At 69.6% G+C, this 56,875-nt stretch carries 49 protein-coding genes, 1 other RNA gene and 1 pseudogene (1 of these 51 running past the window's edge); 33 read left to right on the plus strand and 18 right to left on the minus strand.

What is annotated here, in order from left to right; all coding sequences use genetic code 11:
• The 3 genes from ACZ48Z_RS07785 to ACZ48Z_RS07795 form a co-directional block, all read left to right on the plus strand.
• Positions 1-305, plus strand: partial view of a class I SAM-dependent DNA methyltransferase gene (locus ACZ48Z_RS07785; protein WP_468734917.1) — the final stretch only. The gene continues 4,945 nt to the left of window position 1, outside the view; only the last 305 of its 5,250 coding nucleotides appear in the window; its start codon lies off the left edge, out of view; the stop codon is at positions 303-305.
• Positions 306-378: 73 nt separating this feature from the next.
• A complete protein-coding gene (locus ACZ48Z_RS07790; protein WP_468734918.1) occupies positions 379-1,617 on the plus strand; it encodes an AAA family ATPase in 1,239 nt (412 codons plus the stop codon).
• Between the two features lie 38 nt (positions 1,618-1,655).
• Entirely contained in the window at positions 1,656-2,291 is a 636-nt protein-coding gene (locus ACZ48Z_RS07795) for a hypothetical protein (RefSeq protein ID WP_468734919.1), read from the plus strand.
• 25 nt (positions 2,292-2,316) lie between these two features.
• On the opposite strand, the gene ACZ48Z_RS07800 is transcribed toward ACZ48Z_RS07795, so the two are convergent.
• The 3 genes from ACZ48Z_RS07800 to ACZ48Z_RS07810 all read right to left on the minus strand — a co-directional run bounded on the left by ACZ48Z_RS07800 (position 2,317) and on the right by ACZ48Z_RS07810 (position 4,519).
• Complete coding sequence (locus ACZ48Z_RS07800) at positions 2,317-2,517, minus strand: DUF397 domain-containing protein (RefSeq protein WP_468734920.1); 201 nt, start codon at positions 2,515-2,517, stop codon at positions 2,317-2,319.
• Complete coding sequence (locus ACZ48Z_RS07805; protein WP_468735225.1) at positions 2,514-3,389, minus strand: helix-turn-helix domain-containing protein; 876 nt, start codon at positions 3,387-3,389, stop codon at positions 2,514-2,516. The genes ACZ48Z_RS07800 and ACZ48Z_RS07805 overlap by 4 nt, the downstream gene beginning before the upstream one ends.
• 125 nt (positions 3,390-3,514) lie before the next feature.
• Positions 3,515-4,519 carry a hypothetical protein gene (locus ACZ48Z_RS07810; protein WP_468734921.1) on the minus strand — a complete coding sequence of 335 codons (1,005 nt, stop codon included), beginning with the start codon at positions 4,517-4,519 and terminating at the stop codon, positions 3,515-3,517.
• A 533-nt stretch (positions 4,520-5,052) separates the two neighbouring features.
• On the opposite strand from ACZ48Z_RS07810, the gene ACZ48Z_RS07815 reads away from it, so the two are divergent.
• The 9 genes from ACZ48Z_RS07815 (at position 5,053) to ACZ48Z_RS07855 (ending at position 16,395) form a co-directional block, all read left to right on the plus strand.
• Positions 5,053-6,756, plus strand: a complete 1,704-nt coding sequence (locus ACZ48Z_RS07815) for a hypothetical protein (protein ID WP_468734922.1) — start codon at positions 5,053-5,055, stop codon at positions 6,754-6,756.
• A gap of 520 nt (positions 6,757-7,276) precedes the next feature.
• A complete protein-coding gene (locus ACZ48Z_RS07820) occupies positions 7,277-8,383 on the plus strand; it encodes a hypothetical protein (RefSeq protein ID WP_468734923.1) in 1,107 nt (368 codons plus the stop codon).
• A 438-nt stretch (positions 8,384-8,821) separates the two neighbouring features.
• Complete coding sequence (locus ACZ48Z_RS07825) at positions 8,822-9,337, plus strand: hypothetical protein (protein ID WP_468734924.1); 516 nt, start codon at positions 8,822-8,824, stop codon at positions 9,335-9,337.
• A gap of 191 nt (positions 9,338-9,528) precedes the next feature.
• Positions 9,529-10,695 carry a DUF262 domain-containing protein gene (locus tag ACZ48Z_RS07830; protein WP_468734925.1) on the plus strand — a complete coding sequence of 389 codons (1,167 nt, stop codon included), beginning with the start codon at positions 9,529-9,531 and terminating at the stop codon, positions 10,693-10,695.
• Complete coding sequence (locus tag ACZ48Z_RS07835) at positions 10,688-11,815, plus strand: AAA family ATPase (RefSeq protein ID WP_468734926.1); 1,128 nt, start codon at positions 10,688-10,690, stop codon at positions 11,813-11,815. The genes ACZ48Z_RS07830 and ACZ48Z_RS07835 overlap by 8 nt, the downstream gene beginning before the upstream one ends.
• 78 nt (positions 11,816-11,893) lie before the next feature.
• The gene (locus tag ACZ48Z_RS07840; RefSeq protein ID WP_468734927.1) at positions 11,894-12,826 is read left to right on the plus strand and encodes a hypothetical protein; all 933 of its coding nucleotides are present in this window, start codon (positions 11,894-11,896) and stop codon (positions 12,824-12,826) included.
• Positions 12,827-12,872: 46 nt separating this feature from the next.
• The gene (locus tag ACZ48Z_RS07845) at positions 12,873-14,285 is read left to right on the plus strand and encodes a restriction system modified-DNA reader domain-containing protein (RefSeq protein ID WP_468735226.1); all 1,413 of its coding nucleotides are present in this window, start codon (positions 12,873-12,875) and stop codon (positions 14,283-14,285) included.
• Positions 14,286-14,403: 118 nt separating this feature from the next.
• Positions 14,404-14,913, plus strand: coding sequence for an ATP-binding protein (locus ACZ48Z_RS07850; RefSeq protein ID WP_468734928.1), 510 nt, complete (start codon positions 14,404-14,406; stop codon positions 14,911-14,913).
• A gap of 21 nt (positions 14,914-14,934) precedes the next feature.
• Positions 14,935-16,395, plus strand: coding sequence for a hypothetical protein (locus ACZ48Z_RS07855; protein WP_468734929.1), 1,461 nt, complete (start codon positions 14,935-14,937; stop codon positions 16,393-16,395).
• A 39-nt stretch (positions 16,396-16,434) separates the two neighbouring features.
• On the opposite strand, the gene ACZ48Z_RS07860 is transcribed toward ACZ48Z_RS07855, so the two are convergent.
• Positions 16,435-17,475, minus strand: coding sequence for a beta family protein (locus ACZ48Z_RS07860; protein ID WP_468734930.1), 1,041 nt, complete (start codon positions 17,473-17,475; stop codon positions 16,435-16,437).
• 295 nt (positions 17,476-17,770) lie between these two features.
• On the opposite strand from ACZ48Z_RS07860, the gene ACZ48Z_RS07865 reads away from it, so the two are divergent.
• Together ACZ48Z_RS07865 and ACZ48Z_RS07870 are read left to right on the plus strand one after the other, a co-directional pair.
• Positions 17,771-24,808 carry a DEAD/DEAH box helicase gene (locus ACZ48Z_RS07865; RefSeq protein WP_468734931.1) on the plus strand — a complete coding sequence of 2,346 codons (7,038 nt, stop codon included), beginning with the start codon at positions 17,771-17,773 and terminating at the stop codon, positions 24,806-24,808.
• The gene (locus ACZ48Z_RS07870) at positions 24,805-27,057 is read left to right on the plus strand and encodes a UvrD-helicase domain-containing protein (protein WP_468734932.1); all 2,253 of its coding nucleotides are present in this window, start codon (positions 24,805-24,807) and stop codon (positions 27,055-27,057) included. Before ACZ48Z_RS07865 ends, ACZ48Z_RS07870 begins: the two co-directional genes overlap by 4 nt.
• A 232-nt stretch (positions 27,058-27,289) precedes the next feature.
• Here ACZ48Z_RS07870 and rnpB read toward each other — a convergent pair.
• From rnpB to ACZ48Z_RS07900, 6 genes and pseudogenes are all read right to left on the minus strand, one after another.
• Positions 27,290-27,697, minus strand: an RNA gene (gene rnpB, locus ACZ48Z_RS07875) — RNase P RNA component class A.
• An 85-nt stretch (positions 27,698-27,782) separates the two neighbouring features.
• A pseudogene (locus ACZ48Z_RS07880) lies at positions 27,783-28,613 on the minus strand (DMT family transporter); the annotation flags it as partial.
• Positions 28,614-28,631: 18 nt separating this feature from the next.
• Positions 28,632-29,465, minus strand: a complete 834-nt coding sequence (locus ACZ48Z_RS07885) for an AraC family transcriptional regulator (RefSeq protein ID WP_468734933.1) — start codon at positions 29,463-29,465, stop codon at positions 28,632-28,634.
• Between the two features lie 19 nt (positions 29,466-29,484).
• Positions 29,485-29,973: a TetR/AcrR family transcriptional regulator gene (locus ACZ48Z_RS07890; RefSeq protein ID WP_468735227.1), complete on the minus strand. Its 489-nt coding sequence runs from the start codon at positions 29,971-29,973 to the stop codon at positions 29,485-29,487.
• Positions 29,974-30,109: 136 nt separating this feature from the next.
• Positions 30,110-30,538, minus strand: a complete 429-nt coding sequence (locus tag ACZ48Z_RS07895) for a DUF4260 family protein (protein ID WP_468734934.1) — start codon at positions 30,536-30,538, stop codon at positions 30,110-30,112.
• 115 nt (positions 30,539-30,653) lie between these two features.
• Positions 30,654-32,087, minus strand: a complete 1,434-nt coding sequence (locus ACZ48Z_RS07900; protein WP_468734935.1) for an RNB domain-containing ribonuclease — start codon at positions 32,085-32,087, stop codon at positions 30,654-30,656.
• Between the two features lie 75 nt (positions 32,088-32,162).
• Here ACZ48Z_RS07900 and yaaA point away from each other — a divergent pair, with 75 nt between their 5' ends.
• Both yaaA and eda read left to right on the plus strand, forming a co-directional pair.
• Positions 32,163-32,945, plus strand: coding sequence for a peroxide stress protein YaaA (gene yaaA, locus ACZ48Z_RS07905; RefSeq protein WP_468734936.1), 783 nt, complete (start codon positions 32,163-32,165; stop codon positions 32,943-32,945).
• A 100-nt stretch (positions 32,946-33,045) separates the two neighbouring features.
• Positions 33,046-33,693 (plus strand): bifunctional 4-hydroxy-2-oxoglutarate aldolase/2-dehydro-3-deoxy-phosphogluconate aldolase, encoded by a 648-nt coding sequence (eda, locus tag ACZ48Z_RS07910; protein ID WP_468734937.1) that lies wholly within the window; start codon positions 33,046-33,048, stop codon positions 33,691-33,693.
• Here eda and ACZ48Z_RS07915 read toward each other — a convergent pair.
• The 3 genes from ACZ48Z_RS07915 to ACZ48Z_RS07925 are packed head-to-tail and all read right to left on the minus strand — an operon-like array spanning position 33,676 to position 36,728.
• Positions 33,676-35,136, minus strand: coding sequence for a bifunctional RNase H/acid phosphatase (locus ACZ48Z_RS07915; protein ID WP_468734938.1), 1,461 nt, complete (start codon positions 35,134-35,136; stop codon positions 33,676-33,678). The genes eda and ACZ48Z_RS07915 overlap by 18 nt on opposite strands.
• 12 nt (positions 35,137-35,148) lie before the next feature.
• Positions 35,149-35,892 (minus strand): zinc ribbon domain-containing protein, encoded by a 744-nt coding sequence (locus ACZ48Z_RS07920; RefSeq protein WP_468735228.1) that lies wholly within the window; start codon positions 35,890-35,892, stop codon positions 35,149-35,151.
• Positions 35,889-36,728 carry a Nif3-like dinuclear metal center hexameric protein gene (locus ACZ48Z_RS07925; RefSeq protein ID WP_468734939.1) on the minus strand — a complete coding sequence of 280 codons (840 nt, stop codon included), beginning with the start codon at positions 36,726-36,728 and terminating at the stop codon, positions 35,889-35,891. The genes ACZ48Z_RS07920 and ACZ48Z_RS07925 overlap by 4 nt, the downstream gene beginning before the upstream one ends.
• A 197-nt stretch (positions 36,729-36,925) precedes the next feature.
• On the opposite strand from ACZ48Z_RS07925, the gene ACZ48Z_RS07930 reads away from it, so the two are divergent.
• Both ACZ48Z_RS07930 and ACZ48Z_RS07935 read left to right on the plus strand, forming a co-directional pair.
• The gene (locus ACZ48Z_RS07930; protein ID WP_468735229.1) at positions 36,926-38,149 is read left to right on the plus strand and encodes a hypothetical protein; all 1,224 of its coding nucleotides are present in this window, start codon (positions 36,926-36,928) and stop codon (positions 38,147-38,149) included.
• Between the two features lie 97 nt (positions 38,150-38,246).
• Entirely contained in the window at positions 38,247-38,399 is a 153-nt protein-coding gene (locus ACZ48Z_RS07935) for a hypothetical protein (RefSeq protein ID WP_468734940.1), read from the plus strand.
• Between the two features lie 75 nt (positions 38,400-38,474).
• On the opposite strand, the gene ACZ48Z_RS07940 is transcribed toward ACZ48Z_RS07935, so the two are convergent.
• From ACZ48Z_RS07940 to ACZ48Z_RS07950, 3 genes are read right to left on the minus strand one after another with little or no spacing between them, the layout of a single operon-like run.
• A complete protein-coding gene (locus tag ACZ48Z_RS07940) occupies positions 38,475-39,413 on the minus strand; it encodes a 3-oxoacyl-ACP reductase (protein WP_468735230.1) in 939 nt (312 codons plus the stop codon).
• Between the two features lie 14 nt (positions 39,414-39,427).
• Positions 39,428-40,504: a Zn-dependent alcohol dehydrogenase gene (locus ACZ48Z_RS07945; protein WP_468734941.1), complete on the minus strand. Its 1,077-nt coding sequence runs from the start codon at positions 40,502-40,504 to the stop codon at positions 39,428-39,430.
• A gap of 30 nt (positions 40,505-40,534) precedes the next feature.
• Positions 40,535-41,392, minus strand: coding sequence for a MaoC/PaaZ C-terminal domain-containing protein (locus ACZ48Z_RS07950; RefSeq protein ID WP_468734942.1), 858 nt, complete (start codon positions 41,390-41,392; stop codon positions 40,535-40,537).
• Positions 41,393-42,396: 1,004 nt separating this feature from the next.
• Here ACZ48Z_RS07950 and ACZ48Z_RS07955 point away from each other — a divergent pair.
• The 4 genes from ACZ48Z_RS07955 (at position 42,397) to ACZ48Z_RS07970 (ending at position 46,610) form a co-directional block, all read left to right on the plus strand.
• Positions 42,397-43,323: an ABC transporter ATP-binding protein gene (locus ACZ48Z_RS07955; RefSeq protein ID WP_468734943.1), complete on the plus strand. Its 927-nt coding sequence runs from the start codon at positions 42,397-42,399 to the stop codon at positions 43,321-43,323.
• Positions 43,323-44,039, plus strand: a complete 717-nt coding sequence (locus ACZ48Z_RS07960) for an ABC transporter permease (protein WP_468734944.1) — start codon at positions 43,323-43,325, stop codon at positions 44,037-44,039. Before ACZ48Z_RS07955 ends, ACZ48Z_RS07960 begins: the two co-directional genes overlap by 1 nt.
• 14 nt (positions 44,040-44,053) lie before the next feature.
• Entirely contained in the window at positions 44,054-45,445 is a 1,392-nt protein-coding gene (locus tag ACZ48Z_RS07965; protein WP_468734945.1) for a sensor histidine kinase, read from the plus strand.
• 532 nt (positions 45,446-45,977) lie between these two features.
• Positions 45,978-46,610 (plus strand): response regulator, encoded by a 633-nt coding sequence (locus ACZ48Z_RS07970; RefSeq protein WP_468735231.1) that lies wholly within the window; start codon positions 45,978-45,980, stop codon positions 46,608-46,610.
• Between the two features lie 4 nt (positions 46,611-46,614).
• On the opposite strand, the gene ACZ48Z_RS07975 is transcribed toward ACZ48Z_RS07970, so the two are convergent.
• The gene (locus ACZ48Z_RS07975; protein ID WP_468734946.1) at positions 46,615-46,818 is read right to left on the minus strand and encodes a hypothetical protein; all 204 of its coding nucleotides are present in this window, start codon (positions 46,816-46,818) and stop codon (positions 46,615-46,617) included.
• Between the two features lie 28 nt (positions 46,819-46,846).
• Between ACZ48Z_RS07975 and ACZ48Z_RS07980 the strand changes: the two genes are divergently transcribed.
• From ACZ48Z_RS07980 to ACZ48Z_RS08010, 7 genes are all read left to right on the plus strand, one after another.
• Positions 46,847-46,993 (plus strand): hypothetical protein, encoded by a 147-nt coding sequence (locus ACZ48Z_RS07980; RefSeq protein ID WP_468734947.1) that lies wholly within the window; start codon positions 46,847-46,849, stop codon positions 46,991-46,993.
• Positions 46,994-47,188: 195 nt separating this feature from the next.
• The gene (locus ACZ48Z_RS07985; RefSeq protein WP_468734948.1) at positions 47,189-48,928 is read left to right on the plus strand and encodes an MFS transporter; all 1,740 of its coding nucleotides are present in this window, start codon (positions 47,189-47,191) and stop codon (positions 48,926-48,928) included.
• Between the two features lie 128 nt (positions 48,929-49,056).
• Positions 49,057-50,046 carry a helix-turn-helix domain-containing protein gene (locus tag ACZ48Z_RS07990; protein ID WP_468734949.1) on the plus strand — a complete coding sequence of 330 codons (990 nt, stop codon included), beginning with the start codon at positions 49,057-49,059 and terminating at the stop codon, positions 50,044-50,046.
• Between the two features lie 175 nt (positions 50,047-50,221).
• Complete coding sequence (locus tag ACZ48Z_RS07995; RefSeq protein WP_468734950.1) at positions 50,222-50,593, plus strand: RICIN domain-containing protein; 372 nt, start codon at positions 50,222-50,224, stop codon at positions 50,591-50,593.
• 89 nt (positions 50,594-50,682) lie between these two features.
• Entirely contained in the window at positions 50,683-51,216 is a 534-nt protein-coding gene (locus ACZ48Z_RS08000; RefSeq protein WP_468734951.1) for an RICIN domain-containing protein, read from the plus strand.
• Entirely contained in the window at positions 51,204-52,397 is a 1,194-nt protein-coding gene (locus tag ACZ48Z_RS08005; protein WP_468734952.1) for a sialidase family protein, read from the plus strand. The genes ACZ48Z_RS08000 and ACZ48Z_RS08005 overlap by 13 nt, the downstream gene beginning before the upstream one ends.
• 98 nt (positions 52,398-52,495) lie before the next feature.
• On the plus strand, positions 52,496-53,146 hold the full coding sequence (locus tag ACZ48Z_RS08010) for a class I SAM-dependent methyltransferase (protein WP_468734953.1): 651 nt from the start codon (positions 52,496-52,498) through the stop codon (positions 53,144-53,146).
• A gap of 13 nt (positions 53,147-53,159) precedes the next feature.
• Here ACZ48Z_RS08010 and ACZ48Z_RS08015 read toward each other — a convergent pair whose 3' ends face one another.
• Entirely contained in the window at positions 53,160-53,375 is a 216-nt protein-coding gene (locus ACZ48Z_RS08015; protein ID WP_468734954.1) for a chaplin family protein, read from the minus strand.
• 119 nt (positions 53,376-53,494) lie between these two features.
• On the opposite strand from ACZ48Z_RS08015, the gene ACZ48Z_RS08020 reads away from it, so the two are divergent.
• The 4 genes from ACZ48Z_RS08020 (at position 53,495) to ACZ48Z_RS08035 (ending at position 56,767) form a co-directional block, all read left to right on the plus strand.
• Positions 53,495-54,424, plus strand: a complete 930-nt coding sequence (locus ACZ48Z_RS08020) for an N-acetylmuramoyl-L-alanine amidase (RefSeq protein ID WP_468734955.1) — start codon at positions 53,495-53,497, stop codon at positions 54,422-54,424.
• 85 nt (positions 54,425-54,509) lie between these two features.
• Positions 54,510-55,319: a DUF5336 domain-containing protein gene (locus tag ACZ48Z_RS08025; protein ID WP_468734956.1), complete on the plus strand. Its 810-nt coding sequence runs from the start codon at positions 54,510-54,512 to the stop codon at positions 55,317-55,319.
• 103 nt (positions 55,320-55,422) lie between these two features.
• Positions 55,423-56,433, plus strand: a complete 1,011-nt coding sequence (locus ACZ48Z_RS08030; RefSeq protein ID WP_468734957.1) for an LLM class F420-dependent oxidoreductase — start codon at positions 55,423-55,425, stop codon at positions 56,431-56,433.
• A 40-nt stretch (positions 56,434-56,473) separates the two neighbouring features.
• Entirely contained in the window at positions 56,474-56,767 is a 294-nt protein-coding gene (locus ACZ48Z_RS08035; protein ID WP_389104749.1) for a hypothetical protein, read from the plus strand.
• Positions 56,768-56,875 lie beyond the last annotated feature (108 nt).

Raw genomic sequence — 56,875 nt, forward strand, 5'->3', positions numbered from 1 at the left:
TGACTCAGCGAGAATCCGAAACGTATTTCGATGCAAACGGCCGGAAGATCGCCGCAAGTCATCACACCTACGGCTTCGGCCAAACAAAGGAAACGTACCCCGCCCTCCTCGCCCACCTCGAATCCCCTAACGCCATCGCCCCCCCGGGGGGATACGAGCCACCGTTCTACAAGGCGGACCGCGAGGCCGAGATGCGAGGCGCCCACGCGCACTTCCAAGCGCGGCTGGACGCCGAGATTGCCGCAGGACGGTGGGCTCCGCCCCAGCTTGCGGACAGTGGGCGTGAGGTGCCGGTGGATGGCTGACCGTCAGCGGCGCGTGCCGACGCCACACCTGCCGTACCTCATGCCGTCCCACGCCTCCAGGTAGGTTCCGTCCATGCCAGGACAGCTGCTAGAACTACACGTGGAGAACTTCCGGAGTCTGCGGGATGTGACCATCCCGTTAGGTCCCCTGACGGTTCTCGTCGGTGCGAACGGTGTCGGCAAATCGAATGTCCTCAAGGTCTTCGACCTGCTCGCCGACATCATCCGCACCGACCTCGAACCCGCCCTCGAAACCCGAGGCGGGTTCGACGAGGTCGCATTCTGGGGCGGGCCCAAGCCGCCGACGACCCTCCGTATTCGGCTCAAGGCAACCTGGACCACCCATTCCAGCCCCAACGCCCCCGACGAGTACGACCTCAAGGTCCGGCGCTACTCGGCCCCCAGCAACAAGGACAACGGCCGTTACCGACTCACCCGCAGCGAGAGCTTCCAGTTCAAGCGGACGCGGGGGCGAGGGCGCCGCATCACCGTGTCGGGCGAACGCGCCACCGTGGTTGACACCCGGCCGACCAGCGGCCTTGAGGACAGCAGCGAGTTCGGCATCCAGCGACTCAGCAGCGGCCTGTCCACCCTTCCCCGCCTGGCCAGCGCGGAAGGCGGCACCGAGGTCGCCCGAGTAGCGCATCAACTCTCCTCGTTCCGAGTATTCGATGTGAACGTGGACGCGGCACGTCGGCCGTCCCGGGTCCACTACGACGACCTGTCGTCCAACGCGGATAACTTGGCCGCTTTCCTCTACGTACTTCGCATGGGGAACCACGTGGGGGACGAAGATCTCTGGGACCGGCTGGTGGACGACGCGCGTTCCGTGCTTCCCCAGTTGCTGGATATCGAGTTCGTCAAGGTTGGAGGCGGGGCCGACCAGATCACGGTCTTCCTTCGCGAACGCGGTCTGCGGCGCCCCACTCCACTTGCCAACGCCAGCTACGGGACCGTCCGCCTCCTCGGCCTCCTGGCTCTGCTCTACGACCCGGCTCCTCCCGCCCTTACGTGCATCGAGGAGATCGACCACGGTCTTCATCCGCAGGCTTTGCGGCTGATCGTGGAACGGCTGCGTGAGGCCAGCACGCGCACCCAGTTCATCGTCGCCACCCACTCCCCCGCTCTCACAGATCGCCTCCGGCCTGAGGAAATCGTGATCTGTGAGCGTGACGACGACGGTGCCTCCCTCATCCCCGCCATCGCCACGGGCGACGTACGCGCAATCGTCGAGGAGAGTGGCGACCTGCCGCTCGGCGAACTCTGGTTCTCCGGCGTCCTCGGGGGCGACCTCACGGGGGACGAGCTGTGACGGCTAGGAGCAGAGGACCGCAGGGGCGCGATGTCATCGTGCTTGCCGGCGAGGACTCCAACGACTGCCGGATCGTCGCCGAGATCATCAAGCAGCACCACCCTGACATCAGCAGCGCCCGGCTCGTCGAGATCAGCGACAAGACCCGGCTCAAGACGGCCACCGGTCCCGAACTCGCCGCCCGCATCCGCACGATCATCGGCAAGGCGAAGGGTCGCGCTCTCCGGGCGAAGGGCCTGCTGGTCGGCCTGGTGATCCACGAGGATCTGGACGGCTACACGGACGCCGAGTACACCCGTATCCGCGCGAACGTCGCCGGAGCCCTCTCCCGTGAGAGCCCCTGCAACTCGGCGCTGGCGCTTGCCGCTTGGGAGTCGGAGGCCTGGCTCTTACTCTTCCCGGACGCCTTCCCGGCCGTCCGACCCAACTGGAAGGTTCCCGCGCAACTCCAAGGCCGCGACACCGGAACCATCAAGAGCCCCAAGGAAGAACTCAAGCGCAAGCTCGGTTCCCCGGCTTTCCGGGAGAGTGACGGGCTCAAGGTCGCCGAGCAGGCCCGGTCGCTAGGCGTACTGGCCTCGGGCCCGACCGGTACGAACCGCTCCTACCAGGACTTCGTCCACGAACTCGGCCAGTGGTCTACAGCCTCCGTCCCGAGTCCGCGCCGTAGATGAGCGGTTCACGGCCTAGTCATGTAGCTCAGCTCGTGTACTCGACGAACATCGCCCAGGCATCCTTGCCAACAGTCAGTCCAGGGCGGGCAGTGTCCTTGGAGTCCCGCACATGGATCGTTTGCGGGGAGGTGGCCACCTCGACGCAATCACCGCCCTCAGCCCCGCTGTAACTGCTCTTGAACCAGGTCAGAGACGAGTCCGCCGTGTTCTTGGTTCGGGGCGTCATGGTTCTCCCAACAACTTCTCGACGTAGGACAACGACTCACGGGGAGCGAGTGCTTGCGCTCGGATAATCCCATAGCGCGCCGACAGCACACGCGCCTCTTCTCGGTCGGTGACCAGTGTGCTTCGTCCCTGGGTCTCCAAATAGCCCACCTGCTCCCCGCCCTTCCGCGTGTAGAGCGTGAAGCCTCCGTCGACGCCTGCATTGTCCTCTCGGTCCAACGGCATTATCTGGACCTCGACGTTGCGCTGCTGACCGATGAGAAGAATCTGCTCCAACTGTCCCCGCCTGACATCCGGACCGCCGAGTCCGCGCAATAGCACGGACTCCTCCATCACGAAGCTGAACAGCGGTCTGTCGACTCTCGCGAAGACCTCTTGTCGTGCCAGCCGAGCGGCCACTCGCTGCTCGATGATCTCTTCAGTCAGGAGCGGCCTCCGCATGCGCAGGAGGGCTCGCGTGTACTCCTCAGTCTGCAAGAGCCCTTTGATGACGTGCGTGTCGTAAGCGTGCAGCTCAACCGCCTCCGCCTCCAACCGAGCCGCATCCCGAAAGAACGCTGGGAACTGCGCCCGCGCGACCTCCCCCTTCATCTCCTGCAAGACCCCGCCCGCGTCCAGCAAATCGTCCGCCACGTCGATGAACCGAGGCGACGGCACCCGCCTCCCCTGCTCAAACGCCGCGATCGTGGATGCCGAGTACCCGGTCCGCGCCCCGAACTCGGCGCGTTCCAGGCCCGCCCGCAGCCGGAACCGTTTCAGCTGCCGTCCGAAGACCCGGAGGATGCCCGAGCCCGGTTCTGGCGACGCCGAAGCCTCCGTCTCGCCGTCCGAGTCCGTGTCCGCAGCCCCGGTTCCGTCCGGCTCCCGTGCCAGTTCACTCACGCGTCCGCTCACCTCCACCGCCCCTACCGACCGACGCCCACGCTAGGAAGCACACGCTCACCACACCGCCGAACCTCGAAAGTTCACCCGCACAAGTGCTCAGCGTCGGTACGGGCTCAGGCGGCCGAGTGGACCGGTTCAGCCTTCTGGCAGCCATGGCGCTCCCTGCACTCCCGGCAGAGGGCGTGCGGATCGTGCGTGCGAATCGCGCGTTCACAGCCGTCGCAGGTGATCAGCGGCACCGGCTGTGGCGGGGGCGTCGCAGTCGTACGAAGAGGCGCTGTTGGCAACGGTGGCGGGAGAAGGGTGGTCAGTCGGTATTCGAGGAGGCTTGCCGGGTTGCGGATGGGGACGGCCTCGGATGGGAGGCTCGCAGTGAGCGTGCGGGTGATCTGGTCCGGCGTCGCGGAACGAGCGAGCCATGCCTCGACAGCGGGCACGAGCCGCTGAACGTCCCGTTCGGAGAGCAACAGCCGGGCGTCGGCGAGACGCAGACGCGCGAGCAGGTCGGCCGCCGGTCCGTCGGGCACCGTAACGGGTTCGGGAACAGCACGCCTCGTACGAACGGAAGCCGGCGGCGAGTCAGGCCGCGAGCCCTCCGCTAGACCCTGAACAGCCACCGGCGCCGGAGCAGGACGAGCCTCGGCCTCATCCCCGGCAGCAGGGGACGGGACAGGGGCGGCGACCGCCTCCGAGCCGCTGCCCCGCACCGCGGCTCGTACGACCACCCCCGGATGATCGAGGAAGAACGTACGCGTGGCGATACGCCCACCCCCGAGCGGCACCCGGCGGCGGACGAGATACCCGGCCGCCTCCAATTCGCGCAGCGCCCTGCCGATCGTCACCTCGCCCTCCGGGAAGCGCAGGGTCAGCGCCTTGATGGTGACCGATGCGCCATCTGGCAGGGACTGGATGTGGACGCCGATACCGATCGCCATGGCGGAGAGGCGGGGGTGCTGGGCGAGGTGGTTGCCGACGACGGTGTAGCGGTCGGTGTGGCGGTGCCGTACGTGGAGAACTCCGGCGCGGGGCGCGTCCGGCGGGAGTTCCGGAGGCGCGGGCGGTGAGTGCTCGGGCGACGGGTACGCGGGCAGGGCCGCGTTAGACTGCGGATCAGCCATCGGGAAGCCATCATCTTCCTGGTTGGTCAGGCCCTCGCCGGGATTGCCGTCCTGCCGGGGGCCGTTCTCTGTTTGCGGTTGTGTGCGGCGACCGTACCCCACCCGCGCGACCCGCTGACGGTCCCATCACCCGAACGAGTGGCGCCCCAACTCGCTGTCCGATAGGGCGGGTTTGGTGGGGTCGGTAGTTTCCCCAAGGGCTTTGAAGAACATCGCGCACCACCGAGTCACGGGATCCCGCGCCCCGGTGACGAGCTGGGAAGACAGCAGGCCACCCGGCTTCCCTCGACGTCCCGTCATCCCTGCGAGGAGGGAATCGCGAGGCATTGGGACGCCGCCCACAGGGAAATTTCCCAGGCGGCTTCGGGCGGCACGGAAGCGGTCCCGCGCGCCGGGCGCGCCCATTCCTGGCACCAGGCAGGACCGGGATCAGCTTGATGGATTCGAGCGGGCCCGCAGCGTATCGAGCCGTAGACTTCGGCAGCGAACGCCGACGATGTCCGGCCGTTGCGCGCTCTTGGGGGAGGAATCGCATGCAGGACCTTTCGGACTCGATGGAGATCGCCGAGCCTGAGGAGAACGGTCGGAGCAATACCGCCGACTCACCTGCTGTGGACGATCCGACACCCGACTCGGACATCAACTCGACGACGGTATCGACGGTCCTGGTGGAGGTGATTCCAGGAGTTGCTGTCGTCTGTGGCGTTGAGGTTCCAGCGGAACTGAAGCCCGATCTCCTCGACTTCGGCATCGTGTCGGCCACCGACCGCAAGCAGATCTCCACCGTGCTCGCCTCGATCGGGAACACGGCGACCGTGGCCGGCAACCTCGGACACGCATTCGCCAGCGTGCAGGGGCTCTACAGGCTCGGCGCCGGGACACAGGCCTGGCTGAATGCCGGCGCAACGCTCACCGTGAAGGACGGTGCGAACCTCGGAGCAGTGTTCGCCAACGGAAAAATCGTCCATCAGGCCCGCCTCCTCCCCGTCGCTACGGTGAGCACGGCACAGACCGCGGCCTCGATCGGACCGGCGCTGGCCATGGTCGGCCTTCAGATGCAGCTGAACGAGGTCACGGGCCTTGTCAAGACCAACATCGCGCTGACACGCCAGGTGCTCGCGGCCATCCGCAACGAGCAGTGGACCGAACTGACGGGGCTCGTCACCACCATCGATCGCGCGGTCGACCAGGCGCGGGAGATCGAATCGGTCCCCACCTCCTTGTGGGACAATGTCGCGGGTAGTGAGGCGTCGCTGCGTAAGCAGCTTGAGCTGTACCGGCTGAACGTCCGTGGTCACGTCGGACAGATCGACGAGACCGACCCGGGTCGCCGCCGGGAGTATCTCCAGTCGAACGCCGAGGCAATCGTCTTCGACGCCAACGCCCTCATGTCCTCCCTCAAGGCATGGACCGGGTATCAGGCGCTCCGCGCCGGGAGGGCGAGAGCAACTGGACGCGAAGACGCTGACGAGGCACGGCTCGTCGACGTCATCGCGCGCGACACCCGTGCGGAGTTCGACTCCGCTCTCGCCGAGACGACGAGCCTCGTCGGCGCGCTGACGCGAGAGCTGCGGATCATCGCCGAGCTCCCAGGACCCGACGCATGGCCGCTGCCCGGGAAGCGGAAGGACGTGAAGGCAGCCCGCGACGTCTCCGCCCGTCTTCTGGAGGCGATCGAGCCTCTTGCCGACGCTCTCCATCCGCCGGCCCCTCCGCTCGAGGCTCCGGACGTCGTCTGCGCACCCACATCGCTGGATTCCAAGCCGTACCTCCGCATCCTGCAATGGTTCCTCGAGGACGGTGAGACCGTACGTGTCCTCGGCTTCCCCGACCAGCTCGATGCCCTCGGTCCGATTTCCGCGATCCTCGGCGGGGCGAAGGAGAAGCTGGCGGCGGCGAGGGACAAGACCGCGGCGAAGACACTGGTCGCCGTCACGGATCGCCGCATCATCACGGCCAGGACGAACACGTTCCTCGAGCAAGGCGAGATCCGTCAGGTCATCCCGATCGACCACGTGCGATACGTCCGAGCGGCGACGACACAGGACAAGAACACGCGCTTGGCCATCGACGTCATCACGCGCGACGAGAACATCCGGTGGCTCTTCCAGGCTGACATCGACAACGCTCAAGTGGACGCGCTCGCCGCCGTGCTCGCCGAGTCGATGACGATCCCTGACGCTGAACGCGATGAACTTAAACGGCGGCGCCACATCCCCATCGAGGCGGCCAAGTAGGGCGAGAATATGGGCCCGAGGTCCACGGACCCGACTGGATCCGAGGCCACGACCGGTGACGCCGAATGGGCGAGCGAGCCAATTGACATGGGCTGTGGTTGCTTGCCGCGAACGTACCCAGCTCGCACCACCGACCGAAGCTCCCATACCTCGAACGAGTGGCGTCGCAACTCGCTGTTGAGTAAGCCCGGTTCGGTGGGTGGGTTGTCTCCCGCAGGGCGTTGAAGAACACCGCATAGGACCAGGGCACGGGACCCCGCACCCCGGTGCCGAGCTGGGCAAATGCGCTGTCCCCGAGCTGGTCGACTTCCGCCTTGCCCCCCTGGATCGCGCGCGGTGGGGCACTTCTCCACCTGCCGTCGGCGGGCAGCCGGGCCCACTACGCAGCCCCTCTCAGCCCTCTCCACGGGCACGGGAAGCGCCCCGCTGCTCACTACGATCCATGGCCCGCAAGCGGTCCCGCCAGTCGTACGGATCACCGCCATACGAACCAACTGCCGCTCTTCGAAAGGGCCCTGCCATGCCTCGCCTCGCACCCGTCCCAGGTTCCCCGGCGGCGCCCACCGATCCGCCTCCCGTACCGCCCACGCCCTGGTGGAGAACCGGATGGGCACGCGGCGGCTTCGTCCTGGCCGTACCTCTGCTCGGGTGGCTCAACACGTTCCTCGGGTTCCTCATGCTGCTGGTTGCGGTCTTCCTTCTGTGGTGGGGCAATGCCTGGCGAAAGCGATGGAAGGCGGCCGCGACTGTCGCGGCCGGGGTCCTGTTCGGGGCTGTCCTGCCGCCGACACCCCAGGACACGGCGTCGGTCACTGTGGCGGGGCCAGACGCGAAAGCGCGAAACGTCGGAGGCTCGGTCAACTCCCCTTCCCCATCCCCGAGCGGCACGACGGAGGACGGGCAGGCAGCAAAGGCGAAGCCCGATCCGGCGGTCCCCGACTACCGAGGCCTGCGGCTGGACAAGGCTCAGGACAGGGCACGGGCCGACGGCTTCACCGTCGGCGACCACAACGCGTCCGACCAGAACAACGCCATCTGGATGCGCTCCAACTGGACCGTCTGCTTTCAGCAGGTCGGCACATCGTCGGGTGGCACGAGCACGATCGACTTCGGAGCAGTGCAGACCGGCGCCCCGTGCCCCGCAAGGGACGGCGGCCCCATCCCTTGGCCGAAGATGCCGGACCTGGTCGGTGCGACCTGGAAGACGGCGCAGAAGAAGCTCGCCACTCTCGACATCCCGTCCGACCGCACTTATGCGAGCACGAGCTACGGCAACGACACTCTTCCCGACGAGGGTCAGTACGACGAGTGGCAGGTGTGCGCACATGATCCGACCCGCGACGAACCGATCACCGACAGCCCGTCAGTGACGCTGTGGCTGTCCGCGCCGGTGAACGACTGTCCCGCGCATGCAGGGGAGGCCAAGGGATCGGCGGAGCTGCCCGACCGCGACCACGACTGGGACCCGGACTACCACGACCCGTTCCCCGGCGACCGGAACCGCAACAGCACCTTCCCGGACGGCCTGACCGGAAGTTCGGGTGGCTCAAGCAGCTCAGGTGGCTCGTCGAACGGCTCGGCCGGCGGGAGTGGCTGGGGCGGCTGCCGCCACTCCCGGTGGTGCTGAGCCGAACACCTGGGCCGCTCGTGCAAAGGCAAGGCCATATGAATGGTCAGACCCCATGGATAGCCTGACAGCGTGTACGACATGACGGACCCAGCCGCCGGTCGTCGGGCAGCGAAGGCCGCTGCATAGGCAGACAGAGACATGGAAACCCCTCCCTGGCGCCAACGTACGCAGTTGTCCTCCAGGGTGGCCGGACAGCGATAGGGGCCACCAGTGGAAAGCGTGAGGTCGTCGGTCGTCACCGTAGTCGCGTTATTGCTCGCCACCGGCTGCTCGGCTCAGCCGAGCACCGGTCAGGCCGAGAGCGGCGCCTGTCCACCCGTCGCCTCCGACATCTCAGCCCACCCCATACGCACATCCGGGCCCTCACGCCAGGTCGAGTTGGGTGGCGTGCGGTGCTCGGACGCGGACTCGGGCATGAGCGCTGTGGACATCACAGTGAAGAACACCGGCACGAGCGAAGCCAACTACTACGTCACCGTCGAGTTCATCGACTCCGAGCAGCACTCGCTCGCCACTGAGTACACCTACTTCGGCCACGTGAGGGCCTCGGCGACCATGTCGAGGACGGCCTACGGGGTACGGCCGACCGACGGCCGCGGGGTGGCTGTCCGCCTCGTCGAGGTGAAGCGTGAGGTCGTTCCGACGAAAGCCCCGGCAAGTGCTCTGGACACGGCGGTAGACCTCTTCGTGGAACACGGCCTCGTACCCGCCGGCACTCCGTACGGGGATTGTCCGGACACCGCACCTCAGGCCTATTGGATCGGTGACCGAGGAAACTGCTGGACCGCCGTCAATACCTTGCCACCGCTACCGGCCACATCAACGCCGCTGGCCACCCTCGCAGTTCCGACGCCCGCGCCTGCCCTTCCCGGAGCCGTGTGCCGCGACGGCTGGGTCTCCGGATCCACCGGCCGCGGAACCTGTTCCCACCATGGCGGTATCGGCCGCTGAGTCCAGCCGGGTGCTGCCTTAACAGCGCGGCTTCTTCCGGGCGGAACGCAGGGCGCTGGCCGTAGTCGATCAGCTACTGTACGGACACGTTCGATTCATGGGCGGTATGTACGTATGCGGAGGGGCACATCTTGGTCGGCAGCGCTCCCGGGCCGGAGCCGGAACAGTCGTCACCGGACCCCGCGTCCACCGTGTCCGCGACACCGCGGAACGACGAACCGCTCGTCGAACTGACCGACACCGGACTCAGCGCCGGCATCGAAGCGGAGGACCTCGGTCCGAGCCACCGGGCGCCGTTCGACCCGGAACTGATTGACGTCTATCCGCGCGCGACGACCATCGACCTGATGCTTCAGCGCCTCAAACGAGGACTCATCGATCTGCAACCCGACTTCCAGCGGCGCTCCGGCATCTGGAACGAGACGGCCCAGAGCAGACTGATCGAGTCGCTTCTCCTGCGCATCGCGCTGCCCACGATCTATGTGGCGGAGGAGGCCGACGACTCCTGGACCGTTGTGGACGGCGTGCAGCGGCTCACCACCATCGTCCGGTTCGTCAAGCCTGAGGCCGCCGGGCTGGAACCCCTGGTGCTGAGAAATCTGGAGTACCTCGACTACAACGACAAGACGTTCGAGGACCTGCCGGGGCGCATGCAGACCCGCATCCTGGAGACCGAGCTGTCCTTGTTGCTCATCCGGAAGGGCACGCCCGAAGAGGCTCGGTTCAACATCTTCACGCGGATCAACACCGGCGGTCTGCCCCTCTCCCAGCAAGAGCTTCGGCACGCGCTCATTCCGGGCGCTGCACGAGATCTGTTGGCCCGGCTCGCCGCGAGCCCCTTCTTCCTCACCGCGACCGCAGGCAGTGTCTCCCCCAGCCGCATGGCGGATCGAGAACTGTGCCTGCGTTTTCTGGCGTTCTGGCTGACTCGGCCCGGGCGATATGTCACCCAGGACTTCGACGGTTTCCTGCGCGCGGCGATGCACCGCATCAACAAGCTCACTCCGGCGGAGTTGGAGAACCTGGAAGCCCGTTTCTGTCTCGCCATGGTCGACAGCGAGCGGGTCTTCGGTGACCAGGCGTTCCGCAAGCGGTTCGGGCCATCGGTACGTCGTTATCCGATCAACAAGGCACTCTTCGAGGTGCAGGCCGTGACCCTGGCTCGGTGTACACCGGAAGAGGCCAAGGCGCTGTCCGAACGCGCGGACACCGTCGCGGTGAAGTTCCAGAGGTTGATGGAGGATCCGGCCTTCTACGACGCCATCTCCTCAGGCACCGGCGATGCCAACAAGGTCAACTACCGCTTCCAGTCAATGACGGACCTGTTCCGCGAGGTGTTGGAGTCCACGGATGCTTGAGTCGCTCACTCTCACCAACTTCAAGGCGTTCGCCCACCAGGAACTCCGTCTGGCCCACTTCACCCTGCTGACGGGACTCAACTCCTCCGGCAAGAGCTCCGTACTCCAGTCCCTGGCGCTGCTACGGCAGTCCTTCGAGTCCGGTGACCTTGCCCCAGTCGGCGGCGGCGAGGCCGGGCTACTGCTCAACGAGGAGCTGGTACAGCTCGGCATCGGGCAGGACGTACGGCACGAGTCGTATGACGAGACCGGTCCGCACATCGCGCTCGCGGTGCGTGGTGACGGCGCTTCCATCCAGTGGAGGGCCGTGTACGAGCGGGAAGCCGACCATCTGAAGCTGCTGCAGGACGAGGACAGGGACAGCCGGAATCCTGCCGGTTTGCTACCGACCCTCTTCGGGCCGGGCTTCCAGTACCTGAAAGCCGACCGTGTCTCACCCCAGGTCAGCTACCCGCGCTCGCACCACGCCGTGTCCACCCGCGGCTTCCTCGGCGCGCATGGTGAGCACACCGTGAACTACCTGCGCGCTCACCAGGACGACACCGTCGAAGCGTCAGCGCTCCTCGTCCCGGACTCCACCTCCGTCACGCTGCTCGGTCAGACAGAAGCCTGGATGCAGAAACTTTGCCCCGGGGTAAGCCTGGAGGCGGCCGGCATCGACGGCACCGACTCTGTCCGGCTGAGCTACCGCTTCGGATCGGGTGTCTCCCAGTCCAACCGGTACCGCCCCACCAACGTCGGGTTCGGGCTCACGTACGTCCTGCCGATCGTCGTGGCCTGTCTGTCGGCCAAGCCGGGGACGCTGATCCTGCTGGAGAATCCGGAGGCGCACCTGCACCCGCAGGGGCAGACCTGGATGGCGTACCTGGCGAGCGCGGCGGCCGCGAGCGGGGCGCAGATCGTGATGGAGACGCACAGCGACCACGTACTCAACGGACTGCGACTCCGCGTCAAGCAAGAGCTGCTGAGCCCCGACGCTACCGCCGTGCACTACTTCCGTCGCAAGGATCAGACCTCGGAGGTCGTCAGCCCAGTCATCGGGGTCGACGGACGGCTCTCCGAGTGGCCGAAGGGTTTCTTCGACGAGTGGGAGAACTCCCTCGACCAACTGCTCGACTGAGTAGGCACACGAAGTCAACGAACGTGCCCCGGGGGGGGGGGTCGGGGCCGTTGGCGCGGAACGAGAATGGGGTGGGGCGTGCCGCTGCATGTGTTTCTAAACGAGCTGTCCTGTGCGTCCGAGTGCCGGGTGGACGACGTCGCGGAGGGAATGCGCGCCTTCGTAGGAGTGCTCAGGCAATTACAGCGCCAGCGCGGCATCAGCCTCGCCACGCGTGAGCCGTTCAGCGAGTCAGAACTCGCGCGAGGCTATTACTACGCGCAGTGGCGCAATGACCCCCGTAACAAGGAAGAAGTTCTCTACTTCGATCGGATGCGCGACCGCTGTGTCACCTTCACAGCCGCCCTTCAGGCAGCGGCAGCGCACGAGCGGGACGACATATGGCACCGCTTCAAGGGAGTCGACGTCCAGGGGCTCCGCGCGGCCTTGATGGCTGACGGGCTCGCCCTCAGCCTGCCGCTGGCGCCAGACTGGGACACCGCCTGGGTGGATCTGGACATCGAAGAGCTGTCGGAGGGGCCTGAGCCCGGAGACATCGTCGCCGACGAGTACACGGACAAGGTCCGGCACACCTCTCAGAAGGCACACCTCGCCGAACACGAGGCGTGGATCCTCCGGGAGGGACTGGACCGCCTCTCAAACGGAGCTGAACTCTGGGCGGGCCGAACTGACTTCTTCCCCAACCTCCAGTTCCTCGACCGAGTGCAGGACGATCTGGAGAACCTGGACCCGAGGTGGTTCAAAGGTGCGCGCCAGTTGTTGCGCCAGCTTCAGGCGAGCGCGGCAGCATGGGACCCGGTCACCTCCCCCACCGGCCCGCACTGGGAAGCCCCGAACATCAGACCGGAGCATGAGAACGCCCGCAGGAACCGTTTCTGGGAGGACCAGGACGGCGAGAGCCGTTGCTTCGAGCTTCATGGGAACCTCAACCGCGGCGCCGGGCGCATCTACTTCCGGCTCGTTCACGACGAGAAAGCCATCCGCATCGCTCACATCGGGCGCCATCTCTGAAACAGACACTCCCGGCTCCCTCTCCACCAGCAAAGGCGCAGGTGACATGACTGATTCCACCCCCGGTCCCGCAGAGACGCAGGCCCGCACCAGCTACCTCCTGGACGGACGCCGGGTGACCCTCTTCGACCTGCTCAGCGCCGGGCTTCTCGTGGCGGGCGAGCATCTGTCGTTCGTTCGGCCCCGGATGGGCGAGAAGCACGAGGCCACAGTCACGTCTCGAGGATGGATCCGGCTGGCGGACGGGGAGGAGTTCCGCTCGCCGTCCAAGGCGGCCATGGTCGCCGTCGGGTATGGGTCGTTCGACGGGTGGGAGGCGTGGCAAGTGGACGACGGCAGATTCCTGACGCAATTGCGCCAAGAGCTGCTGGACCGGGCCGCCGAGGAAGCCGACCCCACGGAACCGGAGGAGGAGCAACAGACGTCGCTTTCTCCCAGGGAGCGCCATGCCCGGCTGAAGAAGGCCCGCGAGTCGGCCGAGGCGGGAAGTCCGTTCACTCTTTCCGTGCAAGAACTACTGGGCTGGTGGGGCGCGACAGGCCGAGGAATTGTTAACGAGCAGATCGAGGCCGAACTCGCCAACCACAGCCTCATCACCTCACCCGAATTCGACAAAATCCCCCTGACCGCCACGGTCCACCTGGTCAAGGCCGCGGAAGAAGACACCAAGGACATTCCTCTCACCGAGTCTCCAGCGACGATCACCGTTTCGGCGAGTGCGGCCGAAGAACAGGAATCGCGTGAGGCCGGGCTGACCGTCGGCACCCTGCCGTCCGCTCTCGGCGGCGTCGTCAGTGTCAAGCCGACGGCTACCTTCGAGGAGATCATCACGCTGATGGTGCTCCACGACTTCTCCCAACTGCCCGTCCTCGCCGGTCCCCACAACCTGCGGGGATCCGTCTCGTGGAAATCGATAGCCCGCGCCCGGCATGCCGATCCCGGCGCCCATCTCTCCCAGGCCATCGTTGACGCACGGGAGGTCCGCTACGACCACGACCTGATCGATGTCCTCCCCACACTGGCCGAGCACGACTTCGTCCTCGTCAGAGACCAGCGAAACGCCATCGCCGGCATCGTCACCGCAGCAGACGTGGCCCGGGCCTACGGCGATCTGGCCGGACATTTCCTCCTGATCGGGGAGATGGACCGCAGGCTGCGGCAGGTCATCGCGGGGGCCTTCACCCTGCCCGAGGTCACAAAACTCTGCGACCCGGATGGCGAACGCGTCACCTCCTTCGGCGACATGACCGTCGGCGACTACCAACGCGTACTGGAGAACCCCGTTCTGTGGGAGCAACTCGGATGGCCGCTCGACCGCAAGGTGTTCATCGCATGGCTTGAGGAGATCCGCAGGATCCGCAACAACGTCATGCACTTCAACAGCAGCGATCCCCTGCCGAAAGGGGACGTGGACAAGATCCGCAACCTCAACAAGCTGCTGAGGGAGTACGGGGAGTAGATCCAGGAACTCACCGCCGCACACCGCCGCGTACACGAAACACACCGTCGCCTACGGCGCGTGGCTGTGTGCGCGTCGGGCCTGGGCACAGCAGGGAGCACCCGGCAGCGTGGGCGTCATGAACAGTGAGCACTCCCCCACCTCCATGGCAGCGACCGCGAAGCGTGGTGCGGCAGAAGTGGGCACCTGGAAGGACGAGTTCACGATGCGCTTCAGCTCGACTCCTCGCGGTGCCCGCCTCGCCCGCCGCCTGGTCGCGGACCGGCTTGACGCGTGGGGGCACCCTCACACGTCCACCGCCAACGACACGCTGACCCTCATCACGGCTGAGCTGACCGCCAACGCCGTGCGCCACGGTCACGTGCCTGGACGGGACTTCGAGGTGCGGCTCATCGCCGGAGAGGAGGCTCTTCGGGTTGAGGTGTCCGACACTCGCGCGGAACGCGTACCGACGCTATCCCCCAACGAACCGCCTGGCGAGGCAGAGTCCGGCCGGGGCCTGATGCTGGTCGCCGCGCTGGCCGACGAGTGGGGGACCGCATCGCGCCACGGCGCTCCCGGTAAGACAGTGTGGGCCGAGGTGCGGTGCCCTCTCACCGGCCATTCACCCACACGCGAGTACCCGTGATGCCTCGCGTACTCTCCGTGCATGGTTTACGTCGTAGCGCTCAGTGAAGACCAACTCAACCGAATAGACATGGAGTTACGGCTGAAGCAGGTCTTCACCAAAACTGTCGCCGCCGCCTCACTACCACGCGATCCTCGACCTCAGATCACTCTGCTGGTCAGACGGCAGTCCGAAGCCGACCAGGCGTCCCCACTGGTCTGGCTGGGAGTTGTACGACAGCCACGCGGAGAGAAGGTGGCGGCAGTCGACTCTCGAGTGACCGTGGACCTATTGCGGGAATGCCCGGTTCCCGTGTCGATGCACTCCGTCGGGCAGCAACTGCCGCTCGGTGTACGGGATGCGCTCTCTGCAGCTTCGAGAAGAGAAGTCACAGTCCTGGAAGACACGATCTCCGAAGCTCTCCTCACGGTTCTCGCCCAGCAACACGAGAAGCTGCGCCTACTGCTCGAATTCCTCGGCGAAGCAGCCACGCCGGAACGCCTCGATCCGCAGGGTCGGCCCGAGGACGCATCATGGCAAGAGCAGCTCGAAGCCGCCCGGCTGGCTCTGGTTACCGGCGGAATTCCGCCAGCGCGGCTCGCCGCCTGGCGACGCCCAGCTGGTCGTCACGAACCAGTCCTGGCCGGTTTGATCGCAGAACCATACGAGCCATCGCTGATCGACTACGACATGCACCACTTCTTCGACGGAGACGATGTCTTCCAGTCCATGGGGTACCCGTACGAGGAGAACTCTCTGGGCTCCTCCTTCCGATGCGGCATCCGCGTCTTCGAGCACCTCGGCCGCCGTATTGAGATCGCGAATGTCAACGCAACCGACGTCGAAACCCGCCTCGGCACCGACATGATCTACTACCACGAGGCCACGCAAAGCTTCGTGCTGGTGCAGTACAAGCGCCTGCCACACGAGGCAAGAGAACGATGGATCCGTGTCGACAAGCGGCTGTTGAGCCAACTGGACCGGCTGGAAAGGGTGGCAGCCCTCAGCCGCCCGGCAGGCATGCCCCACGAGTGGCGCCTGGGTCCCGACCCATGCTTCGTGAAGCTCGCCTACTGGCCGTTGACGGAAACCATCGATCCGGGCCCTGCTCCGGGCATGTACCTGTCCGTGCCCTACGTGCGGCTGCTGTTGAACGATTACGCCACGCTGGGCCCCAACGGTGGACGACGGCTCGGATATCCACAGGTCGACCGCTATTTGACCAACACGGAGTTCACCACACTCATCAAGAACGGATTGGTGGGCACCGTCGGCACGACGATCCAACAACTCGCGGAACTCGGAGCGCAACGGGCCGAGGAAGACAAGATGTCCGTCGTCCTCGCCGTCGAGCGGGCCACCGACCCGTTGCGCAAGACGGTGAAGGAGCGGCACAAGCGCAACCACTCCCAGGGCTATGACAAAACGCTCGCAAACCGCTTGCGCAGGCAGCGCCGGTCCACTCCGCCCATTCCCGGCCAGCAGACGTTTCCCGAGTCCTGATCCCCGTAGTGGTCGGTCATCCGGATCGGCGCAGACCACTCAGCCATCGAGACTCCGGGCCACGAACGTCATGTGCTGAATGTTCCCCATCTTGTTCCAAGTCGTGTGAGCACCCGTGCTTACAGCACCTCGGGACCGGTCCCGCAGCCAGCTCTCCCCCGCACTCGCCTTCGAGCCGCGAAATTCCACGAGACCGGTGAAGCACCTGGCGGCCTCCCGGTTGGCGTCGTCGTACTGCCTGCCGTGCGGCACCTTGGACAAGTGGTAGGAGCGGGCGGTGGTGTAGCGGAGGATGCCCCACGGCGGGCCTCCGCCGCGTGCGGGCGGCGTCTGGGTGACGTACGTGGCGGGATGAATCCCGTAGTCGCCGTAGCGCAGTCGGGGCAGGTACGAGCGTTCGCTGTGCCGGATCTCGTGCCATGTCTCCCAGTCCGTGCGCGGGGCCTCGTACGGAACGCCTTCCCTGAAGTCGTCGGGCGGTTCGGGGAATCCGCCCGCCACGACGGTCATGGTGTGCCAGGCGGTGAGCTGAATCAGGGTGTCCAGGGCGCGCAGGGCTTCCTTGGCGGCGTCGGGGCGGTCGGGCAGGACCGTGGCGAGGTCGAGGAAGAGGTCCGCGGGGCACCCCGTGGGCAGCCGGTCGAGCAGCTCGGCGACGTCCGAGGCCGTGCGGTCGTTCCAGTCGCCGGGGAGCCGTACGCGGATACCGAGTCCGTCCTCGCGGTGTCGGGCCGCGGCGAGGGCGAGTGACTGCTGGGCGTCGGGCCGCCCGGGTCCCGTGACCGGCCGCAGGTTGCGGTGGTCCCACCAGTCGGGGGTAAGGACGTCGGCCAGGACCGCTGCTTCGTCCTCGTCGGCGAAGGGCGCGTCCAGCCAACCGGTGCCGAGGCGCTGTGCGGTGGAGATGGCACCGGCCTCCTTGGCGATGCGTTCGGCCAGTGGTTTCGGCAGCATGCCGGGGCGGGGAGGCAGTGTCCACAGCGGAGCGACCTGACGCTGTACGTCCGGCGCCAGGGTGCGGTAGGCGGCTGCCGCGTGAGGCCGGGTCGGCAGAACGGGGACGTACAGCGGTACGGACATGGCGTTCCCCCCTTGGCGCTGCCCGTGCTCGGTTCTTCCTTCGCTTTCCTGCGTTCTGCGCGCTTCCCTCGTTTTCCTTCAGGGTGAAACCAGCAAGGAAAGCCCGAAAGGGCGCCAATCAGCCACAGTTGGGGCGAAGGACAGGGCTGTCACCGGCTCTTGCGGCGGGAACGGTCCGTTGGTGTACCAGCCCCATCACACACTGTCCGACCTGCCCTATACGGTTGATCCGCACCACACGGGGCGCCCGCTGCCACAAAAGCGCCTTGGGATCCGCAGACGTAAGGGGAGCGTCGTGAAACCCACTCTGGCCGCCGCACAGCTGCGGGGCAGTTTGACGCAGTACCTCACGACGACCTACGCGCTGGCCGACGACGACACCCGGCGAGCGCTGGAGCGGTTCCTGGGGGACCCGGAGTCGGGGATCTTCCGAGGACCGTATCTGCGGATCAGGACGCCGTTCCACAAGGCGGACGACGGGTGGGAGCGGCATCTGGAGTGGCGGCCCGGCTTCACGCCGTGGCGGCACCAGGCCAAGGCGTGGCAGCGGCTCAGCACACTGGGCGGCAGGGAGGCCGAGCCGACACTCGTGACGACCGGCACGGGTTCCGGAAAGACGGAGTCGTTCCTGGTGCCGGTGCTCGACCACTGCCGGCGGCAGAAGGCTCTCGGGCGGCGCGGCGTGAAGGCCGTCCTGCTGTATCCGATGAACGCGCTCGCCACCGATCAGGCGGGCCGCATCAGCGACTACCTGACCGCGCCCGACCTCGCTCAGGTGACCGCGGGGCTGTACATCGGCGACCGGCCGGACACCGACTTCCGGCGGGTCATGACACGGCGCGAGGAGATGCGCGTCTCCCCGCCTGACGTACTGATCACCAACTACAAGATGCTGGACCTGCTCCTGCAGCGCGGTGAGGACCGAGCGTTGTGGGAGGGCGCCGACGTCGCGTACGTGGTGCTGGACGAATTCCACACCTACGACGGCGCACAGGGCACCGACGTGGCCATGCTGCTGCGCCGGCTGGCGACGGCCGTCGGAGCCAGCCGGCCGGACCGGCCGCTCGGGCGGATCTGCCCCGTGGCGACCTCCGCGACGCTCGGGGCGGGGCGGGCGGGCACGTCCGCCGGGGGCATCCTGGACGTGGCGGCGCAGGTGTTCGGCATGCCGTTCACGGCGGACGCGGTCATCGGTGAGGAGCGGATGACCGCCGAGGAGTTCACCGGCGAGGTCGACTACGCGCTTCCCGAGCCGCCCACCCCGCAGGAGGTCATCGCGGCGTCGGGTGGCGTCGGCGTGGAGGCGAAGCCGGACCTGCTGGACCTGGACGGGCTCGCCGCCCGCATGCTGGGGCGGCAGGGCCTCGACGCGTTCCGTATCGGCCGTCTGCTGAAGCGACACGACTTCACACAGGGTGTGCTCGCGCTGCTCGACGGCGAGCCGCTGGACGAGTGGGGCCTACGGGACCGGCTCGCGCGCTTCGGATACGCCTGGGGGCGCACCGCCCGGGAGAACCCGCAGCTGGTGCTGCAAGCCCTGTCCCGTTTCGTGGCCCTGCTATCCGCCGCCCGGGACCCCGACTCCGACGAACGGCGTCCGCGTCCTCTGTTGCACGTGGAGGCCCATCTCTGGGTACGGCCGGTCACGCGCGTGCTGCGCGGGGTCGGCCAGACACCGGAGTTCCGCTGGTACGAAGACGACCGCGCGCAGGCCCGCCGCGCCGCCCTGGCCGCGGCGCCGCCCTCGGACGAGGAGGACGGCACCTCCGCGGGCAACGGGTCCTCGGGTGGAGCGAACCGGCCGCAGCCCCTGGCGGGGACGGACACTGCGGTGCGCCCCGCGCAGGTGCATCTGCCCGCCGTGTACTGCCGCGCGTGTGGGCGTTCCGGCTGGGCCGCGCTGTCACCCGAGACCGATCCGCAGCAGCTCGTCATGGCACAGGACCGGATCTGGCGGGCCGGTGTCGGCCGCGACAAGCGCCGCATCCGCTACTTCATCTCCGCGACCGAGCCTGAGCGGCGACAGGCACTCGACGCGCTTGCCGGGCGACTGCCCGCGGCCAGCGGTGTCGACCCCCTCTCCGTCGTGGTACTCGATGGGGCGCAAGGCACCTACCGGCTGCCGATAGCAGGAGACGACGGAGACCTGGTGGACGCCTGGTTCGCGCTCGCGCTGCTCGACAAGAAGACCGCTGACAAGGCAGCCAAAGACGACCGCTGTCCGGCGTGCAACACCGACAACAGCATCCGGTTCCTCGGTACGGCACAGGCGGCGCTGGCCTCGGCCACGGTCACCCAGCTCTTCACAGGCGGGGACATCGCGCTGGTACCGGAGGAACGCAAGACACTGCTGTTCAACGACTCCACGCAGGACGCCGCGCACCGCGCTGGATACGTCGCCAACGCCTCGTACAAGTTCTCACTCAGGTCGCTGCTCGCGCACAACCTCGACGAATCCGGAGCGGCGACCGCGCTCAACGACCTGATCGGCAACGTACTCGACTCGGTGGACGACCCCGACGCGCTGGCCGCCGTCGTACCCCCGGATCTGCACGACGAGCCGGGTGTCGACCGGGTGTTGTCGGGCCGCGGTACCGGCGACGCCCGCACCTGGCGGCTGATCGGTGAACGGCTGGCGTTCGCCACGATCATGGAGTTCGGGCTGCGGTCACGGCTGGGCCGCACCCTGGAGCTTACGCGGACGGCCGCCGCTGAGGTCGTCGTCGACGAACCGGAGCGGGTCACCGACCTCGCGCGCGATCTGCACCTCGCGCTGCCGGGCCAGATGGTGATGACGGGTGGCCTCCCCACACCCGAGCGGTATCTCGCCTACGTGCGAGGCATCCTGGAGCGGCTGCGGTTGCGCGGCGCGGTCCGGCACCGGTGGCTGGAGCAGTGGATGCGGGAGGCCGGCTCCGACCGGTTCCTGATCAGCGGACGGCGGCCCGACGGCATGCCCGCCTTCCCGGAAGGGGTCGCGCCTCCTCGGTTCCTGCTGGACGGGCAGAAGGACAGGACCGAGTTCGACGTGGTCACCGGCCGACAGGCATGGTTCCAGGACTGGACCCGCCGCTGCCTCGGGCTGGACGCCGTCGGGGCCACCGAATACCTCCGCCGACTCCTGCCCGCCCTCGCCGACGAGCATGTGCTCAGTGTGCGGACGGCGAAGGACCGCACCACGCGCGTCTACGGCCTCCAGCCCGGCCACATCCAGGTACGGCTGCTGGACGACTCGATCGTCAACAAGGCGTTCGTGGCGTGCGAGGACTGCGGCTGGCAGCAGGTCGTGCCGCCGGAGCGGCGTACCCGCTGGTACGGCCATCCGTGCCCGCGCTACCGGTGCAAGGGATACCTGACGCCGCCGCAACCGGGGATGCACCGCTCGGCGGGGTCCGACCCGCACGGCGGCAGCGGGGGCCTCACGGCCGCGGGCGTCGGTGTACTCCAGGAGCGCGACTACACGAACGACTACTACCGGCGGCTGTACCTGACCGGTGGCACCTTCCGCGTCGTGACGGCCGAACACACCGGCATGCTGACCCGCGCGCAGCGAGAGCAGGTCGAACGGACCTTCCGCGCCGGTACGCACTACACCGACCCCAATGTGCTGTCCTGCACTCCCACCCTGGAACTCGGCATCGACATCGGTGACCTGTCGGCCGTGCTGATCGGCTCGCTGCCGAAGGGCCCCGCGAATTATGTGCAACAGGCGGGCCGCGCGGGACGCAAGACGGGTAACGCGCTGGTCGTCGCCTTCGGCGGACGCCGTGCCCGGGACCTGTACTACCTGGACCAGCCGCGAGAGATGATCGCGGGCGACATCGTGCCGCCCGGCTGTTACCTGTCGGCGGTGGAGATCCTGCGCCGCCAGTACACCGCGTGGCTGCTGGACCTGGCTGCTCGCGGCGGCCTCTCGACCTCGGACGACGAGCATCTGCAGCCGGTGCCCCGGCTCGCCTCCGCACTCTTCGGTACGACGGGCTGGTGCCAGGACCTCGCGGACGCCGCTCAGACACACGGGGCGACGCTCGTCGAGCAGTTCCTGGCCCTGTTTCCCGAAAGCGGCGCTCCCGCACCGGCCGCGGACGGCCTCGTCACGCCCGACGGTGACGACACCGGAGTGTCGGCGCATGCGGCCGACGAACTACGAACGTACGCGATCGGCGGCATCGTACGAGCTCTCCAGGAGGCGGAGGAGGACTGGACCGGACGGCGGGAGGAACTGCGGCGCAGGATCGCCGCGATCGACGAGGCCGTCGACTCCCTGGCCCGCACCGACGAGGTCCAGGACCGAGAACGGCGGGAACTGCTTGCCGAGCGCCGCAGCACGGGGGACCTGCTGCGGGAGCTGAGCCGGACCAGCGCGCACGGCACACTCGTCGAACTGGGGCTCCTTCCGAACTACAGCCTGGCCGACACCACGACCCAGCTGGAAGCCACCCTGTACTGGTCCGAGGTCCCCTCGGACAGCGACGACCCGTCCGAGACAGGAGCCCCCAGGGAAGCCAGGCCGCCCACCGGCACGGAGCGCATTTACCGCAGCGAGACCCGCGACTACGAACGCTCCCGCAAAACAGCCCTCACCGAACTGGCCCCCGGCAACAGCTTCTACGTCAACGGCTACAAGCATGTGGTGCGCGCCCTCGACATCGGCAGTCCGGAACGCCGCGCCTGGTCGGTGTGGCGGCTGTGTCCCTCCTGCGGATACGTGCGCACGCAGGACGCGCAGACCGACACCTCGGCCTGCCCGCGCTGCGACGGACGGGAGATCGCCGACGCGGGCTGTATCCAGTACGTGCTCCAGCCGCGCCGGGTCGTCGCCCGCGACAAACGCGACGATGCCCGGGTGCGGGACGACCGCGACGAGCGGGCCCGCCGACAGTACGCGGTGCTCACCACCGTGGACATCGACCCCGACCATCTCGCCATCGACTCCTGGCGGCACGAAACGGCGACCTTCGGCGTGGACTTCTCCCGGAAAGCCGTCATCAGAACGCTGAATCTGGGGCTCGACCGGCAGGACGGCAGCTCCACGGTGCCGCTGGCCGGCGAGGAAGTACGGATCAACCCGTTCTACGTCTGCACCGCCTGCGGTGGGGCGACGGCGGAGGGCAAGCCGGTCGTCGACCAGCCACAGCACGCGCTGACCGAATCGGGGGCCGCCACCACAAAGGGCAGCTTCCACCATCTGCTGTGGTGCCCCCGGCGGCGTACTCACGGATCCGCCGGCGCGCAGGGGCGTGGGGCGGGCCAGGACGTACCGCTGCTGCTGGCCCACGAGCTGACCACGGAAGCCGTACGGATCCTGCTGCCGGCCTCGGTGACACGGGCCCGGGAACGGCTCGCCTCCTTCACCGCGGCGCTGTTCGCCGGCATCGCAGCGCGCTACGGCGGCGACCCCGACCACATCGACATCGCCGCCGCCTCCATGCCGGACAGCCCGGACCAGCTCGGCTCGGACTTCCCGCGGCGCTTCCTCGTCGTCTACGACCGGTTGCCCGGCGGCACCGGCTACCTGCACCGACTGGCGTCCTCGGACGGTTTCCGCGAGGTGCTCCTCAAGGCGCGCGAGGTCATCGACACCTGCCCCTGCCAGCAGAAGGAGCTGGACGGCTGTCACCAGTGCCTGCTGCGCAGGGTGCCCCCGTCGGACTACGACCGCGTCTCCCGCCGGGAGGTGCAGTCCATGTTGGACGAACTCCTCGGCGCCCACGGCGAATGCTGGCAGACTGTCCCAGTCTTGACTACCCGTCAGATCCCACTGGAGCGACAGGCGGAGAGTGACCTCGAGGTCATGTTCGTCGACATGTTGGAGGAGTGGGCCAAGCAGCCCGAGTCCCGGGCGACGGCGGACACGTACACCACGCCGGCGGGCACCCGCGCGCTGGATCTGCGGCTGACCACCGGCGAGGGAACCACCGTGAGCTGGCGAGTTTCGCAACAGCGTGTCCTCGACGGGACTCGGCCCGACGTCCTCTTCGAGCGGCTCGACGCACCGGGCCCGCGGCTCGCCGTCTACCTGGACGGATACCGCTACCACGCGAGCACCGAGTACAACCGTCTCGCGGACGACGCGACGAAACGGGCCCGACTCCGGGCGGACGGGCTGCGAGTGTTCCAACTGACCTACCCCGACATCAAGGAGTGGCGGAACCGGGTCCGCGACACGGGATACGCCGGGGTCGCTCCCGCGGATCCGGTGTGGTTGCCCTACGACCAGGAAGCACAGGGGCGGGCACGCGCCTATTACGAGCGCACGCGCGGCGGCCTGCCCGGCGAACTGTCGGAGACCGTGTGGGTCAACCCGGCCGAACTGCTGCTCGCCTACCTCCGCGCCCCCGACGCCCAGCGGTGGCACCACCGGGCCGAGGCCGCCGTCGCCGGATTCATCGGGACACCGGGCCTTCGGGACACACCGGTGCGAGCGGACATGGTCGGGCGGGCCGTGGAAGGAGCGCTGCGCGGCGAAGTTTCCGACGCTCCGAACGGGCCGCTCCGCGTTTTGACGGCGACGGACCGGTCCGGATGCCGGGTTGTCCTCGTCGCCGACGTGAGGCACCGGCCACCCACCTGGACGGGACTCACGCTCCTGGACGACAGCGCCCACGCCGTCGCGGACGAGAAGACCCACAAGCGGCGTTGGCAGGCCTGGCTGTACTGGAGCAACGTACTGCAGTTCCTGGAGCACGGCGGAGGGGACAGCGCACAGCTCACCACCGCGCTCCTGGACGGCTTCACTGCGGACGTGCTCACCGTGACCGGCGGAGCGGGGTGGCTGTCCTCGACCCGCATCATCCCGACCACCGCCGACGGCTCACAACGGGAACCGGACAGCCTGCCGCCGGTGGCTGTGACCACCGGACTGCCCGCGGTACCGGCGAGAACGACCGAGGAAGCGCCCTTCGAGTCCCGGCCGAAGCGCGACGGTGCCTGGGACGCGGTACTGGAGTACGTGGACCCCGACGAGGCGGGGCTGGCCGAACTGGCCCACGCACTCGCCGAACTGGGCGTTCCCGCACCCGAGGACGGCTTCGAACTCGACGAACACGGCTGGCAGGCCGAACTGGCCTGGCCACCCGCCCGAATCGGTGTGGTTCTGGCGCCACAGGGCACGCCCGAGAACCCCGACATCGAGGCACAGGACCGCGACCGTGCATTCGCCGCCGCCCATTGGGACGTACGGCCGGCGGGCGAGTGGACGGCGGAGGAGATCGCCGCCCGTCTCGGCGTCAGTGCCGAGCGGACACCGAACGGCCCTGCAGATCACGGTGGGCAGGACAACGGCACGGCCGGGCACAACGAGAACAAGAACGAGAACGGGGAGTCGGCATGACGAAGACCGGAGGCGTGACGCTGCGCCTGCTCGACAAGGCGGACAAGGAGATCCTCCGGCTGCCACGCACGGTCAAGGGCGCCCTGTTCGACTTCCAACACAAGTTCAAGGACAACCCGCGCACTCCGGGGCTGAAGCTCAAGCAACTCAAGGGCGACAGCAGGATCTGGTCCGCGCGCATCAACGACGAGTACCGGGCTCTGCTGCTCCGGCTGGCCGAAGATGACTGGCTCATCGTCTCGGTCAAGCACCGCAAGGAGGTCTACGACCGGCTGGCCTACGGGATCAACCACGTCACCGGTGGCATCGAGTACGTCGACCTCCAGGTGGTGGAGGACAGCATCCTGCGGCGCATTCCGCTTCAGGGGCCACCGCCCACCACCCCGGCCGCGCCCGTCGAAGCCCCGCCCCCCTCCCCCCAACCGCTGTTCGCCGCCTGGAGCGACGCGCAGTTGAGCGAACTGGGTGTGGCGGAACCCCTGGTGCCGGTCATCCGGACCCTCGCCACCGAGGAGCAGATTCTTGGGCTGATCGAATACGCGCCGCAGCTCACCGGTGAGGTCCTGCTTGCGCTCTACGACGGAAAGCCGTTCGAAGAGGTGCGGGACGAGGTCACCGCACCCGTAGCCGCTCCGGAACCCGTCGACCCCGAAGACTTCCGGACGGCCGCCGAGCGACCCGCCACGGTCGTCACCACGTCCGACGACGCGCTGCGCGAGGCGCTGGAGGCCGGGGACTTCGGCCGCTGGAAGGTCTTCCTCCACCCTGCGCAGTCCAAGCTGGTCGAACGCCGCTACTCCGGCCCCGCTCGGGTCGGAGGTGGCCCCGGTACCGGAAAGACCATCGTCGCCCTGCACCGCGTCCGCCACCTGGTATCGCAGCTGCCGCCCGGTCACACCAAGCCCGTACTGCTGACCACGTACAACAAGAACCTCGCCGCCGACCTGCGCTCCCGCCTCCTGGAACTGGGCGGCGAGCAACTGCTGTCGCGGGTGGAGGTGAGCCACGTCGACCAGCTCGCGCTACGTGTCGTACGGGAGGCCGAGCCCGGCAGCCGCAAGCAGACCATCGACGACAGCCAGGCCGTACGGGAATGGCGGGCGATGCTCGACGAACTCGGCGAGAGCGGCTGGGACGCGGAGTTCCTCCACGACGAGTGGACGCAGGTCATCCTCGGGCAGGCCGTCGGCACCCGCACCGACTACTTCCGGGCACGCCGCGCCGGGCGGGGCAAGAATGTAGGCCGGTCGGAACGGGCAGCCATCTGGCAGCTCACCGAGCGCTTCACACAGCGCCTGGACCGGCTCGGACGCCAGACGTGGGACCAAGTGGCCGAGCGCGCCGCCCGCCTGGAGATAGGGCGGGAGCAGCGTATCCGCGCCATCGAGCAGCAGCGGGAAGAAGCGGGCGGCCTGGACAACATCCACCTCCAGGACGGCTCCGGCGGCTGGCTACGCTACCGGTACCGGCACATCGTCGTCGACGAGGCACAGGACCTGCGTCCCGCGCACTGGAAAATGCTGCGGGCGATGACGGCCCGCGAGGCGGACGACCTGTTTCTGGTAGGCGACACCCACCAGCGCATCTACAAGAACCAGGTGACGCTCGGCAGCCTCGGCATCAACATCCGCGGACGGTCCGCGAAGCTCAGCCTCAGCTACCGGACGACACGGCAGATCCTGCGTTCCGCGCTGGAGGTGCTGGGCGAGGAGACCTACGACGACCTCGACGGCAGCTCGGAGACCCTGGCCGGGTACCGTTCCGTACTCAGCGGCGGCGCGCCCGGCATGCACCCGTGCCCCGACTGGCAGTCGGAGCGCGAGGCGATCGCCGCACACATCCTGGCCTGGGACGCCCATCCGGACGAGCGGATCGCGCACGAGCGGATCGCCATCTGCGTTCCCACCAACCTGATGGCGAGTGAGGTGGGAAGCACGCTCGCGGAACACGGCATCCGCGCCCTTGAGATCGGCGCCGACGGCGCGCGGGGCGGGTCCGGAGTTCACATCGGGACCATGTTCCGGTTCAAGGGATTGGAATACCAGCGCATGATCATCGCCGGGGTCAGTGACGGTCTGGTCCCCCGCGAGCAAGTCAACCAGCTGCGTCAGGTGGACCCCGCCCGCTACCGGAGGGAACTCCAGCGGGCGCGATCCCTGCTGTTCGTGGCAGCGACCCGGGCACGCGACAGTCTCGACATCTTCTGGCATGGCAAGCCGAGCCCGTTCCTGCATCACACGCCTTCGTGAGCAGCGTGCCTAAGTTGACTCTTGGTAAGCGCGGAGTGATCACGGTCTGACATTCACGTTCACGGGTGTCCGACGGACTGTTACACCCTCTGTGACTTCAGGGACTTTAAGCGCTGCCCGAGGGGACTCCCGAGGGACTTTGCGCCGCCTGACGCGACAAGCTTCCGAAAAGCCGGAAAGGGCCTCCGTCGTAGTTCAGAGGCCCTTTCCTAGGCAAGTCCGTAAGTGGCGACAGACGAGCCGGGCCGTACGCCGGGTTCTGTTTCCGGGAGGACCTCACGATCCCCCCGGCGACGGCCATCCATCTAGGGCCTACGTTGCCGTAGGCCTCGTGCGGTCTACCCGGGGACTCGGGCGGGCAGCCCTCGAACGTCCCCGCAGAGCGCTTTTTAAGGCGCTCCTTTTGACCTTGCTCCGGGTGGGGTTTACCTAGCCGCCTGAGTCGCCTCAGGCGCTGGTGGTCTCTTACACCACCGTTTCACCCTTACCCAGTGCCGAAGCACCGGGCGGTTTGTTTTCTGTGGCACTGTCCCGCGGGTCACCCCGGGTGGCCGTTAGCCATCACCCTGCCCTGTGGAGCCCGGACGTTCCTCGGGGAGTCCTCCCAGGGAGGATTCCACGCGGCCGTCCGCCCGGCTCGTCTGCCGTGGGGACCATGTTACCGGGGACTCGGGGCACGATGGTTCCGCGGTGACCTTGACCGGGCCCGCCGTGGCCAGGACCGAGCCGGTCAGGATGAGGGCGAAGGCGACGCCCACACCGAGAGTCAGCGGCTCGGACAGGAACAGCACTCCCGCCACCACCGCCACTGCCGGGTTGACGTACGTGATCACCGTCGCCCTCGTCGGGCCGACCTCCTTGATCAGTTCCAGGAAGGCGACGAAGGCCACCGCCGTGCAGATCACGCCGAGGCCCGCGAGGGCGGCGAGGACCGAGGCGGAGGGGACTGAGGCAGGCCAGGTCAGGGCCGCTCCCGGGGCGTACACCAGGGCCGCCAAGGCCAGGCATGGTGCCGTGAGCTGGAGAGACGGGACGTCCTTCAGGTGGCGCGCGGCTATCAGGGGCGCCGTCGCGTACCCCACCACCGTCACCAGCACCTCCGCCATCGACTTCGCGTCGCCCCCGGTGAGGTGCGGGACCGTCAGTACCCCTACACCCGCAAGGCCCAGTCCCAGGCCCGTCACCCGCCGTACGCCCAGCCGTTCCGTGTCGCCGAAGAAGCGGGCCAGGACCACGCCGACTATCGGTACGCCCGCGATCAGCAGACCGGCCGTGGAGCTGGAGAGGTGGCGTTCCGCTTCCGTAAGCGTGTACCAGGGGCCCATGATCTCTATGACCGCGAAGGCCAGCATGGGGCGCCAGTGCGACCGTACGGTCGACGTCAGACCTCCCTGCCGGATCGCGAACGGCAGCAGGAGCAGCGCGCCCACAGCGCAGCGTACGAACACCACCATCGCCGCGGACAGCGGGGCGTCCACCGCCACTTTGATCATCAGGTAGGGGATGCCCCAGACCACTCCCATCAGGGAGAACAGGAACCAGCCGCGTGCAGTCATGCGGCCATCCTCAACATCTCAACGACTTACGTCTTGAACGCTGTTGCGGTACGCCGCCGGGGTCACCCCCAGCACCCGGCGGAACCAGCGCGTCAGGTGGGCCTGGTCCGCGAAGCCCACCAGGCCCGCCACCTCGGCCGGGCGCAGACCGGATTCCAGTAGGCCGCGCGCCCTGCCGACCCTGTACTGGGCCAGCCATGCGTACGGCGGCACCCCCATCGTCGTACGGAAGGCCCGAAGGAGTTGGTACCGGGACAGGCCCAGGTCCGCGGCCATGTCGGCGAGGGACGGGGGTGACAGCAACTCGTCGGCCAGGCGGTCGCGTACCGCTCTCGCCACCGCCTCCGCGCCCGGGATCGGGCAGGTCGTCACGCGTGCCGTGGAGTGGCGGCAGGCCAGGGCCGTCAACAGCCAGGGGAGGCGGGACTCCGTCTCCAACGGGTCGGGGCAGGCGCTGAGTTCGGTGTGGGCGGAGAGGAGTGCCGCGGCCAGTTCCGGGTCGTCGAGGAGTGGTTCGCGGAAGTGGGGGAGGCCGATGTCCGCGCTTCCGTCCGTGAGCAGAGCCGGCGCGGCGTACAGGGCCCGGTACGCGTAACCGTCCGTCGTGTTTCCCGGGCCGCCCGTGTGCATCTCGCCCGGGGCCAGGACGACGATCGAGCCGGGGCCCGTGCGGATGTGGCCGCCGCGGTAGTCGATGAGCTCCGCGCCGCCGACGCAGACGCCGATCGTGTACTCGTCGTGGGTGTGGGGGGCGTATACGTGGCGGTCGAAGCGGGCGGTCAGGAGGTCCAGGGGTGGGCCGCAGCGGCCCAGCCGAGCCCTGGTCCACAGAGCCTGTTCCCGTGCGTTCATCGCCTGCCCCCGTCCATCGCTAAGGGTGCAACGACTTCAGGCCCCTCTTCCATGCCGCGTCCAGGTCCGCGTCGTCCGGAAACCTGCCGTGGATCTCCAGGATCACCATGCCGTGGGCGAAGGCCCAGACCGAGCGGGCCAGGTCCAGGTCGCCGCCGCAGGTCCGCAGCAGCGGCATCGCGGCACGGTCCTCCAGGCCCGGGGGGAGCGCGGGGCGTGGGAGGGGGCGTTCGGTGCTGAGGCAGTAGAGGTGGGGGTGGGCCAGGGCATACGCCCGGTAGGCCTCGGCCAGGGCCGGCAGGGAGCCGGGGGTTCGTTGTTCCGCGGTCTCCAACGCCTCCGCGGACTCCTCCAGCATCTGCGCGACCAGTTCGACCTCCACGGCCTGCTTGTCCGGGAAGTGCTTGTAGAGGGAGGGCGCCTTGATGCCCAGTCGGTCGGCAACGGCCCGCAGGGTGAGCGCGGTGGGGCCGGACTCCTCCAGCAGCCCTCGTGCGGCCGTCGCGATCTCCCGGGCGCGGGGGGTGAGACGGTCACCCGGACGGTCACTCTGTCCCTGCCCCTGTCCCTGCCCCTGTCCCTGCCCCTGCCCCTGCCCCTGCGCCACGGCGGCACCTGCCCGCTCCCCCGGTCCACCGTTGGCGTCAGTCACGCTGGAACCCCTCCTTCGTCCGCAGCCCGTACCCGAAGGCGCGATCGAACGAGATGTGGGCGAGCCAGCCGCACAGGGCCGCGAACGCCGGGGGCCAGGCGGTCACGGGGCCGAACGTGTACAGGGCCATCAGCGCCAGGGGGACCGCCGCCCGGTGCATCGCGTTGTAGTACGGCACCGCGCGCGGCGGGAGCTGCCCCTTCTCCATCCCGGGCGCCTCGTCGAGGGCGACCAGGAAGGTCAGGTCCGGGAGGACGAAGAAGGCGAGGGCGAGGGTGCCCGCGAGCCAGCCGTGGTTGACGGCCTCCAGCACCGCGAACGCGGACCAGAACAGTGCGCCCGCGAGCCAGGCCGTGCGGCGGACGATGGTGAGGACTCGGCGGTCACGGACAGGACGACCGGTGGTGGTGACCGTGCTCATGGTTTTCCTCCGGCAGACTCGGCTAACATCGTTAGCCACACCGTATGGCTAACGATGTTAGCCGTCAAGCGAACGGCAAGGCTCAACCGTCAGCTTCGGCGTCGTCGGCGGCGGCTCACGCAGGCGCGAACCGCACCTTCCCGCCACCCGGACCCGCCAGTTCCGCCTCGATGAGCCTGACCCTCAGCCGCTCTCCCAGCCTCTGCCCCAGCCCCTCCCCCTCCACCCGGCCGATCACCGCCGGTGTCTCCAACTGCACCGTTCCGAGCGTCGGTCGGCGTTCGTCCACGTCCACCACGCAGCCGTCGAAGACCTCGCCCACGCGGTCCTTCAGCAGTGCCGCCTCGACGATGTCGACGCACGCCCGCTCGGCCCTGTTCGCCCGTCGCGAGCCCTCGGACATCTCACCCGGCAGGGCGTCCAGCGCGGAACGAACCCAGTCCGGCACCTCCGCCCCTGCCACCGCTGCCAGGCAGATCTCCGACGCATACCGGTCGACCAGACGCCGAAGCGGGGCCGTGCAGTGGGCGTAGGGGGCGGCCACGGCCGCGTGGGTGGTGATGGCCGGGAGGACGCCGTCGCGGAAATCCGTGTAGCCGGCGCCGCGCAACAGCGTCGTGCACTCCAGGAGGAAGGCCGCGTGGTGGGGGATCGCCGGGTCCAGGGACCGCACCAGTGCCGCGTACGACATGTGGTGCGGCCAGTCGATGTGCAGGGCCTGGGCGGTACGGCGGAGGCGGCCGACCGCGCCGTCCGGTGCGGCCGGGAGCGTGCGGAGCACTCCCGTTCCGTGTGTGAGCATCAGGTCGGCCGCGGCCATGCCCGTGAGCAGGGAGATCTGGGCGTTCCAGCCCTCGGCGGGCAGTGGGGCGCGGTAGGTCGGTTCGTATGTGCCGTTCCGCTCGACGATCTCCTGTTCGGGGACCCGCAAGGAGATTCCGCCGCGCTCGACCTCCAGCGCCTCTCGCAGCCGGCCCACCTCCGCCAGCAACACCAGCGGTTCCTCGGCCGTGCCGGAGTCGATCGCCTTCTGTACGCCCTCGTAGGCGAGCTTGGCCCGGCTGCGGACCAGGCAACGGCGGACGTCGGCCGCGGTCGTACGGCCGTCCGCGTCGAGGTCGATCGTCCACAGGGCGGCCGGGCGGACCTGGTCCGGGAGCAGGCTCGCGGCCCCCTCGCTGAGCAGGGGCGGGTGCAGAGGGACCTTCTCGTCCGGGAAGTAGAGGGTGGCGACCCTCCGATGCGTCTCCGCGTCCAGCGCCGATCCGGGGACGACGAAGGCGGCGACGTCGGCGATGGCGTACCGGACGCGGTAGCCGGTGCCCTGCCGGGACAGGTGCATCGCCTGGTCGAGGTCGGTGGACGTGGGCGGGTCGATGGTGAGGAGGGGGAGGTCGGTGGCGTCGTCGTAGGCCTGGAGCGGAGGCGTCCGTTGCGCCTCCGCCGTCACGTCGGGCGGGAAGTCCGACGGCACGCCGAGTTCGGTGCGCAGGGCGTCGAAGGCAGCCCGTAGCGGGACGTCGGTCACGCGTATGCGGCGGCGGGGCATACAGCGAGCGTAGGGCCGGGCGCACCGGCGAGCACGCCGTACGCTGTGGCGGAGTTCAACAGAAGGAGATCTTCCGTGCTGGTCCTGCTGCCTCCCTCCGAAGGCAAGGCGTCCTCCGGTCGTGGCGCCCCGCTGAAGCTGGAGTCGCTCTCGCTGCCGGGGCTCAACGAGAGCCGGGAGGCGGTCCTCGACGCGCTCGTGGAGCTGTGCGCGGGGGACGAGGAGAAGGCGCGCGAGGTGCTGGGGCTGAGCGAGGGGCTGCGGGGCGAGGTCGCGAAGAACGTCGAGCTCAGGACCGCGGGAGCACGGCCCGCCGGGGAGATCTACACGGGTGTGCTCTACGACGCCCTCGACCTGGCTTCCCTCGACACGGCCGCGAAAAGGCGGGCCGGGCGTTCGCTGCTGGTGTTCTCGGGGTTGTGGGGTGCGGTCCGGGTGACCGACCGGATCCCCTCCTACCGCTGCTCGATGGGGGTGCGGCTGCCGGGGATCGGGGCGCTGGGCTCGCACTGGCGTACGCCGATGGCCGGCGTTCTCGCCGAGGCCGCCGGGAACGGGCTCGTGCTCGACCTGCGGTCCTCCGCCTACGCCGCCGCGTGGAAGCCGAAGGGCGAGGTCGCGGGGCGGACGGCGACCGTACGGGTGCTGCACGCGCCGACCGGGAAGGTCGTCAGCCACTTCAACAAGGCGACCAAGGGGCGGATGGTGCGGAGTCTGCTGTCCGCGGGGGTCTCCCCGAAGGGCCCGGCCGAGCTGGTGGAGGCGCTGCGGGAGCTCGGGTACGTGGTGGAGGCGCAGGCGCCCGCGAGGTCCGGGCAGGCGTGGGCCCTGGATGTGCTGGTGGACGAGATCCACTGAGGTCCGCCCGCGGGGACGGAACGAGGACACCACGAGGCCAGCCGTTGCAGACGATGCAACGACCTTTGCGCACCTCGCATCGCTTCGGCAGGATGACGCCATGGCCTCCTCCACGCATGCCTCCCTTCTCGACATCGCGCCCGTCGTCCCCGTCGTGGTCGTGGCGGACGCGTCCGACGCCGTGCCGCTCGCGCGGGCGCTGGTCGCCGGTGGGCTGCCCGCGATCGAGGTGACGCTGCGCACCCCGGCCGCGCTCGACGCGATCCGGGCGATCGCCGACGAGGTGCCGGACGCGGTGGTCGGGGCCGGGACGGTCATCACGCCGGCCCAGGTGGGCGACTGCGTGGCCGCGGGGGCTCGCTTCCTGGTCAGCCCGGGGTGGACGGACGTACTGCTGGCGGCGATGCGGGAGTCGGGGCTGCCGTTCCTGCCCGGGGTGTCGACCACGTCGGAGGTCGTGGCGCTGCTGGAGCGGGGCGTGACGGAGATGAAGTTCTTCCCCGCGGAGGCCGCGGGCGGTACGGCGTATCTGACGTCGCTCGCCGGGCCGTTGCCGCGGGCGCGGTTCTGCCCGACCGGGGGGATCGGGCCCGGCAACGCGCCGGAGTACCTGTCTCTGCCCAACGTCGGCTGTGTGGGCGGGACTTGGATGCTGCCCGCCGATGCCATCGCCTCGCGGGACTGGGGGCGGGTGAAGGCGCTGGCCCGGGAGGCCGCCGGGCTGAGGATGCTACGGGCGCAGGTGTGAGGTGTCGTTGAGGAGTCGCACGCTGGCGTTGCCGTCGGCGTAGTGGGCCACCACGGACAGGGAGGCCGCCGAGAGTTCCATGCGGAACAGGGACTCGGGCGGGGCGCCCAGGGCGAGGCGCACGAACGTCTTGATCGGGGTGACGTGCGTGACGAGCAGGACCGTGCGGCCCGCGTACGCCGCCACGAGCTTGTCCCTGGTCGCCGCGATCCGGGTCGCCGTGGCCGTGAAGCTCTCGCCGCCGCCGGTCGGTTCGGCCTCCGGGTCGGACAGCCAGGTGTTCAGGTCGTCCGGGTAGAGCTCGCGCACCTCGCCGAAGGTCAGGCCCTCCCAGGCGCCGAAGTCGGTCTCGATCAGCCCGTCCTCGACGGTGACGTCCAGGCCGAGCCGGTCGGCCACGGCGGCGGCGGTCTCCCGGGTACGGGTCAGCGGCGAGGCCAGGATGTGCTGGATCGTGCCCCGCCGGGCCATGGCTTCGGCCGCTCGCTGCGCCTGCTCCCTGCCGACGTCGGAGAGGGCCGGATCGGTACCGCCGCTTCCCGAGAACCGCTTCTGTGGGGTCAGCGGGGTCTCACCGTGCCGCAGGAGCACGAACGTGGTGGGCGCGCCCATGTCGGCCGGGGCCCAGCCCGGACTCGCCACGGTACGAGCCGCCCGCACGTCGGCCTCCGCCCTGGCGCCAGCGGCTGCACCGCCGGGGGTCTCCGCCCCGCCGCGACGGGACGACGACGCCTGCGACGACGCCGGGGACGAAGAGGAACCGGCGGAGGAAGCAGCCGCGGGTGACGCCGAGCCGGCGGACGGGAACAGCGCCGAAGGTCCCGCCCACGCCGACGAACCCGCCGCGGACAGCCCCGCCGAAGAGGAGTTCGCCGTCGCAGACGAACCCGCCGAAGGCGCCCACGAACCGGCCGAAGTCGCAGACGAACCAGCCGAAGTCGCCGACAAACCGGCCGAGGAGGAACTCGCCGCCCCGACACCTTGCGCCCCGACACCCGTCGCCGCGACGACCGCCCCCCGCCGCACCGAACTGGCAGACGCTCCCGAGTCCATCGCCTCGTTGGCCAACCGGTCCGCGTGCTTGTTCTGCTCGCGTGGGATCCACTCGTATGTGACCTGCCCTGGCGGGTAGATCCGTGCCGCCTCCATGGCCAGCGGCTTCATGTCCGGGTGCTTGATCTTCCAGCGGCCCGACATCTGCTCGACGACCAGCTTGGAGTCCATGCGGACGTGCACGGAGGCGGACGGGTCGAGGTCGTGCGCGGCGCGCAGCCCGGCCAGCAGTCCCCGGTACTCGGCGACGTTGTTGGTGACGACGCCGAGGTATTCGTACACCTCGACCAGCGTCTCCCCCGTCACCGCGTCCAGGACCACGGAGCCGTACCCGGCGGGCCCGGGGTTGCCCCGCGAGCCGCCGTCGGCCTCGACGATGAACTCCCGCACGTCTGAAGCTCCTTACAGACCGGACTCGGACGTGCGCACCAGGATGCGGCGGCAGTTCTCGCAGCGCACCACGGTGTCGGGGGCGGCGGCGCGGACCTCGTTGAAGTCGGTGATCGCGAGCTCCTGGCGGCAGCCCTGGCAGGTGCGCTGGTACAGCTTGGCCGCGCCGACGCCGCCCTGCTGCTCGCGGAGCTTGTCGTAGAGCTTGAGGAGGTCGGCGGGGACGGTGCCCGCGACGACCGAGCGCTCCTTGGTCGCCGTGGCGGCGTCGCCGTCCAGCACTGCGAGTGCCGCGTCCCGGCGGGACGTCGCGTCGTCGATCTTCGCCTGGACGGAGGAGACGCGTTCGGTGAGCTCGGCGACCCGCTCCTGCGCGGACTCGCGACGCTCCATGACCTCCAGGACGACGTCCTCAAGGTCACCCTGGCGCTTGGCGAGGGAGACGATCTCGCGCTGGAGGTTCTCCAGGTCCTTGGGCGAGGTCACGGCACCGGAGTCCAGGCGCTGCTGGTCGCGGGTGGCGCGCTGGCGGACCTGGTCGACGTCCTGCTCGGCCTTGGTCTGCTCACGGGCGGTGTCGCTCTCCTCGGTCTGCGCGGCGACGAGCAGGTCGCGCAGCTGGGTGGCGTCCTTGGTGAGCGCTTCGATCTCGGCGTGCTCGGGCAGCGACCTGCGCTTGTGCGCGAGCTGCTGGAGGCGGACGTCGAGGGCCTGGACGTCGAGGAGGCGGATCTGGTCGGCGGGCGCGGCGTTCAGTTGGGGGCTCCAGGTGAAGGGGAGTGACTGGTCCAGGGGTCGGTGACCGTCTTGGAGACGTGCACGCGCAGGTCCCAGCCGTGGCGGTCGGAGATCTCGTCGAGCTGGGCGGCGGCCAGCTCGCACCAGGGCCACTCGGTGGCCCAGTGCGCCGCGTCGAGCAGTGCGAGGGGGCCTTGGGCGACCGCTTCGGAGACCGGGTGGTGGCGCAGGTCCGCGGTGAGGAAGGCGTCGACGCCGGCCGCGCGGACCTGGTCGAAGAGGCTGTCGCCGGAACCGCCGCTGACGGCGATCGTGCGGACGGTGGCCTCCGGGTCACCGGCGACGCGGATGCCCTGCGCGGTGGCGGGCAGGCGCTCGGCGGCCCTCGCGGCGAACTCGCGCACGGTCATCGGGGAGTCCAGCTCGCACACGCGCCCAAGGCCCCGGCGCCCGGACGGATCCGTCGGGTCCGGCACCAGGGGCCCTACGACCCGGACGTCGAGGGCGCCGGCGAGCGCGTCGGAGACGCCCGGGTCGGCGGTGTCCGCGTTGGTGTGGGCCACGTGCAGGGCGATGTCGTTCTTGATCAACGTGTGCACGACGCGGCCCTTGAAGTGCGAGGCCGCCACGGTCGTCGTACCGCGCAGGTAGAGGGGGTGGTGGGTGACCAGCAGGTCCGCGTCCAGCTTCACCGCTTCGTCGACGATCTCCTGGACCGGGTCGACGGCGAACAGGATCCGCGTGACCTCCTGGTCGGGATCGCCCACGACGGTGCCGACCGCGTCCCAGGACTCGGCCCGCTCGGCGGGCCACAGGCTCTCCAGCGCGGCGATGACTTCAGACAGACGGGGCACGGGGCAAGGCTACCTGCCTGTTCTTCCCGGTAGAACCTGTGCCGTCGGTCCACCGGAACCCGCGCCCCGGCGAGCACAGTCGTCCCGGTTTCCTCAGGCGAATCGTTCCTGGGCCATCCCTTTGTGTGACGCGAAAGCCTGCCGGTCCCACGCCTGTGCGTGCGAAAACTACTTTCGTGGCCGGAGGTGACCAGACGATGACGGCCTGTGCCATCGAGCCCGCGGCGGCTGACGAGGACGGGGAGAGCCCGCGGACGCATTGCGTGATCACTGTCGACGGCTCCTACGCGGCCCGCCTCGCCCAGAACGGCGACTCCTGGTTCCCGGAGCGCTGGACCCTGGACGGCCCCGAGCCGTACGCGGTGCCACTACCCGGCAACCAGCCCGAGGAGCCCGGTACCGAAGTGCACCCGATGAGCGACGGAAGGGTGCTGATCAGGCGGTTCGCGGACGGGCGGCACAACTTCTCGCTGCTGTACCCGACCGGCCCCACCACCGGCGAGCTGCCGTTGGGCGCGGTCGAGTGCCCCGACGAGGGGACGGCCCTACGGCTGCTGCCGCCGGCGCCGGGCGGCGAGAAGGCGTACGCGCTCGCCGTGGGCCGGCGCTCCAGTGCCGTGTGGCTGGTGGCGGGCGGCGCCTTCGGGCCCGAGCACCTGGCGGAGATCCCGGGGCGCTGCTCGGGCGGGGTGTGGCTGGACACGGCGGGGCGGATGCTCGTGCTCGACCGGGAGGTGGGCGGCCGCACCAAGTCCGTCGTGGTCGATCTGGAGCGGGGCGGGGAGGTGTCGCCGCTGCTGCAGATCGCCGACGGCAGCGACGACCGGCTGCTGCTTGCCGACCCGGACAGCGGGCTGCTGCTGATCTCCTCGGACGCGCCCTCGCCGGGGCGTGAGCGGCTGGGGTGGGGGGTGTTGGGCAGCACGCTGCCGGTGCGGTTCCCGGAGTGCCTGCGGGTGCCGGACTGCACGGTGACGCCGTTCGCGATCCAGCCGGGGCAGGTGCTGACGCCGGAGAACTGTGGGGTGGCGCTGCGCATCGACGGCCCGATGGGCAGCTGGGTGGGTGTGTGGCGGCCCGCGGCCCGGCAGGTCGAGCATCTCCTGGCGCCCGAGGGGTGGTTGGCGGGGGCGGGACTGTGGACCGAGGCCGGGGAGCTGCTGCTGCCGTACACCACGGCGGACGCGCCGTGCGGGGTGGCGCGGTGGGCGGCTGCATCCAGGAGCGGGGTCCTCGGCGGGGAAGCCGGGGGCCCGGGGGAAACGGGGGCGGGGGAAACGGGCCCGGAGGATCCGGAAGGGGACGGTGACAGCGGTGGCGGCAGGGGCGCCCGGTCGCCGGAACCGGGTCCTCCGGAGCCTGTCGTGGCACGCCCGGTGCCTCTGCAGCAAGCCCCGTTGGGCAATCTTGTAACGAAGTAGTGCCGGTTGGTCCGGCCGTCTGGATTCGCTCCGTGGTGCGCTGGTTAAAATCGCCCCGCTGTAAGAAAGATCATGTTGACGGGGTGAATTACTTCCGATGAGCGACGCCAGCACGAAACAGTCGACTGCCGACGTCCAGGAGTCCACCGGCCACGGTAAGCACCGTGGTCCGGTCTCGGTCCAGGACAGCGAGTCGGCCCCACGCGGCCGTCACCGCAAGTCGGTCGAGCAGACCGAGATCGCGGCCTGACGGCGGACGGCACACGGCCCTGCCTCTCGTACGAGGGGCAGGGCCGTTTCGCGTCCGGTGCACCGGACAACCGGCCTATTCCCGTTTGAGTCCCAGCACTTCCGCCGCCGCGAACGTCTCCCCCGTCGGCCGCCGCGCGTAGTGCGGGGTGAGCAGCGCGTCCAGCTCGTCGTAGGTGAAGGCGTCCTGCTTGCTGTCGAACTTGGCCTGCACCCGCGGCCGTTCGACGACCACCACCATCCCTCCGTGCACGACGAGCAGCTGGCCGTTGACGCGCTCGGCGGCGGGCGAGGCCAAGTAGCCGACGAGCGGGGCGACATGCTCGGGGGCGAGGGGGTCGAGTCCCGACTCGGGCTGCTCGAAGCCGGCGAAGACGTCCTCGGTCATCCGGGTGCGGGCACGCGGGCAGATGGCGTTGGCGGTCACGCCGTACTTGGCGAGCGCGAGCGCCGTCGAGGTGGTGAGCCCGACGATCCCGCCCTTGGCTGCCGCGTAGTTGGGCTGTCCGGCGGACCCGGCGAGGAAGGCCTCCGAGGAGGTGTTCACGATACGGCCGTACACCGGCCCGTTCGCCGCCTTGGACCGCTCCCGCCAGTGTGCGGCCGCGAACCGGGTCGTGTTGAAGTGGCCCTTGAGGTGGACCCGGATCACCGCGTCCCACTCGCCCTCGGTCATGGAGAACACCATGCGGTCGCGCAGGATGCCCGCGTTGTTGACGAGGATGTCGAGCCTGCCGAACTCGGCGATCGCCGACTCGACCAGCTTTCCCGCCTGTTGGTGGTCGGCCACGTCTCCGGTGTGGGCGGAGGCCTGTCCGCCCGAGGCCCGGATCTCCTCGGCGACCTGCTCGGCGGGGCCCGCGGAGGCCTCACCGGAACCGTCACGGCCCGACTGTCCGTAGTCGTTGACGACCACGGCCGCGCCGAGCCGGGCCAGCTCCAGCGCCTCGGCCCGGCCCAGCCCCCGGCCTGCGCCGGTGACGATCGCCGTGAGTCCCTCAAGTGGCAGTGACATCGGCATCGCGGCCCTCAGATCTCGATGCATGTGCGCAGGGAGGTGCCCGTGCGCATCTGGTCGAGTGCCTCGTTGATCTCGCTCAACGACACCCGGTGGGTGATCAGACCGTCCAGGTCGACGCGGCCAGCCCGCCACAGGGCGATGGTCCGCTCGTAGGAACGCAGGACGTCGCCGCCGCCGTACATGGACGGCAGGATGCGCTTCTCGTCGAAGAACAGCTCGAACATGTTGAGCTGGAGGTTGTCGTCCATGGCGCCCGCGCCGACGACCACGAGGGTGCCGCCGCGCCGGGTGGTGTCGTACGCCGTGCGGGCGGTCGCCGACCTGCCGACGACCTCGAAGACGTAGTCGAAGCCCTCGCCCGCGGTGACCTGCTGCTTGGCGTCGGCCAGTTCCTCCGGGGAGACGGCCCGGGTGGCGCCGAACTTCAGGGCGGCCTCCCGGCGCGAGGCGACCGGGTCGACGGCGACGATCTCGGCGGCGCCCTTGAGGCGGGCACCCTGGATCGCGGAGATGCCGACACCGCCGCAGCCGATCACGGCGACCGACGAACCGGCCTCCACGTCGGCGGTGTTGAGCGCGGCCCCGAGTCCGGTGGTGACCCCGCAGCCGATCAGCGCCGCTATGTCGAAGGGCACGTCGTCGGGGATCGGCACCGCGCAACCGGCGTCGACGACGACCTCCTCGGCGAAGGTGCCGGTGCCCGCGAAGCCGAAGATGTCGCCGCCGGGGCGCCTGAAGTTGGGGGTGCCCGCGTTCATGAACCCGGCCAGGCACAGTTCGGTCTGGCCGCGCTTGCAGGCGGGACAGACGCCGCAGGCGGGCAGCCAGCAGACGACGACCCGGTCGCCGGGCTTCAAGTGGCTTACGCCCTCCCCGACTTCGAGGATCTCGCCCGCGCCCTCGTGCCCCGGAACGAAGGGGGCGGGCTGCGGGAGGACCCCGCCCATCGCGGACAGGTCGGAGTGGCACAGCCCCGTGGCCCGTACCCGGATCCTGACCCTGCCGGGGCCGAACCCCACCGCCTCGACGTCGTCGAGGACTTCGAGCTTTTCCTGGCCGATCTCGTGCAGTACGGCTGCGCGCATGGTGCGGCTCCCCTCAGGGTCATCCAGGGTTCAGGAGTGTTCGACGACGGTGTCGGCGAGGACGGGCGCGTCGTCCCGCTCGATCGCGCCGACGGCGACCCGGGTGGACTCCGCCGTGTGCCACATACGGATCCGCAGGGTCTCCCCCGGGTACACGACCCCGGCGAACCGGGTGACGTAGGACCGCACCCGGGTCACATCGCCGCCGAGCAGCGTGTCGACGACCGCCTTCAGCGTCATGCCGTAGGTGCACAGCCCGTGCAGGATGGGCCGTTCGAACCCGGCGACCTTGGCGAACTCCGGGTCGGCGTGCAGCGGGTTCCAGTCGCCGGAGAGGCGGTAGAGCAGTGCCTGGTCCTCGCGGATCCGGCGCTCCACGATCCGGTCCGGCTCGCCGGCCGGGGGTTCCAGGCGGGCGGAGGGGCCCCGGTCGCCGCCCCAGCCGCCCTCTCCGCGTACGAAGATCTGGGCGTCGTTCGTCCACAACGGGCCCTCGGTGTCGGCCACTTCGGTCCGCATGACCAGGACGGCGGCCTTGCCCTTGTCGTACACGGCGGCGATCCGGTTGGTCGCGGTGGCGGTTCCCGCGGCCGGGAGGGGCCGGTGGATCACGAGGCTCTGCCCGCCGTGCAGCACGCGCGCGAGGTCGACCTCGATGCCCGGCATCGACAGTCCGCTGATCACTCCCGGCGAGCCCGAGCCGGCGACGGTGGCGAAGCTGGGCAGGACGTGCAGCCGGGATTCGAGGGTGTAGCGCAGTTCGTCGGGGTCGGTCGCGGGGGTCCCGGCACCGATACCGAGGTGGTAGAGCTGGACGTCCTTCGAGGTCCAGGAGATCTCGCCGGTCCGGGGTTCGGCGGCGAGGGCTGTGGCGGCATCGATGGGCATACGGCTCCTGACAGTGGCGGAGTCAAGACCCCGGTACGGCCGTCCGCACCGTCGGCCGCACCGAGGTCGTCGCGGGCCGATCTAGAACGCGTTCCAGTCCGGCGCCCTCTGTATAGCCGAGCACACCGCACTTGTGAAGGCTCCTGACGGGGTGTCAGGTAGGTGCGTCGTGGGGTGCCAGGTGTGTGCGTCGCGGGGTGTGCGGGGGTGTGTCGGTCGCGAGGGCTTGGGGTGTGCTGGTCGCCGGGGTCTCGGGGTGTGGCGGTCGCCAGGGCTTGGGGTGGGCCGGTCGCCGGGGTCCCGAGGTGTGGCGGTCGCGAGGGTCCCGGGGTGGGCCGGTCGTCAAGGTCCTGGGGTAGAGCGGTCGCCAGGTCTGTCGGTTTCAGGGGTGCCGGTCCGGGGTGTGCGGGTCATCGAGGCCGTCGGTCCTGGGGTTTCCGGTTCCGGGGCTGCTGGTTCCGGGGCTGCGGGTTCCGGTCCTGCCGGTCCCGGTCCTGCCGGTTCCAGGGCTGCTGGTTCCGAGGCTGCCGGTCCGAGGTGCGCCGGTTCGGGTCCTGCCGGTTCCGGGGCTGCTGGTTCCGGTCCTGCCGGTCCCGGTCCTGCCGGTCCCGGTCCTGCCGGTCCCGGTCCTGCCGGTCCCAGGGCTGCTGGTTCCGAGGCTGCCGGTCCGAGGTGCGCCGGTTCGGGTCCTGCCGGTTCCGGTCCTGCCGGTTCCGGTCCTGCCGGTTCCAGGGCTGCGGGTTCCGGGGCTGCGGGTTCCGGGGCTGCGGGTTCCGGGGCTGCCGGTCCGAGGTGCGCCGGTCCCGGGCCTGTCGGCCCGAGGTGCGCGGCTCCCGAGCCCGTCGGTTTCCAAGCCTGCCGATCCCGGGCTGGAACCCACTGACTAGGGACCGGCAACCCTGGGTTGTCCGTCCCTCGCGTCCGGTACCCGTGACATTTGTCCTGCCGGATTCCGTACAAGCGCATCTGCCGGGCGGGCAGGGCGAGTTCGTAGCGTCGACGTCATGACAGCGACCAGCACAGCCATCGCCTTCACGGGGGCGGTCAAGACCTTCGGCGCCGTCCGCGCCGTCGACGGGATCGACCTGGAGATCGCGCCCGGCGAGACCGTCGCGCTGCTCGGCCGCAACGGGGCCGGCAAGTCGACCACGATCTCCCTGCTGCTCGGCCTGAACGAGCCCGACGCGGGCACGGTACGGCTCTTCGGTGGGGCCCCTTCCGACGCGGTGCGCGCCGGCCGGGTGGGCGCGATGCTCCAGGAGGCGCGGGCGGTCCCCCGGGTCACCGTCCGCGAGCTGGTCGCCTTCGTGGCCGGGCGCTATCCGGCGCCGCTGCCCGTCGCCGAGGCCCTGGAGCTGGCCGGGATCACCGAGCTCGCCGGTCGGCGCGTGGACCGGCTCTCCGGCGGCCAGACCCAGCGCGTGCGGTTCGCCGTGGCGCTCGCCGGGAACCCCACGCTGATCGTCCTGGACGAGCCCACCGCCGCCCTGGACGTGGAGGCACGGCACGCCTTCTGGGCCTCGATGCGGGGATACGCGCGCCGCGGCCACACCGTCCTGTTCTCCACCCACCACCTGGAGGAGGCGGACGCGTTCGCCGACCGGATCCTGGTCGTCGACCACGGCCGGATCGTCGCCGACGGCACGGGCGAGCAGCTGCGGCGGTCGGCGGGCGGCAGCCTCGTCGCCGTGGACGCGGCGGGCCGTGACACCGCGGGCTTCGGCCTGCTTCCGGGCGTCCGGTCGGTGGAGATGCGCGGTGGACGGGCCCGGCTGCGCACCGACGACTCCGACGCGACGGTGATCGCCCTGGCCGAGCTGGGGGCGATCCACGGCCTGACGGTCGCCCCGGCTTCGCTGGACGACGCGTTCCTCGCGCTCACCGCACAGCAGTCCCCGCAGGTCACCTCGACGGTCCCGGAGGCGGTGTGATGCTCGACTACCTGTGGCTGGAGACCCGCCGGACCCTGCGGGACGCCGGTTTCGTGATCGGCGGGATCGCGATGCCCGTGATGATGTACCTGCTGTTCACCAACCTCGGTGCCGACGAGTCCGGTTGGAGGACCGGAGCGATGGTGGGCATGGCCGCCTACGGTGCGGTCGGCTCGGCGCTGAACACCGGCGGTGGGGTCGCCGAGGACCGGGCGATCGGCTGGCTGCGGCAGCTGCGGGTGACTCCGATGCCGCCGCGCCAGGTGGTCCTGGGGCGGGCCCTGACCGGTTCGGTGACCGTCCTGCCGGCGATCGTGGCGGTGCTCGCGGCGGGCGGGCTGGTCAACGGCGTACGGCTCGCCCTGTGGCAGTGGGCGGCGCTCGCGGTACTGCTGTGGCTGGGCTCGGTGCCGTTCACCCTGCTGGGTCTCGGCAACGGCTACCGGCTCACCGGGCAGACCACCGGCGTGGCGAACATGGTCTGCAACCTGGGCCTCGCGGTGCTCGGCGGCCTGTGGTTCCCGGTCGACCTCTTCCCGGACTGGCTGCGCACGCTGTCCACTTACACCCCCACCAACCGCTTCGCCGAGTTGGGCGGATCGGTCGCGGCGGGCCACGCGCCCACGGCCGGCGCGGCCCTGGTGCTGGGAGTGTGGCTGCTGTTGTTCGGTTCGTACGCTGTCCTGTCGTACCGGCGGCACGCCGGGAACGTGTGAGCGGAGGAACAGTCATGTCCTGGTCGCGCAAACTCTCGTGCCGCGTGGACGAGATCCGCGAGGGGGCCCGCGGGGCGCGGGAGCACCAGCGGTACTACAAGGCGAACAAGAAGCGTCTCAACGCCGAGTACAAGGCCTCGCAGAAGGCCGCGCTGAAGGCCGGGGAGATGCCCGCGAACGCGGTCGTTGGCGGCAGCGGTTTCGGACTGCTGCCGTGGCTCCTGCTGGGAATGGGGGCCTTCTCCAACCTCTTCCACCGCGAGACCCCCAACGCGTGGTTCGGCGCCTTCGGGCTGCTCGCCTTCAACTCGCTCTACATCTACGTCGCCTTCCGCGCCTTCCACCAGAAGACCCGCGACGCGCTCTCCACGCGGGTGGCGCTGGCGCTGCTGGGGCTGGTGACCTGCGGTCTGGCGATGGGATACGGCGGCAACTGGCTGCTGTTCTTCCCTCTGTTCGGCCTCGCGACGGGCGCGGTCGTGCGGCCTCCGCATCTGCGCTGGGTCGGTGTCGTGGTGACCGTGGTCGCGGGCACGGTCTCCGTCCTCCGCGAGGGCTGGGGCGGCCTGGACACCGCGTACGGCACGTGGATCTCCACGATGGTGACGGCCGCGATCATGTCCCTCTCGGAGGCGGTACGGCAGTTGCGGGAGGCCCGCGAGGAACTGGCCCGCCGCGCGGTGGAGGAGGAACGGCTACGGTTCTCCCGCGATCTCCACGACCTGCTCGGTCACACCCTGTCGGTGATCGTGGTCAAGTCGGAGGCGGCCCGCCGGCTCGCCCCGCGTGATCTCGACGCCGCTCTCCTCCAGGTCACCGACATCGAGTCGGTCGGCCGCCAGGCACTCACCGAGATCCGCGAGGCCGTCACCGGCTACCGCGACGGCAGCCTCAGTACGGACCTCGACCGGGCCGCCTCCGCCCTGCGCGCCGCGGGAATCGAGCCCGTCGTACGCGTTTCCGGTCCCCCGCTCACCGCCCAGACCGAGGTGCTGCTGGGCTGGGTGGTGCGCGAGGCGGTGACCAACGCGGTGCGCCACAGCGAGGCCCGGCGGTGCGAGATCTCCGTCGCGGGCTCGACGGAACGGGTGCGTCTGCGTGTCTGGAACGACGGCCCCGGGGCGCCGGCCGTCACGGCGGCGACCGCGGGAACGCCTGCCGCTGAGGGCGATCGCGCGGACCCACCGGTCACGCCTTCGGCCCCGACAGCTCCAGCTCCGGCCCTGGGCATCGGCGGAACCGGTCTCAAGGGGCTCACCGAGCGGCTCGCCGCGGCCGGCGGCCTCTTGGAGGCCGGGCCGGGGCCGCGTGGCGGATTTGTGGTGCGGGCCGAGTTGCCGGTCGAGTCCGTGACGCCTGAGGGAGCAGTGGGGGCGGGGCCGGCCGGTGCCGATAGACCCCGATGACCTGGCGAGGGCTGTGCGCGAAGCCCGGGCCGGGGAGGTGGCCAGGGACATGCCGGGGGATGTGGCCAGGGACCTGCCGGGTGATGCCGCACAGCCCAGCCACTCTTCGACCGTCGTCCGCTCCTCGACCGTCGTCCACTCACCGCTCGTCGTCCACTCCCCGCCCGTCCATCGGCCCGTTGGGCTCGTCGCCCGCTCCCCGCCGGCCCCGACCGCCCGACTGCTCCCCGACCACTCCCCGCCGAACCCGTCCGCACCTCAACCCCCCGACCGCTCCCCTCCAATCCCGTCCCCACCTCAACTCCCCCGCCGCACTCAGCCGATCCACGTCCCACCCCGGCTCCCCTCTGCCCCGGCTCCCCATGGGCGCTCCGCCGACCCGCCCCGGCCGGCCCCCCAACTCCCCGCCCGCTCCCGTCCGGTCCCCGGAAGTCGTCCACTCTTCAGTTCTCAAGGAGCCTGCGCGTCAGCGCGACGGAGTTGCAGCCCTGCCGCTCCCGGCCGCGCGCCCTACGCTTGGGCCGTGAACGAGATGCCCCGGGACCATCGCCCCGCCAAGTCCATCCGCGTGCTGCTCGCCGAGGACCAGGGCATGATGCGCGGGGCGCTCGCGCTGTTGCTCGGGATGGAGCCGGACATCCTGGTGGTGGCGCAGGTCGCGGCGGGGGACGCCATCGTGGACGCCGCGCTGATCCACCGCCCCGACGTGGCGCTTCTCGACATCGAACTGCCGGGCATGAGCGGTCTGGACGCCGCCGCCGAACTGCGCGACCAGGCGCCGGACTGCCGGGTGCTGATCCTGACCACCTTTGGCAGACCCGGTTACCTCCGCCGTGCCATGGAGGCGGGCGCCGCCGGTTTCCTAGTCAAGGACGGCCCCGTGGAGGAGTTGGCCGCCTCGATCCGCCGGGTGCTGACCGGTGAGACCGTGATCGACCCCGGGCTCGCCGCGGCCGCCCTGAGCGCCGGTCCGAACCCGCTCACCGCCCGTGAGTGTGACGTTCTCAAGGCCTCCACGGACGGCGCGACGGTGGCCGACATCGCGGACCGGCTCCACCTCTCCGAGTCCACCGTCCGCAACTACCTCTCCTCCGCCATCGGCAAGACGGGCACCCGCAACCGGATGGAGGCGGTACGGGCAGCCCGGCAGCAGGGGTGGCTGTGAGCCTCTAGCCGATCACCTCCGCCGTTTTGTACTCGACGCCCTTAGGCGCCAGGCACACGAACCAGTCGTACGGGGAGCCCTTCGGCGAGCGGATCGCCGGGACGTCGGGGGCGGTCCCGGCGGCGACCCGCTCCACCACGGTCGTCTCGTTGCGGCCGATGACAAAGCTCTGGAACTCCTCGTCCCGAGCCTGCTTCCGATCCCCCATGGGACCTCCTAGATGTCCAAAGGAGTCCATGAGCTGCCAGGACCGTTGCCTCACTCCGAGAACTTTTCTCAAGCCGAACCGAGCCGACCCCAACCCCGACCTCGACCTCGACCTCGACCTCGACCTCGACCTCGACCTCGACCTCGACCTCGACCTCGACAGGACGCAAACCTAGGCAGGGCGGGCAAACCACCCGAGGCAGCCAAGGCACCCCGCCCTGCCCACCCCGCCCTATCCACCCACCCCGCCCCCGTTTCCCCAAGAGAACATAAAGAATTCGTTAGTACGCCAAAGCATCGGAATAGTTGCCCATGCATACGTAGTTCAAGCCACACGTAACCCGACGCCCAGGCCCGGAGGCCTCCCTCACATGACGCACACGCCGACCGACCAGCCGCCCACCCGGAGAGCGTCCGGCGCTGTCGTCCCGGTGCTCGCCTTCGCGGGCATCGTGGTCGCGGTGATGCAGACCCTGCTCGTCCCGGTCATCAAGGACCTGCCGCAGCTGCTGGACACCGCGCCCAGCAACGCCACCTGGGTCCTGACGTCCACCCTGCTCTCGGGCGCCGTGGCCACCCCGATCATGGGCCGCCTCGGCGACCTGTACGGCAAGCGCCGCCTGCTGATCCTCAGCCTCGCCGTGATGGTGGTCGGCGCCCTGGTCAGCGCGCTCACCAGCGACCTGCTCACGATGATCGCCGGCCGTACCCTCCAGGGCTTCGCCATGGGCGCGATCCCGCTCGGCATCGGCCTGATGCGGGACATGCTGCCCCGCGAGAAGCTGGGCTCGGCGATGGCCCTGATGAGCTCCTCGATCGGCGTCGGCGGCGGTCTCGCCCTGCCGCTCGCGGCCCTGATCGCCCAGCACGCCGACTGGCACGCCCTCTTCTACGGCGCCGCGGGCCTCGGTGCGCTCGCGATCGCCCTCACCCTCCTCGTCGTACCGGAGTCCCCGGCGCGCGCCGAAGGCACCTTCGACGTCGCGGGCGCGATCGGTCTCTCCGCCGGTCTCGTCCTCTTCCTCCTGCCGATCACCAAGGGCAGTGACTGGGGCTGGACCTCCGGCACCACGCTCGGCCTCTTCGCCGCTTCCGCGCTCGTCCTCGTCCTGTGGGGCGTCATGGAGCTGCGGCTGAAGGCCCCGCTGGTCGACCTGCGCACCACGGCCCGCCCGGCCGTCCTCTTCACCAACCTCGCGTCGATCATGGTCGGCGTCAGTTTCTACGTGGTCTCGCTGGTCCTTCCCCAGCTGCTCCAGCTCCCGAAGGCGACCGGCTACGGTCTCGGCCAGTCGATGGTGACCGCGGGTCTGCTCGTGGCGCCGCTGGGCCTGACGATGATGTTCACGGCTCCCGTGTACGCCCGGCTGTCGGCCAAGTACGGCCCCAAGGTCACCCTGATCCTCGGCATGCTGATCATCGCGATCGGCTACGGCGCGGGGCTCGGTCTGATGAGCGCCGCCTGGCAGAGCCTCGTGATCGCGGTCGTGCTGGGCGCCGGCATCGGTCTCGCCTACTCCTCCCTGCCCGCCCTGATCGTCGGCGCGGTGCCGGCGTCGGAGACGGGCGCGGCCAACGGTCTCAACACGCTGATGCGCTCCATCGGTACGTCCGTGTCGAGCGCCGTGATCGGAATGGTGCTGGCGAACACCGCGAACAACGTCGGCGGAGTCGCCGTACCGACCATGCACGGCTTCCGGGTGTCCTTCCTCATCGCGACCGGAGCGGTGGCGATCGGCCTGCTGATGGCCCTGTTCCTGCCGAAGCCGAATCGCGCGCCGCAGCTGCGGGCGAGCAGCGAGGAGGACGCCAACCTGGAACGCGCCGAGGAGACGCTCAGCGGTTTCCGCGGCCGCGTCCTGGACGCCGCAGGCACTCCGGTCCCGCGGGCCAAGGTCACGCTGATCGACCGGCGTGGCCGGCAGGCGGGCGCGACGCTCTCCGCCGAGGACGGCAGTTACGCCCTCGTCGTTCCGGCCCAGGGCGCGTACGTCCTGGCCGCCCGCGCCACCGGCCACGGCCCGCTCGCCTCCTCCGCGACCCACGCCGGCGACGACAACGCGGTCGACGTGGACCTGTCGCTGCCGTCGGACACGGCCGCGGTTCGCTGACCCGGCCCTTCCCCCGCCCCGCCCCGCCCCGCTCAGGGTCCCTCCGCCGAGTACGACGGCCGATAATCCTGGCGGGGCGGAGTCGTCGACAGGCTCCGACGGAGACCGAGGGCGGGGACGGGGACAGGATGATCGGAACGCTGTTCAAGAGCACGGACGTGCCGGTGGCGGACAGATTCGACTACTGGCGTGAGCTGATGGGCCGGACTATCGCCCCCAGCGAGGTGATCAGTGACCACTTCGCCGACTACCGGGCGGAGCAGCGGTTCCTTGAGCTGGGTCCGGTGGTGGTCTGGCCCACGGTCTTCGCGCCGACACGGTTCCGGCGCAACCCGAAGCTGGTCCGCCAGCAAGACCCCGAGCAGTACCAGCTGTCGCTGATACGCGGGGGCAGGATCAGCCTCGAGCATGCCGGACGGACCAACACCTACAGCACGGGCGACCTGTGGGTGTGCGACACCTCGCGCCCGTGCGACGTGCGATCGCTGGGCACCGAGCGCGGGCACGTCATCAGCGGGGTGGGTGTGCAGCTGCCCAAGGCGTTGCTGCCCGTGTCACCGGACCGGGTCGAGGCACTGCTGAGCAGGCCGCTGTCGGCGCGGGAGGGAACGGGTGCCCTGGTGGCGGACTTCCTCGTCGGACTGGACCGGCAGGCCGATTTCCTCCCCCCGTCCGCGACATCGCGTCTGGGCACGATTCTGCTGGACCTGTTGTCGGTCTGGTTCGCCGAGCCGCTGGACGCGGAGGCCGCACTGTCGCCGGAGACCCGCGGGCAGGTCATGAGGCTGCGGGTCCAGGAGTTCATCCGCCAGAACCTGCACGACCCGGGGCTGACTCCACCGCTGATCGCCGCCGCGCACCACATCTCGCTCAGCTATCTGCACCGGTTGTTCCAGCAGCAGACGGGGGGCGAGACAGTCGCGGCGTGGATCCGGGGCCGACGGCTGGAGGGGGCCCACCGGGACCTGGCGGACCCCATGCTGCGTGCCACGCCGATCCACGCGATCGCGACCCGCTGGGGTTTCCCCCGCGCCTCGGACTTCACCCGTGCCTTCCGCGCCGCCTACGGCCTCTCGCCCACGGAGCACCGGTTCGGGGCGACGACCGAACAGCAGTAGACCGTAGGGCCGTTGAGCCGTGGCGGGAACCAGGGGCACGGGCAGAGGGCTGTAGACGCGTCGCCAAGTCGCAGTGGACGCAGCGCTAACGACAGTCCCGATGGCCACCTCCATGCTGATCAGGCGGTCGCACTCGACCGATCACTTCAGCTGGCCCAGAGGAACCATCGCCGTCATGTTCAGGAAAACGATCACGAGAGTCGCGGCAGTCGCCGCCACAGCCGTGTGTGCCCTGGCCTTCTCCACTCCCGCCAACGCGGGAGCGACCGCCTACGCCACCCTGCTGAACTCGGGAACGTCGAAGTGTCTGGCGGTTCCCCAGGCGAGCACGGCCAACGGCGTCGGCCTGATCCAGTGGGGATGCAGCGGCAACAGCGAGCAGCAGTGGCAGCTGGAGTGGGTGGAAGGCGGTAACGGTGACCGCTACCTGGTCCGGAACCTGAACAGCGGCAAGTGCCTCGCCATCCCCAACAGCAGCACGACCAACGGCACCCAGGCCATCCAGTGGACCTGCTCCACCAGCGCCGACCAGAGTTGGCTCTGGTAGGAGGCAACGGAGCGGCCCTCATGACGGGGGAGGGCCGCTCCCTGCTCGTCGAACAGCAACCGAGGAACGTTCCGAATGAGAAGATCCGAATGAGAAGACACGTCGTCGCTGTGACGACCGCCGCCCTGCTGAGCACTCCCCTGCTCGCGGGCTCGTCCCTGGCCGGCTCGACGCCGACCGCCGCGGCCGCCGAGGCGGTCACCAACGCACGCCTCTACAACATGGCGACCGGCCTCTGTCTGGCCAACCCGCTCTCCGACCAGGACCCGGGCACGATCATGTTCCAGTACACGTGCAGCAACAGCGACAGTAACTACTGGTCCCTCCAGCCGATGACCGGTGGCGGCTACCACGTGGTCAACAAGGCGAGCGGCCAGTGCCTGGCCATCCCCGGCGGAGTCGCGGACACCAAGCTCAAGGCCATCCAGTACCCCTGCCAACAGACCCAGAACGACGAGCAGGTCTGGATCCACGACGAGCTCGACCAGCTGCGGAACGCGCAGAGCGGCCTGTGCCTCGCCATCCTCGGCAGCGACCCGACCCCCAAGGTGCAGGTGGGCCAGTGGACCTGCGACGCCCTGACCGCTGTGACCCCGAACCCGGATCGGCAATGGCTGTGGTAACCCGCAAGCGCGGCTGGACCGCGCTCCTGACCGCACTCGTCCTCGCCGTCCTGACCGGCCTCCTGATGCCGGGCCAGGCATCCGCCGAGGACCCGTTCGCCGAGAAGTCCGTGTACATCAACACGGTGACCGGAGGCGACGGCCCCCGCACGCCGGACATCATCAGCACGAGCGCCAGCAACGCGGTCGTGGCGTGGCGGGAAGGCCTGCGGCCCGGCAACCGGGACATGGGCTACATGCGGTACTCGTACACCACCGACGGTGGCAAGACCTGGAGCCGCCCGAAGACGCTGGCCCAGGAGACCGACCAGTACGCCTGGCACTACGTGATGCTCTACAAGTCGGGCAGTGAGCTGTTCGCGTTCCTCGGGCGCACCCCGATCGCGGACCCGGGCGACGAGGACGGCGACGGCGACACCTGGAACAACGACGGCCTGCCGATCAACGGCATCGTCGTCAAGCGCAGCACCGACCAGGGGCACACCTGGCAGGACTACTCCGCCAACGTCAAGCTGCCGCTCGACCTCCCGGAGACCACCACCATCGACGAGGGATACAAGAACCTCGCCATCTCCGGACGCCCGCTCAAGCTGGCCAACGGCAACACCGTCATCCCGTTCTGGGCATCGGGCCGGGAGAACGGCGTGCTGATCTCCTCGGGCGCGGACCTGACGAAATGGACGGCCGGCACCGTGGCGGGCGGGCTCACCCACCTGGCCGGTGAGAACCAGGTCGCCGTCTCGCCGGACAACTCGAACACGCTGATCATGGTCGCCCGCAGCGGAGAAGCCGAAGCCGTCACGGCCACGAGTACCAACGGCGGCGCGAACTGGACGGCCTTCGCCACCGCCACCGGTCTGCCGAGCAACGACGCGGCCAGGAGCTACTTCGGCAAGGACAGCAACGGCCAGCTCCTGTACATCTACACGACCGGCGACAAGAACTCCCGCCTGGCCCTCTACTACAAGACCAAGCGCCCCGGCGCGACGGCTTGGAGCGCCACCACGAAGTTCGCCGACGGCCTCGCGAGCGAGGAGGACACGACACCGGCCGGCACCGGCAAGGGCTGGGACACGTACCCGATGGCCGACGAGTACGCGCCGGGCAAGTTCTTCGTCACCTGGGAGTTCGACACCACTCGCATCAAGGTGAACAAGCTGGATATTTCAGGCGCGCCCTGACGTGTGGCGCATCCCGCCGTACCCCCTGTCGCCCGCCGACCAGGGGGTACGGCAGCATGGGGCGCCCACACGCACGTACGACCGGAAGGCCCCCGCCCATGACCGCGGCACCCAAGCCCGAGATCCTGGCCGCGTTCGAGGCGGCGAAGGGATTCATGCCGGTGGACGAGGGCCTCGCCTTCTACACGGCCGCCGTCGAGGCCGGCTCTCTCGGGCTGCCGCTCCTGGAGGTGGGCACGTACTGCGGCCGTTCCGCGGTCCTGCTCGCCGACGCCGCCCGCGCGGCCGGTGTCACCGCGCTGACCGTCGACCACCACCGCGGCAGCGAGGAGCAGCAACCCGGCTGGGAGTACCACGACCCGGAGACGGTCGACCCCGAGATCGGCCTGATGGACACCCTGCCGACGTTCCGCCGGACCCTGCACAAGGCGGGCCTGGAGGACCACATCGTCGCGTTGGTCGGTCGTTCCCCGCAGATCGCGAAGATCTGGAACTCCCCTCTCGCCCTCGTCTTCATCGACGGCGGCCACACCGACGAGCACGCGAGCGCCGACTACGAGGGCTGGGCGCGGCACGTCGCGGAGGGCGGGCTGCTCCTCATCCACGACGTGCACCCGGACCCCAAGGACGAGTTCACCGGCCAGGCGCCGTACCGGATCTATCTGCGGGCCCTGCAGTCGGGGGCGTTCACGGAGGTCTCCGCCGCCGGCACGCTGCGTGTGCTGCGGCGGGTGAGCGCGGGGATCTGAGGCCCCGCGGTCCTCAGGGCTTCGCGTTGATGTCGATGTCGACCGGGGTCTGGATGACATTGCCCGTTCCGACGCCCGGCTGACCGTAGACGTAGTCGACGGCACAGGCGTCCTCCGGCGGGGTGCAGGGGAACGGGGTGGCCTGGGCTACCGGCGCGCCCAGTACGACCGCCCCGGCGACGGCGACGGTGGTGAGGACGCTGGATATGACACGCACAGGTGATCTCATGGGCGATTCTCGGCATATCGGTCGGCCGTGAGCGACATCGGCGGTGCCGTTCGGATGAAGCGACCCGCTCGCCGGCCACCGCCCTGCCGTGCCGGTGACTGGCCGCTAGGGTGGCTGTCGTGTCGTACGTAGGCCCGGACTTCGATCCTTCTTCCCAGCCCCGCCGTTCCCGGCGCCGTTCCCTCACCGTCGCGCTCGCCGTGCTCGTGCCGGGCGCGCTGCTCGGGTGGCTCGTCCACGCGGGGGTGGGCGATGCGGCCGACGGAGGCGGTGCGGCCGACGGGAGCGGGGTGGCCGTGTCCACGCCGACGGCCTCCGCGGCAGCTCCCCCGGCCGCCTCCTCGACCACCACCGACGACAAGGCTCTCGGCGCCACCCCGCTCAGGGGCAAGGTCGTCGTCATCGACCCGGGTCACAACCTCACCAACTTCCGTCATACGGCCGAGATCAACCGCAAGGTGGACATCGGCACGAACCGTAAGGAATGCGATACGACGGGGACGTCCACCAACTCCGGTTACGCGGAGGCCAAGTTCACTCTCGACGTGGCCCACCGGCTGCGCGCGCTGCTGGAGAAGCAGGGTGCGACGGTGAAGCTGACGCAGGACGGCGACCGTCCCTACGGACCCTGTGTGGACGAGCGGGCCCGGATCGGGAACAGGGCGAAGGCCGACGCGGTGGTGTCGATCCACGCGGACGGCGCGGCCGCCGGACAGCGCGGTTACCACGTGATCCTGCCGGGCCGCGTGCACAAGGGCATCGCCGACACCCGCCGGATCGTGGCCCCTTCCGCCGCACTCGGCAGGTTCGTCGCGGCCGGCTTCCGGCACGTGACGGGCAGCGGGCCCTCCAACTACGTAGGTGACGGCACCGGCCTGGTCACCCGCACCGACCTGGGCGGTCTCAACCTGTCGACGGTCCCCAAGGTGTTCATCGAGTGCGGCAACATGCGCGACGGCAAGGACGCCGCCCACCTCACGAGCGGCGCGTGGCGACAGAAGGCCGCGCAGGGAATCTCTGAGGGAATCGTGAGATTCCTGCGCGGGTGACGATCAGGGCCGCGAACCCGTCGTACGCTCCGCACGGGCGGGCGATAAGGTCTACCGACGACGAGACGACTACGAAGGACCTGAAGTGAATATCCGCTCCCTGACTCGGGGCGACGGCGTGGTGATCGGCGCAGCGGTATTGCTGTTCATCGCTTCGTTCCTCGACGTAGCCGACTGCAGCGGCAGCTTCTGCGACACGGCCAACATTCCGAACGCCTGGGACGTTTCGCTCGGGCTCGGACTCGGCACCTACATGATCGGTGTGGCCGGTGCCGCGCTCATCGTGACGGCCCGTCTGCTTCCCCAGCCGCGCAAGGTGGTCGGCCTCGACCTGGGAACGGTCGGAGTCGCCCTGACGGTCGCGACGTTGTGGTCGCTGCTGTGGTGGACCATCGACGCGGACAGCTCCGGCATCGGCCTGATCCTCGGCCTGATCGGCGCGCTGGTGCTCGCCGGTGCCGCTGTCGCGAGCCCGCTCGTCCCCGCCCTCCAGGCAGCCCTGATCCCGGCCCCCAAGCCGCCCCAGCCGCAGCCCTACGGCGCCCAGCCGCCCGGTGGTTACGGTTACCCGGGCGCCCAGCAGCCGGGCCAGCCCGGGCAGCAGGGGCAGCCGGGTCAGCCCTACGGCGGTCAGCCGCAGCCGGGGCAGCCGTTCGGCGCGCAGCCCCAGCAGCAGGCTCCGCAGCCGCCGGCCGCGGAGTTCTCGCCGTTCTGGTTCGCCGTGCCGGTGCCGCGTCCGCTGTTCGCGGAGGACGGTTCACCGACGCCGATCGCCGAACTCGCCCCGGGTACCTGGTACCTGGCCGTCGAGCAGCGTGGTCCGGGCCTGGTCGCCCAGACCCAGGACGGCCGCCGCGGCGTTCTCCAGGACACCAGCGGCATCCAGCGCGGCTGAGTCCTTTCCAGGTCGTACGACGGCCCCTCGCCCTTCCGGGCGGGGGGCCGTTGCCGTACATTCGCGAGCGGCCCGAAGTGCTGACATACCGTCAGGAGGCGTCGTGCGACTCGGACTTGCGCTCGGCTACTGGGGTCGCGGCCCCGTCCCCGGCCATGTGCCGCTGGCCCAGGAGGCGGAGCGGCTCGGCTACGACTCGGTGTGGACGGCGGAGTCGTGGGGGTCGGACGTGTTCACGCCGCTGACCTGGATCGCGGCGCACACCTCAACGATCAAGCTGGGTACGGCCATTGCCCAGATGGCGGCCCGCTCCCCCACCACCACCGCCATGCACGCCCTCACCCTGGACCACCTCTCCGGCGGGCGGGTGATGCTGGGCCTCGGGCTGTCCGGGCCGCAGGTCGTCGAGGGCTGGTACGGCCGCCCGTTCCCGAAGTCGCCGCTGACCGCGACCCGGGAGTACGTCGAGGTCGTACGGCAGGTGCTGCGGCGCGAGGGGCCGGTCGAGGTGGACGGCCGCTTCCACTCCCACCCGTACCGGGGCGCGGACGGTACCGGTCTCGGCAAGGCGCTGAAGCCGATCACGCACCCGCTGCGGGCGGACCTGCCGATCCTGCTGGGCGCCGAGGGCCCGAAGAACGTCGCCCAGACGACCCGGATCGCCGACGGCTGGCTGCCGTTGTACTGGTCACCCGAGCGGCCCGAGGTGTACGCGGACTCGCTCGCCGACGCCCCTGAGGGCTTCCTGGTCGCGCCCATGACCCAGGTGCGGGTCTGCGACGACGTCGCCGAGGGGCTGCTGCCCGTCAAGACGATGCTCGGTTTCTACATCGGCGGCATGGGCCACGCGGCCCGCAACTTCCACGCCGACCTGATGGCCCGCATGGGGTACGAGGAGGAGGCGCGCAGGATCCAGCGGCTGTTCCTGGAGGGCCGCCGTGAGGAGGCCGTGCTCGCCGTGCCGGACGCCTTCGCCGACGAGATCTCCCTGGTCGGCCCGCGCGAACGGATCGCCGAGCGGCTGGAGTTGTGGCGCAAGGGCCCGGTGACGGACCTGCTGGCGCTGGCTCCGGACCGTCAGTCGCTGCGGGTGCTGGCGGAGCTCAACGCGTGAGGCCAGGTTTCGCCCGGGAAATCGCGGCCATTCGAACACCATGTCCACTCACACACGCGGTGGTGCCAATTCAGCCGGGACGGTCATAGCGATCGTCGCCGACATCATGGCCCTCATTCTGGGCCTGTGGATCCTGATGTACCTGCTGGACGCCAACCCGGGCAACGACTTCGTGCAGTTCATCCACGATGCCGCCCGCTGGCTCGCCGGCTGGTCCTACGACCTGTTCACCTTCGACGAGGCCTGGGCACGCGTGGTCGCGGGCTACGGACTGGCAGCGGTCGTCTACCTGTTCGTGGGCCACGCCATCGCCAACCGGGCCCACCGCCACTGAACGCTCCGCTCGGGGTGCCGTCGTCGTCTGCGGCGCCGTCGTGGCTGGTCGCGCAGTTCCCCGCGCCCCTGGGTGGGTACAGCGAGGCCACCCTAGGGGCGCGGGGAA

The sequence above is a fragment of the Streptomyces sp. NPDC031225 genome (assembly GCF_055570355.1).

Bases quoted from the DNA above. Each gene is read 5' to 3' on its own strand.
- ACZ48Z_RS07790 (WP_468734918.1), top strand. From the start codon at position 379: ATGCCAGGACAGCTGCTAGAACTACACGTGGAGAACTTCCGGAGTCTG.
- ACZ48Z_RS07800 (WP_468734920.1), bottom strand. From the start codon at position 2,517: ATGACGCCCCGAACCAAGAACACGGCGGACTCGTCTCTGACCTGGTTC.
- ACZ48Z_RS07810 (WP_468734921.1), bottom strand. From the start codon at position 4,519: ATGGCTGATCCGCAGTCTAACGCGGCCCTGCCCGCGTACCCGTCGCCC.
- ACZ48Z_RS07815 (WP_468734922.1), top strand. From the start codon at position 5,053: ATGCAGGACCTTTCGGACTCGATGGAGATCGCCGAGCCTGAGGAGAAC.
- ACZ48Z_RS07820 (WP_468734923.1), top strand. From the start codon at position 7,277: ATGCCTCGCCTCGCACCCGTCCCAGGTTCCCCGGCGGCGCCCACCGAT.
- ACZ48Z_RS07835 (WP_468734926.1), top strand. From the start codon at position 10,688: ATGCTTGAGTCGCTCACTCTCACCAACTTCAAGGCGTTCGCCCACCAG.
- ACZ48Z_RS07845 (WP_468735226.1), top strand. From the start codon at position 12,873: ATGACTGATTCCACCCCCGGTCCCGCAGAGACGCAGGCCCGCACCAGC.
- ACZ48Z_RS07850 (WP_468734928.1), top strand. From the start codon at position 14,404: ATGAACAGTGAGCACTCCCCCACCTCCATGGCAGCGACCGCGAAGCGT.
- ACZ48Z_RS07855 (WP_468734929.1), top strand. From the start codon at position 14,935: ATGGTTTACGTCGTAGCGCTCAGTGAAGACCAACTCAACCGAATAGAC.
- ACZ48Z_RS07860 (WP_468734930.1), bottom strand. From the start codon at position 17,475: ATGTCCGTACCGCTGTACGTCCCCGTTCTGCCGACCCGGCCTCACGCG.
- ACZ48Z_RS07870 (WP_468734932.1), top strand. From the start codon at position 24,805: ATGACGAAGACCGGAGGCGTGACGCTGCGCCTGCTCGACAAGGCGGAC.
- ACZ48Z_RS07885 (WP_468734933.1), bottom strand. From the start codon at position 29,465: ATGAACGCACGGGAACAGGCTCTGTGGACCAGGGCTCGGCTGGGCCGC.
- ACZ48Z_RS07895 (WP_468734934.1), bottom strand. From the start codon at position 30,538: ATGAGCACGGTCACCACCACCGGTCGTCCTGTCCGTGACCGCCGAGTC.
- ACZ48Z_RS07900 (WP_468734935.1), bottom strand. From the start codon at position 32,087: ATGCCCCGCCGCCGCATACGCGTGACCGACGTCCCGCTACGGGCTGCC.
- eda (WP_468734937.1), top strand. From the start codon at position 33,046: ATGGCCTCCTCCACGCATGCCTCCCTTCTCGACATCGCGCCCGTCGTC.
- ACZ48Z_RS07930 (WP_468735229.1), top strand. From the start codon at position 36,926: ATGACGGCCTGTGCCATCGAGCCCGCGGCGGCTGACGAGGACGGGGAG.
- ACZ48Z_RS07935 (WP_468734940.1), top strand. From the start codon at position 38,247: ATGAGCGACGCCAGCACGAAACAGTCGACTGCCGACGTCCAGGAGTCC.
- ACZ48Z_RS07940 (WP_468735230.1), bottom strand. From the start codon at position 39,413: ATGTCACTGCCACTTGAGGGACTCACGGCGATCGTCACCGGCGCAGGC.
- ACZ48Z_RS07945 (WP_468734941.1), bottom strand. From the start codon at position 40,504: ATGCGCGCAGCCGTACTGCACGAGATCGGCCAGGAAAAGCTCGAAGTC.
- ACZ48Z_RS07950 (WP_468734942.1), bottom strand. From the start codon at position 41,392: ATGCCCATCGATGCCGCCACAGCCCTCGCCGCCGAACCCCGGACCGGC.
- ACZ48Z_RS07955 (WP_468734943.1), top strand. From the start codon at position 42,397: ATGACAGCGACCAGCACAGCCATCGCCTTCACGGGGGCGGTCAAGACC.
- ACZ48Z_RS07960 (WP_468734944.1), top strand. From the start codon at position 43,323: ATGCTCGACTACCTGTGGCTGGAGACCCGCCGGACCCTGCGGGACGCC.
- ACZ48Z_RS07965 (WP_468734945.1), top strand. From the start codon at position 44,054: ATGTCCTGGTCGCGCAAACTCTCGTGCCGCGTGGACGAGATCCGCGAG.
- ACZ48Z_RS07970 (WP_468735231.1), top strand. From the start codon at position 45,978: ATGCCCCGGGACCATCGCCCCGCCAAGTCCATCCGCGTGCTGCTCGCC.
- ACZ48Z_RS07975 (WP_468734946.1), bottom strand. From the start codon at position 46,818: ATGGGGGATCGGAAGCAGGCTCGGGACGAGGAGTTCCAGAGCTTTGTC.
- ACZ48Z_RS07980 (WP_468734947.1), top strand. From the start codon at position 46,847: ATGAGCTGCCAGGACCGTTGCCTCACTCCGAGAACTTTTCTCAAGCCG.
- ACZ48Z_RS07985 (WP_468734948.1), top strand. From the start codon at position 47,189: ATGACGCACACGCCGACCGACCAGCCGCCCACCCGGAGAGCGTCCGGC.
- ACZ48Z_RS07990 (WP_468734949.1), top strand. From the start codon at position 49,057: ATGATCGGAACGCTGTTCAAGAGCACGGACGTGCCGGTGGCGGACAGA.
- ACZ48Z_RS07995 (WP_468734950.1), top strand. From the start codon at position 50,222: ATGTTCAGGAAAACGATCACGAGAGTCGCGGCAGTCGCCGCCACAGCC.
- ACZ48Z_RS08000 (WP_468734951.1), top strand. From the start codon at position 50,683: ATGAGAAGACACGTCGTCGCTGTGACGACCGCCGCCCTGCTGAGCACT.
- ACZ48Z_RS08005 (WP_468734952.1), top strand. From the start codon at position 51,204: ATGGCTGTGGTAACCCGCAAGCGCGGCTGGACCGCGCTCCTGACCGCA.
- ACZ48Z_RS08010 (WP_468734953.1), top strand. From the start codon at position 52,496: ATGACCGCGGCACCCAAGCCCGAGATCCTGGCCGCGTTCGAGGCGGCG.
- ACZ48Z_RS08015 (WP_468734954.1), bottom strand. From the start codon at position 53,375: ATGAGATCACCTGTGCGTGTCATATCCAGCGTCCTCACCACCGTCGCC.
- ACZ48Z_RS08035 (WP_389104749.1), top strand. From the start codon at position 56,474: ATGTCCACTCACACACGCGGTGGTGCCAATTCAGCCGGGACGGTCATA.